Origin of the sequence: Sivoneniella epilithica UHCC 1019, from assembly GCF_040830845.1 — a bacterium.
In the GTDB taxonomy this organism is placed as follows: Bacteria; Cyanobacteriota; Cyanobacteriia; order Leptolyngbyales; family Leptolyngbyaceae; genus ULC077BIN1.
Map to the genome: position 1 here is coordinate 1 of NZ_JBFPDP010000003.1, position 57,671 is coordinate 57,671.

The following is a 57,671-nucleotide window of genomic DNA, read 5'->3' on the forward strand; positions in this document are numbered from 1 at the left end:
TGGCAATTTACGACTCAAGATGCCCGCATCAAACTCAAGCGTCTCTATCCATCAATTCTTTCTTGACAGACTACTAGCTGAATGATGGCTGAAACTTGTTCAGCCTACACAGCCCCTTCTTTGCTAATCTCAAACTCAGGTTGCAGTAGGCTCAGGTGAGGCACTTTTCAAAGCGGTTGCGGGTAGGGGTGCTGCTGCGCCTGCTGCGAGATGGCTACCATTTTCTGCCGATGACACGTTTTTCATTTGTTTCATCAAGCTTGCCATTTCCAAGGCGCTCATGGCATAGTTCCAGCCTAAATTGCTTTTGATGCCTGCCCGTTCTAGCGCTTGCTGGAGAGTATCGGTGGTCAAAATCCCAAATACGACTGGAACACCCGTTTGGAACCCTACGGCTGCGATTCCTTTGGAGACTTCTGCGGCTACATAGTCAAAATGGGGCGTTTGTCCTCGAATAATCGCTCCCAGGCAAATGATGGCATCGTAGCGATCGCTGAGGGCTAGTTGGCGTGCCACGATAGGGACTTCAAAGCTGCCGGGAACCCAGGCATAATCCACTTGTGTACCCTGGGGATCAACGTTTACACCGTGCCGTTTGAGGCAATCTTGGCAACCTTCTAGCAGTTTGGTTGTGACTAGATCGTTAAAGCGACCAATGACGATCGCAAACCGAAAAGAATCTGTTTGGGTAAATGTTCCTTCAAAAACTGCCATTGTTGCTCCGGCATAAAAAATCCCGTAATCCTCATTATTATAAGGCTCACGGGATTTGGATATTTATTAAAGGTAGGCTGATTGAATGGGCGATCGTGCAAGCAGGGCGATCGCGGTTTACTTAAATCACCAGGTAATTCAGAATGCCAACCACAATCACCAGCAGTGCCCAAACACCAGAACCCAAAAAGATCACCCGTCTGGATTGATCCCAGTTTTGCGGGGTTGCTAGGGCAACTGGTGTTCCAATAATCATCACAAAAGACAGAAAAACTAAGGCTGCTAGCGCAATCTGAAAAAGGATGGTCATAGTCGCGTCTCCCGATACGGCAATAAACTAAGGCAAGTAGGTTACTCACTAACCTATCAAAAAAGTGACCCAAAATATCAGGTGTCGGGTGTTGGGTATATGGATTCAGAAGATAGCAGTTTTGAGTTTTGAGTTTTGAGTTTTGAGTTTTGAGTTTTGAGTTGACTCCGTCTGTTCTCAATCTATTTTTTATGCTTCAGCTTGCATGAATTCTAATTTTGATCCCCTTGTCCACCTTTCCACTGATCTCGGCTCAAAGCCTGTTTGCACAATTGAGTTTGACACCACGATCGCCGAGGCTCAACAACTTCTGCGGCATTCTGAACAGGCTGATCTGGTGATTCTGGATGCGGTGGGCGATCGCATCGGATCAATCTCTCGTCGCGATCTAGATATTGCTGTTCACTATGGCTTTAGTCAGGCAACCGTTGCTGGACACATGACCATTTCGTATCAAGAAGATCAACAGCCTGTTGATGCGCCATCTGTTCTCGCTTTGCTGCGATCGCGGTTGGCTACCGATCTGTGGCATCTGTTGACAGTTGCGGCAAACCAGGCAAAGGAGCAGGGATGGCAGTTGTTTTTGGTGGGTGGGGCAGTGCGCGATTTGCTGCTCAAGTCCCAAAATAATTTGGATATGTTGTTAATTGAAGATATTGATCTGGTGGTGGATGGCGGTGATCAATCTGCTGATGCGGGGGCGGGGGTGGAATTGGCGCGATCGCTTCAGGCTCACTATCCGCAAGCCCGACTAGAGATTCACCCAAAGTTTCAAACGGCAGCGTTGCTCTGGCAAAATGATCCGATTTTTAATTCTTTAGGTTTGGATATTGCGACTGCTCGGACGGAAGTTTATGGTTATCCGGCTGCTAACCCGATCATCAAAGCGGGTTCCATTCAACAAGATTTGTATCGGCGGGATTTTACGATTAACGCGCTAGCAATTTGCTTAACTCAGTCCAAAGGCAAGGAGCTACTAGATTTTTTTGGTGGCAGGCTAGATTTGCAAACTCAGCAAATTCGGGTGCTTCATGCCAACAGCTTTATCGAAGACCCCACTCGCATTTACCGCGCTGTCCGGTTTGCTGTGCGGCTCGGTTTTGTGATCGAACCGCAAACTGAGCAGTTCATTCGCTACGCGATCGCCAGTGGCATCTTTCAAACGATTCGCGATCCTGCCAGCCCCAATTTTCGCAGTGCTACTCCTGCTTTGCAAACTCGCCTCAAAGCCGAACTGAAATATATTCTGCAAACTCCCTATTGGTTAACTGCTTTACATCAACTAGCCGATCTAGGAGCGCTCACCTGTATTCATCCCAGCTTGACAGCCGATGCTAATTTGTGGCGACAGTTGCGGCGAGGGGAAACCGCTATGAGAATGTCGAAGGCAGAATGTCGAATGTCGAATACTAACTCTTTACCTAACTGGCTTTTTCGGTTAGAAATTTTGTTGGCTCACTTGCCGCCTGAGCATCGCGCCAAAGTTGCGGCAGAGCTACAGCTTCCTGTGAAAACCCGCGATCGCCTGCAAAATCTCGCAGCGGCTGAAGTCAACATCTCCAATGCATTAGCTAACTGTTCATTGCCAAGTCAAATGGTGCAAGTGCTAAAAGACTATGATTTACCAATGCTGATATTAGTGGCAATCCGCAGCGTAGGCGCAGACTTCCAAAGGACTCGCGCCTTACGGAAAATGATCTGGCGCTACCTAACTCACTGGTCATTGGTCAAACCACCTTTAAATGGCAAAGCCTTAAAAGCACTGGGATATCATCCCGGCAACCAGTTTAAGCCAATTTTGGAAGCGCTCACCAATGCCACAGTAGACGGCAAAATTCGCGATCGCGCCGACGCGGAGGTGTTTTTGCAACAAAACTTTCCCTATTCCTCCAGCCAATTGAATAGTTGACCCACTGTGAGACTAAAGGATTCGGCAAAAGCTGGAACGGGAAGACGTTGGCTGGCTGCTTCAAGGATGGCAACAGGGCGATCAGCAAAATAAACAAATACCAATTCTTCTTCTGGATCAATCAACCAGCCCATCTGAGAGCCGTAAGATAAACAGTGGAGAATATTGCGAACGACTTTGGTTTGGCTTTGGTCGGGGGAAAGAATTTCAATTGTCCAATTGGGTGGAATCAAAAAGGAATTGGACACTTTGCCGTTTTCATCGCGGGGAATGCGCTCCCAGGTAAACACCGTGATATCTGGAACGACGGATCTACCGCCGAATGTGCAGCGTAATTCAGTGTAGGCACGGGCGATACGCTGGGATTTGATCGCCAAGTTAATACTTGAACCTAGATCAAGCTGTACTGTACTGTGTTTGCCTTGAGGCATGGGCTTCTGGATGATGTGACCGTCGATGAACTCACTAGCAGGTTTGGTTTCTGGCAGCTTCAGGAACTCATCTAAGGTGATCGGTTTAGTGGAAGTTTGAACCATTGCCGTAGGGATGGAAGATGGGTTCATTGTACTACTCTGGCTCGGCTGGCAACGGATGAATAGGGTAGAACACAAAGATCCTTGAGATATAAGAAATAACGGATGGTTGTTCTACTTTTCCTCGTACTGCTATGGGACAGGAAAGCGTAAAGAAATTGACGCGATCGCGCCGACGCAGAACTATTTTTGCAACAACACTTTCCCATGAGTTCAAAGAGCGGCTCCTAACATTCACCACTCGCCACTCGCCATTCCTTTCACGCGATTGGCAGCGAAAACCGAAAGATGCTGCCTTTACCAAGTTCACTACTTGCTTCAATCGTGCCGTTTTGCAGTTCAACCAGCCGCTTTGAAATGGCAAGCCCAATACCACTGCCACCAGAGGCGCGATCGCGCGATCGATCAGCGCGCCAAAATCGCTCAAATACATGGGGCAAATCATCCGCTGCGATACCCAACCCAGTATCTTCCACTGCCACCCAAACTTTTTTGGTATCAGTCCAAACACGCACCGTAATAAAACCTACCGTCGTGTATCGCAGTGAGTTTCCCAGTAGGTTTACCAGAATTTGTTCTACTCGTTCTGGGTCGGCTTTGACGAAGAGAAGCGGATCGGGACAATCCAGCGTTAGTGTGGGTCCCTCGTCGAGCAGTTGATCTGAAAATTTTTCCACCATTGCTGTCAATAACGGGCGCAGGTTTAACTTTTCGGTTTGAATTGGTAAATATCCGGCTTCTGCCTGCGATAATTCTTGCAGCGCATTTACCAATCGGCGCAATCGTGCGGTTTCCTTAGCAAGACGCTGATACATATCCACCGTCGGATCGATCGTGCCATCTGCTAGACCTTCCAAGTAGCCTTCTAACACGGTCAGTGGCGTGCGGAGTTCGTGAGTCAAGTCGCCTACCAAGTCTCGACGGCGCTGCTCAACGCCTTCCAGGTTTGCCGCCATTTGATTAAAGCTCAATGCTAAACGGCTCAACTCAGGAATCTCGCTGTCGGGCAGGCGTTCTTCCAACTTGCCAGCGGCGATTTTTTGGGTCACCTGCTCCATTTGAATCAGCGGTTGCGTGATCCGTTTGGCAACTAGATAGCTCAAGCCCCCGGCTGTGGATGCTCCCACAAGTACCGACCAAAACGCCCCTTTGCTCCAGGCAGCTTCAAAGCCATTGACTAACTTTTGCCGCATTCGTACCAGATTGACTCCGCCAATTTGCATATTCTCTAGCTGCAGCACAAAAAAGCGGGGCGAGTAGAGCTTGCCCACTGCGACCAAGGTGCTTAAACCCACAATCATCACAACAAGGTGGGACAGGAATAGACGCGATCGCAAGCCTAGTTTAGCCATTGGTTTAGGACGCACCGTCTTCAAATTTATAACCCACCCCAATCACCGTTTTAACAAAGGTTGGACTTGCTGGATCGGGTTCAATCTTTTTTCGCAACCGGGCAATGTGCGTATCCACGACGCGCTCATCGCCAAAAAAGTCACTGCCCCACAGCTTGTCAATCAGTTGCGTTCGGTTCCACACTCGCCCCGGATAACTCATGAAGGTAGACAGCAAATCAAATTCCAATGTAGTTAAATCCAGTGGTTCCCAATGACCTTCTAAGCTGCGCTGCGCCGATCTCTGATCCACATCCACCACAAAATGTGACGTTCGATAGGATTCAGTTTGACCCCCTTGACGCAAAGTTCGTCTGAGCAATGCCCGCACTCTTGCCACCAATTCTTTAGGGCTAAACGGCTTCACCATATAATCATCAGCCCCGGTGGATAAGCCAATAATGCGATCGAGTTCTTCTCCCCGCGCCGTCAACATCAAGATGTAAGGATCTTTCACACCGGGTTTCTGGCGAATTCTGGCGCACACTTCTAGCCCATCCAAGCCAGGAATCATCAAGTCTAAAATAATTAAGTCTGGTTTTTGCTCTTGAAACACGTGCAGCGCGTTGATTCCATCTCGACAAACGCGACAGCTAAACCCCTCTTTTTCTAAATAAAGCTGGATCAATTGGGCAATTTCAGGCTCGTCTTCAACAATGAGAATTTCCATAGAGAGTAAGGAGTGAAAGAGTGCAGGGTACGGAGTATGAAGTTTTGAGTTTTGAGTTTTGAGTTTTAAGTGAGAGATGAAAATAGTGGGTTGCAAGTTTCAGGAAGTGTTTGGGTTCAGAATCTTCCGTCCCCTGCTCCCTGACACCTGTTCTACCCATTTTGCCTTGATAGAGATAACGATTCTGTGACAGGTCTGTTAATTAACGATGACTGCGGCGGATTAGCGTTTAGGATAGAGACCACTGATTTAGTTTAGAGTGCTTCATGGACGCTGGGTTGCAGCAAGATAGGTTGAAGCGAATGGCTCAAATGCTGCAAGAGCAGTTACAGCCGCGATCGCCTGCGATTCCCTTACAGGTGCAATGTGCGCTGAAGGATAGTTTGCTGGTGCTGGTGCAGCATCCTCCAGGCAATGCGCCCAATCCGCAGCAGGTATTTGAAACGCTGGAACAATCTATTTTAGAGTTGCCGACTGAGTTGACTGCGCCCATTGTTGAGGCAAAAGGTGCCAAGGTCAAGTTATTTTTGAGGGTGCTAGGGCAACAAAAGCCCTATGCCTACCATACGATTGAGCTTGTGCCAGCGTTACTTCAGTTTGACCCAGAAGCGCTATTTAAACCGTCAGAATTTCAACCATCAGAGCTTATACCAACTCCTGTAGAGGTGGATGAAACTCAACCCGTTGCGGGTGAGCCGGAATTGGTTGAAGAGAGTCTTGATGAATCGGGCAAGTTAGCCGTCTATGAGGGAGCTTTTGGCTTAGAGGATAGCAGTCTTCTTGCTGAAGATGATGCGAATGAAAAGGCACCCATAAAAAGCGATCGCCAATTCACAGTCCCGCCTTGGTTTTGGTTGAGTGTTGGAGGAATTGGAACGGCGGTGTTGGTTGGAGGGAGCCTATTTGCGCTGACTCGCCCTTGTGTGATTGGAGGCTGTCCTTCGTTGCAACAGGCACAAACATTGGTTCAGCGATCGGCACAAACGACGCGATCTGGTGGGTCATCGCAACAATCCACAGCAGATTTGCTAGAGGCGCAGCGATTGGCGGGTGCAATTCCACCCTGGTCTAGCTACTACGGGGACGCGCAAGCCTTTAAGCAGCGGTTGAATCAGGCATTGGCGGCAGAAACCAAGGCGGCAACAGCAACGCAAAAGGCGGAATCTGTGGCGCAACCGATCGCCGAGTGGCAAACCACCCAAACGCTCTGGAAAGAGGCGATCGCCCAGATGCAAAGCGTCCCTAAAGACAGCCCCTTGTTTGGATTTGCTCAGGAGCGGCTAATGACCTATCGGGCAAATCTGTTGTTTGCGGATCAGCGGATTAAAGCAGAACAAACTGCTCAGCAGCGATTGAACACTGCGAAAAAAACCGCAGGACTGGCGGAAGTTCGACAAAACACGGCTCAGCAGCTTGTGGAGTGGCAGTTGGCGCAATCGACTTGGCAAGTGGCGATCAACAACTTAACGCAGATTTCCAATGGCACCACCAGCCATGCTGAGGCACAGCGGTTAATGGAAAGCTATACCCAAAAGCTTCAAGCAGTGGGCGATCGCGCGACCAAAGAGCAGCAAGCCGCCAAGGTTTATGCCCAAGCTCAAACCGCCGCGCAACGGGCTAACGCTCTACAGCAGCAAAATCAATGGTCGCAAGCCGTCTCCGCATGGCAATCAGCCCTAGCCGCCGCTAAACAGGTTCCGAATGACAGCGTGTTGACGGACGAAGCGCAAACCTTGATGACAAGCTACACCGGATCTTTGAAACAGGCTGAAAGTGTGGCACGGGTGCGATCGGATTTGGAAAGAATTTGTACGGCAGAGGGCAAAATTTGTGATTACACGATTACCAATTCCGTGATTGAAGTCCGCTTTAGCCCTAGCTATGAACGTCGGGTTCGCACTCTAGGCGGACTCAGCAGTTTTTCAGGTGATGCAGAAACGCTATACAAAATCGATAAGCATCTGGCATCGTTGCGAACCGCTTTACAAACCGTATGTACAAATTCTGGGGTGCCGATGGCAGTTTATAACTCGGATAATCAGCAGATTGGCTCTTTGATTCCGGGAGGATGAAGGGTGTAGAAAGTTTTGAGTTTTGAGTTCTAAGTTTTGAGTTTTTAATTTCGGTGTTGCTGAATGCAAGTATGATTTTTGACTGTAGGGTTAGGTCTTGTGCCTACCCTGCCGGAGATCGAGGGCAACCACAAGGGATTGCCCCTACAAATTTCATAGATTCAGCAATGCCTCAATTTCTACTTTATCCCTGAAATCCGTTTTCAAATTCAATAGCCTGATAAATCGCCAGAGGTTTTCTATTCACCAGCGTTATGCGGCATAGCTAACTATTCAAGTTATTCAGTTTTTGGAGTGAACCGTTGAAAGAATTCACTGAAGTCTGCGGGTTGTTTCTCTTCCTGTAAGGTTTCTTCAGAAATGGTGAACCAGGGCTGAGCGCTGCGAGTCCACACATGCCCCACGGGATGCAACCAGCGTGTGTCATCTAAGGTTCCAGGCTTCAAGTTTGTAATGTCAGGATTGCGCTCTGGCTGATGAAACAATCGGGTGCCACAGTTGCCACAAAAGAAGCAAATCACCTCGCGATCGCTGTCTCCGTTTCGTCGCCATTCTTGAGGCTGTCCTTGAGTAATACTCAGCGCCTTACGAGGTACGGTCATAGACATGCCAAACGCGCTGGATGATTGCTTCTGACATTCGGTACAGTGACAGACATATAGCGTGAGTGGTTCAGCCAAAAGCTGGTATCGAATCCTTCCACATTGACATCCTCCAAAGTAAGGCTGAGGCATTAATTAACTCCCTCGATAGGTGCTATATGCCCAAGGCGAAACGAGGAGCGGCACATGATAATGAGCATCAACATTGGCAATGCCAAATTGAATCGGGACGCGATTTAAAAAGGGTGGCGTAGTCGTTTCAACGGGTTGATTTTCAAAATAGTTTCCAACTGCAAAAATGAGTTCGTAGGCTCCTATTTTGAGTTCGCTATCGATTAACAAAGGTGCATCAGTTCGCCCATCGCTGTTAGTGGCGATCGCTTTCAATAGTATTCTTTCGTTCGATTCAACATCAATTTTCCAAAGCTCGATCGCCAGGTTTGCAGCAGGCTTTCCTTGGGCAGTATCCAAAACGTGAGTCGTGAGTTTTCCAGCCATGAGTGAAATAGTTTTGAATGATAAATTTTGAGTTTTGAGTTGCAAGAAAATTGTGAGAGTGAGTTGATAGTTTCGAGTTTTTTTGGATTAATGAATTAACTCAAAATTCAAAACTCAAAATTACTTCATCGGTCCTCGTAGGATAATTTTGGCGATCGCGTCGGTTACATCTGAAGGTTTTTCGTGTTGCAGTTGGTCATACCATTGCTGAGTGGCGATCGGGTCTTTCCCATGGATTTGTTCTGCCCGACTGCGTGCTTTGGTAACAATTGCGCTTGTGCGTTCCTTTCGTTCTGTTTCATAGCGCTTGAGGGCATCTACAACGCTGATATTAGTGGTCATCAAGTAGTGAGCCAGGACAAAGCCATCTTCCAACGCTTGACAGCCCCCCTGCCCTAAATCGGGACAAGTTGCATGGGCAGCATCCCCCAACAGCGCCACGCGATCGCGGACTAACCCATTCAGCGGTTCCACATCGTGAATCAACACCCGGTTCGTTTTTTTGGGGTCGAGCCGTTGAATCAGCGTTTGCACTGGGTCTGCCCAGCCCGCAAAAAATCGGCTCAAATCATCGCGAATATCGCCCCCTGTCGCGGCTGATTCTTTGGACATGGGCATATCAAAGAAAAAATAGAAGCGATCGCCCGCTACAGGCATCAGCGACGCACGCTTAAACTCACCCACATAAATTGCCCACATGTTTTTGGGTGCCAAATCGTCACTCATCGGCACCAATCCATTCCAGTTAACATAGCCACCATAGCGGGGATCAACGGCTTCACCCAACACATATTTTCGGGCGATCGATCGCACTCCATCAGCAGCAACCAACACATCACCTGTTGCGGTATGCCCATTTTCAAACAGGGCAGTCACGCTATGGTCATCCTGCTCCAGCCCAATAAAGGTATGTCCCAGTTTTATCTCACCTGGATAAACACTCATTAACATTGCCTGTAAATCTGCACGGGCAACCGGGTAAGGACGTTGTCCCACTTCTGCCACCAACGGCGCTAGATCAATGTTGCTAATCAATTCGCCCGTATGACGACAATATTGCATCACATCCATCTGTCCGCCTATCTGGGCGATTTCTTTGCCCAAGCCCAAGCGGTTCAATACTTTTACGCCATTTGACCACAGGGAAATTCCGGCTCCAACGGGGCGTAATTCGCTCACCCGATCATAGATTTCCACTTCATAGCCTGCTTGCTTTAGGGCGATCGCCGATCCTAAGCCGCCCATGCCTGCTCCAATCACGATCGCCTTCAGATTGTCCATGCCATCTCTCCAAGCATCATGCTGATTCCCATTACCTTATCAGGCTTCAATCCTACGTCACTGATTGACTTGATACCGAAACTTCGCCTTAAAAAAAAGCAGATCATAAACCCGAAGGTGATGATCTGCCATTTCGTTAATCACTGGAATCGCTGTCTAAATGTCCGCTGTGTCAATGACATTTTTTTGATGCCCATTTTACGACTTAGCGGATGATACGGTAAGTTGCGCCAGTGACCTGTCCGTTTCTACTATTGACGTTGCAGTTGTAGTTGAACCGATGTGACATGAAGGTTCGTTGGGAAAAATTCCCTTCTCCTCGAATGCTTTCGACTGCATTAGAAACAAAGTATCGCCGGGTGGTTTCTGGCAGGAAGTTGAGCGATTGAACTTCTGCATAACTGCGGCGAATTTTATTTGCCACAAAAGCCTGACAACTTCGGGCAGTGGGGTCATTAGGTGGAACGGGGCGACCACCACTGGGCGGCGCGATCGGTGGAGTGGGCTGGGGCGGTCTGGGTGACGTGATATTGACAGATAAAACAGTGTTTGTGCGGGTATTCACTCGACAGTCTGCCGTTTTCCCAGTAGTGCGATCGCGCATAAACAAAGTTGCGATTCCTGACTCAGCACTCACTGGAGTACTGCCGGTTACGTCAATATTTCTAGCTGCCACCACCATCTCTTCAGCCGTCCGTTGAATGCACGCATTAATTGAGGCAGTCGGAACAGAGGGAATGCTAGGAGGAACAGGCGCAATGGGTGGAATAGGCTGGGGCGGTCTGGGCTGAGGAGAAACTGTGACAGATAGGACAAATCCATCAATGGTATTCACTTGGCATTCTGCCGTTTTTCCAGTAACCCGATTCCGCAGAAACAAAGTTTGTGTGCCTTTTAGGGCATCAACAGGACCGCCGCCAGTCACTTCAATATCCCTCGTTGCCACGACCATTTCTTCAGCCACCCGCTGAGTGCAGGCATTGACGGCTACGGCAGGAATAGGTTGGGCTATAACGGGATGGGCGATCGCGATCGCTGCCACCGTCATCATGCTAGTCCCTAACAATGTCTTAATTTTCATAATTACCTTAAACTCCTCTCATCACTGTATGGATACATCTGTGTGAATACAGATTAGTTAGACCTCTTTCCAGTATCTTTTAAAAAAGTAAAAAAGAAATAGGAAGCTTACCAGTTCTTAAGCTACGACAAAGGAATGAAAATCAAACAATTTGCTCAATCACTGCCAATTCGCTGAACAATTTGTTTCTTCTGATAGAGCTTTTTGTCTTCAAAGATTTGTCATACTGTCACTATCAAGTTAAAAAGTAGGAGCATCAATCATGCGTTCAGCAATTGTTCCGCTTAGTACTATTGCAATTTTATTTGGCTTGGTAATCTCTGCTCAGGCTGTACCAACGGGTTCTGCAAGCTCTTTAAGTGGATTACAAGAACGCTCTGTTCGACAAAAGCCTGCTCCTTCCTCCAATACTTCCTTTCCAAACCAAAATGTCCTACAAAACTCAGATCCAGTGGGGTTGAGGTTAAACCCCACCCTCCAGCTAAGGGTTTCGCCAGAGCGCGATAAAAATTTGTCAGGCGTTTATCCAGAAGACAGCACTGCTACAGGAAACAGAATTCAGCTTCTCTATCAAATTGATCCAGTTGAACGAAAGTAATGGACTCGCAATTCCCAGGCAATCCCAAGTAATTAAAGAACCAATAATCTGCCCTAACCTGACTAGAATGGGTTAGGCAAGTTATTGGCAGGAGTTGAGTTTGTGGATCGTTACACCCCGGCACAGATTGAGGAAAAGTGGCAAAAGGCATGGGCTGAACAAGGGCTGCATCGCACTTCAAACGACCTAAGCAAGCCCAAGTTTTATGCCCTGTCGATGTTTCCCTATCCGTCGGGCAACCTGCATATGGGACATGTTCGGGTGTATACCATCGCTGATGTGATTGCGCGAGTGCGTCGGATGCAGGGGTTTCGGGTACTCAATCCCATGGGTTGGGATGCCTTTGGCTTGCCGGCGGAAAATGCCGCGATCGCCCGCAATATTCATCCGGCTGAGTGGACCTATCAAAACATTTCCCAGATGCGATCGCAGTTAGATCAGCTAGGGATTTCCTTCGATTGGGATCGGGAGCTTGCCACCTGTTCGCCCGACTATTACCGCTGGACGCAGTGGATTTTTCTAGAGTTTTTCAAAGCGGGGTTAGCCTATCAAAAAGAAGCCACTGTGAATTGGGACCCGATTGATCAGACCGTTTTGGCAAATGAGCAGGTGGATAGTGCCGGAAAATCCTGGCGATCGGGGGCAGTCGTCGAGCGCAAACTGCTACGCCAATGGTTTTTCAAAATCACTGATTATGCCGAGCAGCTATTGACCGATTTAGATCAACTGACCGGATGGCCCGAAAAAGTGCGGTTGATGCAGGCAAACTGGATTGGCAAATCCACAGGCGCACAGGTGACTTTCACCACCGAGGGCGGCGATCAGTTGGTCGTCTTCACTACGCGCCCTGATACTCTGTGGGGAGCAACATTTATGGTGCTGTCGCCAGAGCATCCCTTAGTTGAGAAACTGACGACACCGGAACAGGCAAGCGCGATCGCCACCTATCAAGCCGCCGCCGCCAAAAAAAGTGACATGGATCGCATGGCAGAAGGACAGGAAAAAACGGGCGTGTGGACAGGCAGCTACGCGATCAATCCCGTGAATGGCGAACAAGTGCCCATCTGGATCGCCGATTACGTGCTGGTGGATTATGGCACCGGGGCAATTATGGCAGTTCCCGCCCATGATCCCCGTGACTTTGAGTTTGCCAAAAAGTTCAATCTGCCGATTAAAGTAGTCGTGCAGCCAGAGGGCGAAACCTTGGAGGGCGCGACGATGACGGCTGCTTATACGGGCGGGGGCGTAATGGTTAACTCTGAGGCATTAAACGGCATCCCCGCAGGTAAAGCAGCAGGGCAAAGCGTGGAAGCTGCTGTGCAGTGGCTAGAGGCAAACGGCAAAGGCAAGGGAACCAATAACTATCGGCTGCGAGACTGGTTAATTTCTCGTCAGCGCTATTGGGGCGCGCCGATTCCAATTATTCATTGCCCAAACTGCGGCGCGGTGCCTGTCCCAGATGCTGACCTGCCCGTAAAATTGCCGGAAGACATCGCGTTTTCAGGAAAAGGTGCGTCTCCCTTGGCGCAGTTAGAATCTTGGGTGAATGTTCCCTGTCCGACCTGTGGCACGCCTGCCAAACGCGAAACCGATACGATGGATACTTTCATCGATTCGTCCTGGTACTTTTTGCGCTATCCCGATGCGAAGAACGACCAGCAAGCATTTGATCCGGCGATCGCCAATGATTGGCTACCCGTCGATCAATATGTCGGCGGCATTGAACACGCAATTTTGCACCTGCTGTATTCCCGCTTTTTTACTAAAGTATTGCGCGATCGCGGCTTGCTCAACTTTGACGAACCCTTCAAGCGCCTGCTAACTCAAGGCATGGTGCAGGGCAAAACCTACAAAAATCCCCGCACAGGTAAATACGTCCTGTCGATTCACATTGCCGACCTGACCAATCCCGTTGATCCCGAAACAGGTGACGCGCTGGAAGTGGTCTACGAAAAAATGTCCAAGTCCAAATACAACGGTGTTGCGCCGGGTGATGTGGTGGACAAATACGGTGCAGACACCGCCCGCATGTTCATCTTATTCAAAGCCCCACCCGAAAAAGATTTGGAATGGGAAGACGCAGACGTAGAAGGACAATTTCGCTTCCTCAATCGCGTTTGGCGGCTGGTGATGGAGCAGGGAACAGGAAATAGGGAACAGAGAACAGGAGAAGAACCAACAGGTAACTCCGCACTCAAAACTCAAAACCCAAAACTCAAAACTCCTTCCCCTCTCTCCAAGCCTGAAAAGGAATTACGCCGTGCGATTCACTTTGCGATTCAGGCTATTACCGAGGATTTGGCAGAGGAGTATCAGTTCAACACGGCGATATCGGAAATGATGAAGTTGAGTAATGCTCTCACAGATGCGCCTTGCAAAGAGTCGCCTGTGTATGCGGAAGGCATTGAAACGCTGATCAAGTTGCTTGCCCCGTTCGCGCCTCATATTGCGGAGGAGCTTTGGCACCATTTGGGACATGTAGAGTCAGTTCATACTCAACCTTGGCTAGTAGTAGATGAGTCGGCGTTAATTGTGGATGAAATTACGCTGGTCATCCAGATTTTGGGTAAAACGAAGGGCACAATTCAGGCTCCCGCCCAAGCAACGAAGGAAGAGTTGGAACAGTATGCCCGTTCATCTGACTTGGCAAAGCGTCATCTTGATGGCAAAGAGATCAAAAAGGTGATTGTGGTGCCTGGGAAGCTGATCAACTTTGTTGTTGGATGATTATCGTTCACTCGTTTCGGTTTTGTCTGCGCCTATCGAGATCTTCGCCACAATGGGGGCAAATGCGCCGGAGATGTGCCCGTTTTTTCTCCACTTCTTCGGCAAAACCGGAGGCAATGATGCCCGTGGGTAATGCCACCAACCCTAAGCCCAGCACTGCAATGATGCCCCCCAAAAGCCTACCGATCGCCGTGATTGGTGCCACATCGCCATAGCCAACACTGGTAAGGGTGATGATGCCCCACCACATTGAGGCGGGAATATTGGGATAGCGATCGGGTTGGGCGGCGTGTTCGGCGTAATACATCAAGCTTGAGGAAATCATCAATAAAGTAAAGACAGTAAATAATGCTGAAAATAAGTCTTCACGCTTTGATGAAATCACTGTGCCTAGAGTTCGCATTGATTCGGAGTAGCGTCCAATTTTAAATAGGCGGGCTAGTCGCAATAAATGCAGTTCTCGCACAAATACTAAGTTGGGAAAAACCAAAAATAGGTAGTAAGGCAGAATTGAAATGAAATCAACAATGGATAGGGGTGAGAGGACAAACTTGCAGCGCCCTAAAATCGGATGGTGATAACGAGGATTGAGGGTGCAAGTCCACACTCTAAACCCATATTCAAGGGTGAAAATCATTACTGAAATCGTTTCAAAATCATTGAAATAGCTTTTATGAGGAATCGAAACACTATCAACGGTTTCAAAAGTAAATGCCAACACATTTAGAGAAATCAAGACAATCATGAATGCATCAAACAGCTTGCCTAGTCGGTCATGATGATGGGTAACTTCGATGACTTTATAAATCTGCTGCTTGAGTTTATGGGTTCTAATGCTGACCATAATTGACCCAGTTCGTTTTGAGTGTTGAGTTTTTATTTTGGTAAGTCCTTCGGACTGGCTGAACTAATGCGTAGCGTTGACCGAGCGTTGACCTAGAAGATGTTTTGAATCGATTAGGCTTTGTCGAGTTTTTTAATTGATTGCAATGCTAGATATTCCATTGGATTTTTGCCGTTAAACTGGTTGCCATCAAAGAAAGTTTCAATGCCGCGAGAGGTTGTTTTAGGAATGGTAATAAGTTGGGCTGGGCTGGTGTGGGAAAGGGAGATCGCGGCTTCTCGCCACAAATCCTCGCGGTTGACGTTATTGACCATCGCCTGCACGTCGGTGTCGCGGGGCAGGTAGCCCCAGCGCATATTTTCGGTCAGAAACCAAAGGTCATGATTTTTGAAGGGATAGGAGGCATTATCTTGCCAGAATTTCATGGCATAGGAACTGGTGGGAGAGACGCGATCGCTGCCATAGTCGATCATGCCTTTGGCGCGAGGGGCGATCGCGTCAGTTGCCACATTGAGATATTGGCTGGCGGCAATGATTTGACACATCTCATCTCTGTTTTCGGGGCGATCGCACCAGATCTGCGCTGACTGAATTGCCATCAACAGTGCTTTCGTTGCCTTGGGATGGCGATCGACCCAATCTGCCCGCATCGCAAAGGATTTTTCGGGATGATCGCGCCACAATTCGCCCGTGACGAGGGCAGAATATCCCAAATTCTCTCGAATCAATTGAGCGTTCCAAGGTTCACCCACGCAAAAAGCGTGAATGGTTCCGGCTTTCATATTGGCGACCATTTGCGGCGGCGGCACCACAAATATCGACACATCGGTATCTGGATTAATCCCCCCGGCTGCCAGCCAATAGCGCATCCATAAGTCATGGGTGCCACCAGGATAGGTGACGGCAATTTTAAGCCGCATCCCCGGACCTCCGGCTTTTGCTTGCTCAACAATCTCTTTCAAATTAGAGCTATCAATCCCAATACCTAGATCGCGGTAGATATTTGCCAAAGAGATCCCTTGCCCATTCACATTCAGCCGCGCCAAGATATACATCGCCACCGAGTTGCCATCGGGTGTTTTGCCAACTGATAGATGATAGGGCATGGGCGTGAGTAAATGGGCACCATCTAAACCGCCGTTGTCAGTCCCCAAGCTGAGATTTTGATGAACTGCGCCCCAAGATGGCTGCCGGACAAGCTGAACCTCTGTCATGCCATAGTGGGCAAAATAGCCTTTTGCTTGCGCCACAATCAAGGGCGCGGCATCGGTGAGGGCAATGAACCCCAGGGATGCCACGGTAGTTTCAGGCACATCAGAAGCAGCAGTGTGATGCACCACGAGCCGCGATCGCACAGCTTGACTATTTTGGTTCACCGCACAAGCATGGGTCAAGAGGGTTCCAGCCGTTGCGGAGATCGCCGTCAGAATCAGTTCTCGCCTCGAATAGTGCGTCATGGAAGCCTCCAGGATGGGAACGCAGATTGTGTAAATGAGCGACTATGTTTGTTCAGCTACACCAAAACTGCTTGCTGGGCGATCGTTGATTGTGGGCTGATAGTCGCCCTCTGCCACCATGCGAAAATCTCCTCCGGGGACACTTCGCGATCTCTGGGTGCTAATCAGCGACACTTGAGTGGTGAGCAAGAAACTGGTAAACCCGGCAATCACAATTACGGGCACCATGGAAGTATCGGCAATCACGCTAAGAATCACCGTGGTGCTAACGGGGGTTTTGGTAATTGCCACATTCACTGCCGCCATTAAACACACCATGGCGATCGTTGGATGGATCTGGGGAAAGCCCAGGGAAATCGCCAAACCCACTACCGAGCCAATATAGAACAGTGGAAAAATGAAGCCTCCCCGAAAGCCAGAATGAAGCGTGCAGCTAATTGCCAACATTTTTGCCAGACCAATCATTAGCAATAACGCAATCCCGTAGGTTGCACCATGTTCGATGATCGTGTCGATTTGCTTTTCGCCAAAAAACAATGTTTGGGGAAACACCAGCGCAATCAGCCCGATTGATAAACCACCCAACGTCGCCAACAAAATCGTTTGATGATGCAATGGCTCCGTCAAATAGCCGACTACGCGAAAGATCAACACAAACAGCAGCGCCACCGCCGCACCCACAGCACCCAAAATTGCTCCTTCCAGCAGATTCATCAGCGTCATGGTAGGAATCGACTCAAAGTGATACATGCCGCCAATGGAAAGCCCAGTTGTTATGCGAAATACGGTAAAGCTCATGATTGCCGATAGCACTGCCGGAATAATGGCTTCGTAATATTCCAAGCCGCGCCGATGGGGAATTTCTAGGGCAAACAGCGCTCCGCCTAGTGGTGCCCCAAAAAAGGCTCCCAGCGCGGCACTCATCCCGCAAAAGGTGAGAATGCGAACGGTGGGCAGCGACAAGTTCATTTTGGTGCCAATCCAGCCGCCAATACTGCCATTCACCTGGACTAGGGGCGCTTCAGGTCCCGCGCTGCCACCTGCGACGATCGAAAATAGCGATGCCACAATCATGGCGGGAGTCTGCTTTATATCGATGCGTCCAGGGTCATGCACTTTGTCAACTACAAAGGCAACCTCTCCAGGCAAGCCCATAAAGTAGAGCGACAACCCCACCAGCAAGCCGCCGATTGTGGCAACAATCCAGACATAGTTTTTTGCGAAGAACTCACTGGCAAACTGGGCTTGCAGCATCTCTGGCACCTGCTGCCAAACGAGATGCATTGAGCTTTCTAGTAAGTAATAGTAGGCAGTGGCAACCAATCCTCCAGCAATGCCGATCGCGGCTGCCCAGAAGATCACCTGAGCATAGGTAAGGTCAAGCACCACAGGAGCCATCGCTCCATTCGCAGATAAATCTGTAGATAAATCTTCAGTGGGCTGATCGATCATGGATGGATCTTGGGAAGTCAAAGACATAAAGCAGTCCTGAAATTGGGCATAAGGATAAAAAGAAGACAATTCACCGTACTCATGATCAGGTAGCGGATGCCGATGGTTGCTAAGAGCAGCGTCGGCGAGTTGCACAGAACTGGTAGGAACTTACGGTAGGTCTGTGGGAAGACTCGGCTTTTGTAGGATGGGATGAGACACTAGCCAGTAATCCATCCATCTCTAGTCGAGAGGCGATGTGTTCCATGGCATTAACCATCCTCCGCCTGCCGAATCAATCCAAAAGTATTGCCTACTAGGGGCGATAGCGATCGTCTGACATGGCTGACATCATTGCAGTTGCATCTACTTCGGCATGTTCTTCATCATGAGAACCCGTTGACTCTTTTAGGAAGAAGGCATTTAAGAAAGCAACCATCAATGCCACCACACCCAGCATGTTGAAGAACGTGCGATCGCTCTCTGCACCTTGGGGCAGCAGACTGTAGATCGTTAAATAAACGACCGCACCCACATTGCCATACGCGCCAACATTCCCGGCAATTTGTCCCGTCACCCGGCTCTTAATTAACGGCACAATCCCAAAGGTTGCCCCTTCTGCCGCCATGACAAAAAAGGATGCCAGCATCGTCGCTGCGATCACAACTGGCAACGGCACCCCTTTACCCAAGCTGGAAAAAATTAGATAGCCAATTCCGGTGCCTACCAATGTTGCCACCAGTGCCCATTTACGGCTACCCACCTTGTCTGAAATCCAGCCACCACCGGGACGAGCAGGAATATTCATAAAGGCATAGGTACTGGCGACTGCGCCAGCTAGGGCGGCAGGCAGACCATAGCCCCGTTCAAAAAAGGATGGCAGCATGGAGACGACTGCCAATTCTGAACCAAAACATGCAACATAGGCAATATTCAGATTTGCCACTTGAGAAAAGCGATAGCGATCGCTCGCTTCATACTTTTTCCGACCAGTCATCAGTGGCTTGTTCGCCTTGTAAGCGTTATACGCCTGAAATAAATACAGCGCTACAAGCAAAATGCAAATGATCGCAAAGGTATTGGTGGTAATGAATTTCACTTTATTCAAGCGCCACGCAATCACTCCCAAAGCTGCCACTAGCGGAATATTCATCAACAACATGAACCAGAAATCTCGCTTGCTGGTGATTTCCATCCCGGCACTGCTGGGCGGACGCTGGTAAACTTTCCCTGGCGGCGTATCCGACACATTCAGAAAATAGATGACTCCATAGCAGGCAGCGACAATGCCTGTAAGCGCGATCGCAAATCGCCAGTTGATTTGCCCTGCTGCCATGAATGCAGTTGCCGTGGCGATCGCAGGCAACGTAAATGCCGCTGCCGAAGAACCAAAGTTGCCCCAGCCGCCATAAATCCCCTCTGCCAGACCAATTTCACTAGAGGGGAACCACTCTGCCACCATCCGAATCCCAATCACAAAGCCACAGCCCACAATGCTTAATGCCAGACGACTGAACACCAACTGCTCAAAATTCTGTGCCATAGCAAACGCAAAGCAGGGCAATGCCGCATAGATCAGTAAACACGAATAAGTAATGCGAGGACCAAACCGATCTAACACCATGCCCACAATGATTCGCGCTGGAATCGTCAAGGCAACATTACAGATTGCCAGAGTCCGCATCTGCGCTTCCGATAGACCCATTTCAGTCTTCACCGCCGTAGCAAACGGGGCAAAGTTAAACCAAATCACGAACGTCAGAAAAAAAGCAAACCAAGTGAAATGCAAGATGCGATTCCGCCCAGTGAATGTCCAAATTCCAGCCATGGATTTCATTTCTCCTAATAAAAATTGCACAACAAACGTTTCCTGCACCCGGCAAAGCAATTGCGCTCAATAAGCAACCGCCAGTCAGATTCAGAAAGATGCTGAAATGTCAGGACAGGCTCACAGCTATCTCTGAAAGAGAATCGCGCTGCTATCCAAGCCTGCTTGATATGGAAAAACTTAATCAGACCCGTATCTCATCACCGATTCAATTCAAACTTCAACAGTACGGGAGGGGTACGAAGTTCCTACCCCTAGAACTGACTTAAAAACATGGGCACTATTTTCTTTAACCATCTTGGTAGCTTCTCTTAACACCAAGTTACAGAAACGAATCGCTTTGACTAGAGCAACCATGGGAGGTGAATTTTCGTAAATCACCATGACAGAAGGAAACCACACGATAACCGTTAAGAAAACTGGGAACCAATCAAAGTTCAAGATCGGATATGGACTGCGAAATGACAATAATCCTCGAAGCATATTAAAATGTCCCTAGAAAACAAAAAGACCAGCCTTGCTGTAGGTTGCTTCAGGGCAATCGCAGCAAGGTTTTTTTAAAGGCGGCAGACTAATAGTGCAGAGCAGATAGTGCAGAGCGAAGTATTAAACTGCGATCGCCGCTATCAGTCTGAAATTGATCTGTGATAGATAGCACTCAATCAACTTCTCACTAAGTTATAAATTTCATTAAGTCGAATAAATGTATTGGTAGTAACGATTTAAGACATAGGGGTGCTGAGTCAGCATAAGATGCATGTCAATTTCGCATTAATCGCTAAAAAATTTAGGTATCGAAATCTGCAAACTGCCCAATTAAGCCCATTCCATGGGATTTGAGGAAGGCAATCATTTTTTTGATCACACTAGAAAAATCTGATTATTTCGTGTAAATTGGTATTATTCAATACAGATTTTTTAGTCGAAGAGCCAAAGACATGAACATTCAACGCCTCGCCCCTGTTTTGTTTGGACTACTGCTATCGGGTGGGCTGATCACTTCTGCCGCCGCAGCGCAACCCATTAACGCCTCAAAACAGAACTCGCAAGTGCAACATTTAACCTGCATCGAAGACACGCGGGGATTGATGTGTACGGTTGACGAGACATTGAATACATCATCGAGCAGTGTGCAGCAGAAAACCGCTGCAAAAGCGGATTTAACACCGTCAGAACTCGCTATTAATAAACAACTGGGGCAAATGTCAACCATTTTGCTTGGAATCATCTACCTTGGGCTACCGATCGCGCTAGTGTTTGCAGTTTTACGCCACGACAAACGAGATGCAGAACTGGCTCAATCCATTGAAGGATTAGAACGGATTTGGAACCAAAACCCCCAGTCTTAATTTTTTCCAAATCAGTAAGATTGATCAACTTCGCCATTCTTTAGAAGGTTTTTTCATAAGCGGTCTAGTCATAACGACAAAACCGCTTTTTGCATAGAACTAAATGTAGAGAAAATTATACTCAAACTGCATCTTTTTTCTGCATCATTACAAACTACAGAGAACTCTTGCACTTTGCTCTACAATCGGCAAAATTGAATTGAAATAAGGTTATCTGTGTGAGGAGTTTTATACAATGCTGATTCAACGGTTCCAAGCAGTTCACGCGATCGCCCTATGCACCCTCGCGATCGCGGCATCAGAAGCGCTGATCCCATCGGCACACGCCAATTCAGTCCCGTCTGTTCCAGTTCTTATTGTCCAATCCCTTCCTCTAGTAGAATTTCCTGCCGATTATGATGTGTGTCGCGGCAGTGGCAGCACGCCCCTACCCGTATTCACCACCTCAACTTTAACAGTGCCCGTGGGTCAGCCCCTTGCCCCCAACACGGCTGTCAAATTAACTGGTGTATTTAGACCCGGACGCAACCCCGCTCAAATTAAACAGCCTGTTTTAGGCTGGGTCAACTCTGGCACCCTCCAGACTCAATGCCCTGGAACCACTCCACCGCCTGCTAGACCTCCCGTTCCTTTTAATGAATTGACTACTAACTCCCCCTCGTGTCGTCGCTTGCGCCTACCTGGAGAATTCCCACCCGGTCCAGTGGATGGGTTAGTTGCCCGCGAAGCTCCCAGCCTTAGCAGTCCTGCTCAAGTTGCAACCAACGGGATGCTAGATGGTCCAGCAGCAGGAGCGCGGGTGCAAACCACTGGAACCAATGGGAGCGCCATCACTCAAGTGGCTGATAACCGAGTGTGGATGGATATTTGGTATGTGGGACGGTTGGGCAGAGTCCGCAAAGGGTGGGTTGTTGTCACCCCTGCTGGGTTTACCTCCGGTTCGCAATATATTTCAAACTGCCGCTAGTATTTTTACTTGCCCTTATCTAACCCTGCTTTGCACGATCTTTAGTCTACGTTTCAAAGCCCCTCTCCCGCTCTGGGAGAGGGATCTAGGGTGAGGAAAATTAGAAAAATCGCCCTTCTCTTGTTGATTTGGCTTAAGGACACGCGGCTACATTGGCAACAATCCCTGGAGAATTTACTGCCCCTCCTATTAAAAAATTATTCAAGATCGTTACTATTTCAACGGGAGTTCCGACTGAAGAGAAGGTGTGTGCTGGAAAATTTGCCACGTTGTTGAAAATGATGTTACCAAAGTTGGTAAAGGTATTGCCATTTATGTTGACACAGAGCGTTTGAGAGGTGCCCAGACTAGCGGTAGTTTGTGCCTGAATAACTTGAGCCGGAAGCGCAGTGATGAAGGTATTTAGCCGCACGTTGGCTGAGAGATCGGGAGTTCCTAAAAGGAACAGGCTAGCGGTACTCAGATCAATACCCCGCACTCCATTGGTGTTGATGATGTTACTGTCGATCGCCACTCTTGCCGTTGTACTGCCCCTCGCCTGGACTTGAACGCCATTTTGTCCATTGTTAGCGATCGTGTTGTTGCGAATGGTGCTTGTTAATCGTGCCGTGGTGGGATTCAAGATGGGTATTGCTTGTAGACCGAGCCGGATGTCAATCCCTTCATCACCATTGTTGCGAATCGTGTTGTTCTCAATCAGCAAGTTGTTGACGACAGCATCTTGCTCTAAGCCGATCGCAATGCCATCGCCCCGAACAGGTACAGCACCTCCATTGTTTTCGATCGCGTTGCCAGAAATTGTGATGTTGGCAGTGGCAGACGTGGTTGTACCAGTCGGTCTACCTGCTAAGCCAATCAAAATACCATCATTATCATTCGTGCGAATTTGATTATTGAGGATGTTGAGATCAAGCTGTCCTGAAAAGTTGGCAATTTGAATTCCTTGCCCACCGGGAAACGTAGGTAATGGCAAGACTCCTAAAACCCGCTCGATCGTGTTTCCTGTCACGTTGACTGTGCCAATGGAATTGATCAATGCCAAGCCCTGTCCAGTAGAGAATGTGATTGCGCCCAAGACGGGAACAGTCAGCACCACTGGGCGCGGTGTCACATCGCTAATTTGGTTGGTCGTAATATTGGTCGTGCCGGAGGTTCCAGCGATGACGATGCCCTGATCAACTGCGTTCCGCACGGTATTGTTTGCAATGGTCGTAGTGCCATTCAGCACGCCTACCACGGCAATGCCCTGTCCACGGACATTAGTTACCGTGTTGCGGTTGACATCCAGGTTGCCATTCACACCTGCCGCCACAATGCCTTGCCCAGTGGTGAGGGTAATGTTGCCCAGAGGCAGAATATTGGTCGTGAAATTGGCTCCCACGGTATTGGCAACGCTGTTATCCGCAATTGTGGCGTTGCCTCTGGCATTCAGTAGCACAATGCCCTGAGTTGCTGTGCCCGTAACTGTATTGCGGGAAATAGTGGTTGTGCCGTTGGCAGTGGCAATCACAATTCCCTGACCACTAGGCAAAGGAATAATGCTACCGGGATTGGGAATGGTAATCGACCCGATCGTAATATCGCCAGTAATCGGGTTGGCGATCGTGGTTGTGCCTGGAAGCGTGCTGGCAACGCTATTATCGGTTACGATCGCCGTACCGACATTTTGAATGTAAACGCCCTGATTTCGAGCGGCAATAATTTCATTGCGGAACAGGTTTGCGATCGCGACTCCATTTCCTAAAATGCCTGCATCAGCAGTATTTTGAATCACGTTATCTCGAATTTCTACCCGGTTAACATTACTAAATGTGACTCCGGCTCCGGTAGCACTGGTGATATCAAAGCCAGACAGCACCGTATCGCTGCCCATCGTAATTGTGCCGTTGACAGTGGGGCGAATCGCGCCAATTCCCGATAAATCTAGGCGAACATCAGCAATTTGCTGTCCTTGAAAAGCAGCCGGGATAATTTGCGTGGGAAAGGTGGATAAGACCTGGACGCGATCGCGAATTGTGAACGCGGGAATACCCGGATTGCTGCCTGCCTGCACATACACAATGGAATTGCCATCCGATCGCGTTGCTGCCAGAGCCGAATCGATCACGCCAAAGGGATTTTCAATGGTGCCATCGCCACCGCCCCGCCCCACAATCACATGCTGAAAGACATAGGGCTGTCCGGTTGCGGGATTTTCAATTGCCAAATCGTTGAAGGGCGCCGTCAGATTAGTGGTTTCGCGCTGGTGATCGATCGCGATTGTGCCAATGCGAGTAGGAGACTCTGCCATGCGTGCCAGTAGAGTTTTTGGAGCCGCACCTTTAGGACGTACTCCCGGTAGCGTTAGGGCGATCGTCCCAAAAACATTGGTGCCAAACAGCCCATCATGCTGAACCGCAACGCCCAGCAGCAAGTTATCTGTGACCCGTGCCTCCAGTCTGCCCCGCACCCCGACGACACTGGGACTACCCGCCGCACTCAGGTAATACAATCCGCCATAGCCCCGCAGATCGCCGCCATCATCGGGAAACTTGACCAGTCTGCCGCCAAGCTCAGCATCAAATCCTGCCATTGCCGCTTCCACATCGCGAATGGTTAACTGTTGGCGAGTGCCCGATGCCAGCAGGAAATTGGTTTGAAAGCGTGTGCTGCTCACTGAATAGTTGGATGCGATCGCGGTTTCTCGCACCGTTTGACGAGTGTTGCCAGCAGGAATGTAGCCATTGATCCGAGCGTCCCACCCTTCGCCCAAGGTTTCCAGACCCAGACCGACCTGAGAAAAAACGTTGGAGCCAGTGTCGCGATTATCGTAAGCAAGATATGCGCCATAAATTCGCTTGGCAGCAGCTTGATAGGCACGATAACCCAAAACCAAGCTGCCGCCGGGATTGGCATCATTATCCAGCAAAAATCGCCCTTCCAAAAACACTAGGTCTTTGCCGGGAGTTTGCTTCAGGGGAATGAATCCCTGGATATTGGCAAAGCCATCGTAACCACCGCCAGGAGTGGTATAGCCGACTCCAACCCGTGGCGTAATTACTAAGTCAGATGCTTTTGTGCTAGCAGGAATGGGAGCGATTTCGTTGGGCTGCGCTTCAACAGGCTGGACGATCGCGATCGCAAACAGTAGGCTCCAAATGTAGCGCGATCGTCCTTTCATTCTCAGTCCTCATACAACACACTTCCCGCATTTCTAGCTGAAATCCTATAGTGATGTCAATTTATGAGGTTTAGCGATCGCAGCTTATATGGCAACGGATGAATAGGTTAGGACACAAAGATCCTTGAGGAATTAGGAATAACGGACAGTTGTTGTCTTGACCTTTCCTCGTACTGCTATACCAGTTTGAAATTGAAACGCGACAGATACTTTTCTGAAAACTGCAATGCTTCTTTGTCTTAGAACTCAAAACTCAAAACTCAAAACTCAAAACGGTATTATAATCCCTTCGTCATTCCCCATTCGTCATTCCCATGCCCCTCGATCGCCTGATTATTTTCACCCGCTATCCTGAAGCAGGCAAAGCCAAGACTCGCCTGATCCCTGCGCTGGGAGCCGAGGGAGCCGCGATGCTTCACCGTCAAATGACAGACCATACTTTCGTGCAAGTGCAAAGGCTTCAATTTCAGCATCCAATATGTGTAGAAGTACGATTTGCAGGGGGCGATCGCGATTTGATGCAGCGCTGGCTGGGTACGGATTTGATGTATACCGTACAAGGCGAAGGTGATTTGGGCGATCGCATGGGGCGATCGTTGCAGTCTGCATTGAACGCTGGAGTTGACCGGGTGCTGATCATTGGCACCGATTGTCCTGATTTAACTGCGTCCCTATTAGAGCAAGCCTTTTGTGAACTTGAGCAGCATGATCTCGTTTTGGGACCGGCTAGCGATGGCGGCTATTACCTGATCGGGATACGGCGCTGGATTCCGCGACTGTTTCGCGGCATTGCCTGGAGTACGGCGAGTGTTTTGGAACGAACCTTGGCGATCGCGGCAGAACTTAGCTTGTCGGTGGCGCTGCTGCCTGTCCTGTCGGATGTAGACTATCCTGCCGACCTAGAAATTTGGGAACGGATGAATAGGTGAGGACACAAAGATCCTTGAGAAATAAGGAACCTGGGGATGAAATTTGTAGGGGCAATCCCTTGTGGTTGCCCTCCATCTACGTCAGGGCAGGCACAAGACCTACCCCTACAGTCAAAAATCATACTTGCATTCAGCAACGCCCAATAAAATCAGGATTTATGAAATAATTCGCTCAAGGGTCGGAGGTTCACTATAATGCACCCGATCGCGCCTTTAATTTGCTTTAGTTTGGCGGGTCGTTAAAACCGTTGCGATCGCCCATGACTTTTATTTCGTTTCCCTACGCCCTATTTTTGCTCAGCCTAGTTGTGATCTATTGGTTGCTCGATCAACCACGATTGCGGCTTTGGGTACTGCTCATTGCTAGCCTAATTTTCTATGCCTCATTTCAGGTGTATTACATTCCGCTACTTTTGGCGGCAACTTGGGTCAACTTCTACCTAGGGCGATCGCTATCCACGCCACCCGATTGGCGCAACGACGACTGGCAATTTACCCAGCAAGACTGGAATCGCAAGCGGCTCAAATTGCTGTGGTTTGGGATTGGGGTAAATGTGCTGCTGTTGTTTAGCTTTAAATATATTCCCTTCACGCTAAATGCGATCGCGGCAATCTTTGGCTGGACAACGGCAACAGAAGTCGCGCAGTGGACGAGTAGCAACTTGACTGCCCCGATCGGCATCAGCTTTTTTTGCTTTGAATGTATCGCCTACCTGGTGGATGTCTATCGTGGTGCGCCCGCCTCCCAGCAATGGCTGAAGTTTTCTGCCTACAAGCTGTTTTTTGCCAAGCTGCTATCCGGTCCCATCACCCGCTATCACATCGTGACCGGGCAAATGCAGCAAACCCGCCCTACCCTCGATCGCAGTGCTGAAGGACTGTGGTTGATTGCCTGCGGTGCCGTCAAAAAAGGATTGCTAGCCGATAACATTGGCGTGTTGGTCGATCTGAGTTTTCAAAATTTGCAGCGGGCAGGCAGCGGTGATTTGTGGCTGGCAACGATCGCCTATGGCTTACAGCTTTATCTCGACTTTAGCGGCTATGTAGACATGGCGCGGGGTTCAGCCATCCTGCTGGGGTTCAACCTGCCGCAAAACTTCGACTTTCCCTACCTCACAACCAGCATTGCAGACTTTTGGCGGCGCTGGCATATGACCCTGGGCGACTGGCTGAGAAACTATCTTTATTTTCCCTTGGGCGGTTCTCGGCAAGGGCTGTTTCGCACGTGCCTAAACTTGATGATTGTTATGGCGATCGCCGGAATCTGGCATGGTGCCGCCTGGGGGTTTGTTGTCTGGGGTTTGCTGCACGGGCTAGGGTTGGTGGTTCATCGGCTTATGGATGCGCTATCTAATCGACTCACCTGGCTAAAATACTTTTGGCAGCAACCCTACGGCATCGTGTTTGCGTGGCTGCTCACTCAAGCCATGGTCGCGGTTTGCTGGATCTTCTTCCGTTTGCCCAACCTAAAAGATTCCTGGGTCGTAATCCAGCGCTTATGGGGTCATGCTGCTGATGCTCAGTTTACCCAAAAAGTATACGTGGAAGCGATCGGGCTACAGCCACTCCAAATTTCTCTCCTGTTAGCCACCATTATGGCGCTGATGGCGATCGCCTACTTCTGCGATCGCTTCCTCAAACTGCAACTCAACTGGAACGTCAAACTCATGCTTGTGCCAGCTTGCCTCTTTGCCGTCTGGCTACTTGCCCCCCAAGGCGCACTTCCTTATATCTACTTTGATTTTTAGAGCAGGGGAATAGGGAATAGGGTGCCTCCCACATTTGTAACCCTCACACTAAATCCCTCTACCAGAGCGGGATCGGGACTTTGAATCTTGCTTCCTGTAGGGTGGGTCAACTCGCAAAACTGGGATGCACTCAATCGTACTCCGCACTCAAAACTCAAAATATCTCCTTCGGAGACGCTACGCGAACAAAACTCAAAACTGCGGTTGCCGCTCCAACCAATCATCAATATCCGCCAACACTTGGGCAGGTATCTCCCAAGGAAATAGGTGCGCCGTGTTGGGATAGCAATGCCACTCCGCGTTAGCCAGTTGTTGTGCCGTTTCTTGGCTAGCAGCGGCGGTGATATGGCGATCGCAGGCTCCGGCTAGAACCAAACTGGGGCATTGAATCTGCGGCAAATCAAGCACACGGTTATAGCCTTGCCGAATCGCCGTAAACAGAGCGCGGGTTGCCCGTCGTGAGGTGCGGAGATAGGCAGGAACAGCAGCTTGAGCTAGATATTCATATGTCTCAGGCGTATGGGTTTGCACCAAGTAACGAAACAGCGATCGCTGCCCAAACCTGTCGATATGCCACTGGCGACCGGGCTGAAGCCAATTCACAATACCTGAAACTCCGGTATACAAATTATCTTGCCAGGTAATCGGAGGATGATCGCCCCAAGGACGTGCCGCCGAGCCAACCAAAATTAAACCACTGACGCGATCGGGAGATCGCAGTGCCAATTCCAATGCCAAAATGCCGCCTAGCGACCAGCCCAAAACCAGGTACTTTTCAATGTTCAGCCGCTCCAACAGTGCATCTAAATCAATCAAATGATCCGTCATGGCAAACTCAGCATTCGTTTGACTGTTGCCGTAGCCGCGCAAATCCGGGGCGATCGTTTGATAGCGTTGAGATAGATGCTCGGTAAAAACTGCCATACTGCTGCCCATGCCGGGATGCCCATGCAGGCAAAGAATAGGAAATCCCTGACCTTCAACTAAAACCTGTAAATCCATACGTACCTAATGCGTTACGTGCTGTGCCTCACCCATCCTATGGTTAAATTGCGGTTTAGGTGGGGCGATCGCTTGTCCTCTTTCGCACTACCAAAAATTCCAGCTCTTAAAATATCAAAACTGCCAGAAACCTAGCAATTTTTTCTATCGGCTGAGCTAATGTGCATTTAAGTTACGCGATGTGCGACTATCCCAATAGTCCTCACCCTAAATTCCTTTCCCAGAGCGGAAGAGGGACTTTGAGAAATCTTGCTTCCCTTCTCCTGCTTTCGGAGAAGCGGCTGGGGGATGTAACTTGCTTCCCGTAGGGTGGGCTGACTTTAGTTGCACATCAGGTACTAACTAAACGATCCATTGAATTAACCTATTGAACAAAAGAATATGGAAACAACTGAAGAAACAACGTCCTTGAAACGAGTGTTTGGCTTAACTACACTCGTCATTTATGGTGTTGGTGATATTCTTGGCGCTGGCATCTACGCCGTTGTGGGCAAAATTGCCGGACTTTCTGGTGGTCTTGTCTGGGCTTCTTTTCTAGTAGCAATGTCAGTCGCAGCACTGACCGCCCTAAGCTATGCCGAATTAGGTAGCCGCTTTCCCTTGAGTGGAGGCGTTGCTTGCTTTGTGCATCGAGCATTTCGCACCGACTGGCTCTCTGTGATTGTCGGTTGGCTGATGTTTTGCACCTGCATTGTTTCGATGGCGACTCTTTCCAAAGCGTTTGCAGGCTATTTGACCACTTTTGCTCCCGTTTTTCCAGACTGGTTGGTGATCCTGGCGCTATTTTGCGGTCTTGCCTTCGTCAATTTTCGAGGAATGCAGGAATCATCAAATCTCAACATTTTTTGTACAACGCTTGAAGTTTCAGGGCTGCTTGTCGTAATTGTGGTATCAGTCCTTTTTATCAACGGTGGCGCAGCTAATCCTGCTGCTATGGCGGTTCCTGTCGTCAGTGGACAGGCAATGTGGATTGCCATTTTTCAAGGGGCAGCACTTGCGTTCTATGCTTTTATTGGCTTTGAAGACATTGTAAATGTTGCGGAAGAAGTCAAAAATCCTGAGCGCAACGTACCTAGAGCCATTTTGCTATCACTAGGTATTGCGGGAGTGATTTATATTTTGGTTTCCTGGCTTGCTACTCAAGTTTTAAGCCCTACGGAACTGTTTGCTTCCAAAGCTCCGCTACTGGATGTAGTTCTTCGGGCACAGCCGAATTTTCCAGGCGTGGTGTTTACGTTCATCGCCCTATTTGCAGTTCTCAATACGGCGCTGCTGAACTTTATTACTGCCTCTCGGTTGCTCTTTGGAATGTCGCGCGATGGGTTGCTGCCTGCCTGGTTTAGCAAACTGCATGGAACACGAGCAACGCCTTATCGGACAATTGTTGTGATTCTGCCGATCGCCATCTTCTTGGCGCTGTCGGGAACACTGCAATTTTTAGCAGGCACCACCGCAACGTTGATTCTTGCTATGTTTTGTTTGGTGAATCTATCACTGCTCATTATTAAACGGCGAGAAGGGGATGCTGATGGATTTCGAGTGCCTTTCATCTTTCCAATTTTGGCACTTGTTTCTAACCTTGTGCTGATCTCCTTTGCGTCTAAAGAAAGTCACCTTTTAGCCGCCGCCTTTACAGGTCTAGGGTTCCTCCTCGTCTTGGTACGGAAAGCCTTTATGAAACAGAATGTTACCTAGATTCAGAGGAGATCGCGGCAACGCACGGGTGGTTTAATCATTCTTATGACTCAATTAGGCAACTTAAACGCTGATCAGCTTAGGGGTAGTGGCGGAGTAGTAGCGTTTGGCGTTGGCGATGACTCGTTCCAAAACAGTTTGACCATTGCTACTCAGATTGGCGAGGTGCAGTAAACGATTCAAATTATGGAGGGACATATCTTTGAGGAGTTGCCCGATCGCGAAGTTAAAGAATGCCGATGCAAAAACTTTCACTCTGGCGAAGTCTAGCTCTACAGAGTTTCCCGCTAGCAGTTCAGCATGAATCTGGTCGTAGATCTTTTGCCTACCATCTGCCGCGATCGCATATTCACCGGTAATGTTAAACACTTGATAATTCATATTTACAGTCTCCCTTGTGTTGCAAGTCCGTTTAACCCCAGTGGGTTTTGGTATAGTTGGCGATTTCCTTTGCACTCACAAACCGACTTGTGAGATTGCCTGTACGAACGAATAAACAGTCTTCTTCTAGTTGACCTGTTTTACTGTTGCGAATGTTGATATAAACGGGCTGAGGGGCGCGTCCTAGATCAATTCGGCAAACTTCCTTTTGATCGACGCTGTGAAAGTTGACGGTGATGCAGGGCGCTAACTCCTTGCCGAGTTCTTTCAGCAGCAAGTCGTTCATTAGCCACAGTTCAAAGCCATCGCGGTTTTTCTTTTGCAGGGTTTGGTAGTCGAGTTGCAGTCCTAAAATGGTGCCGCTGTCTTCTACGCCGATCAGCAAGGTGCCGCCCTCAGCGTTGAGGAATGCTGCCACGGTTTTCAGAACGACTTCTTCCATCGTCCGGTCTTTTTTATGCTCTTGCAGGTTCCAACGGGCGGTGGATTTGAATTCCAGTTGGGCACTTTCGCCACTGGCAATCAGATCCAGGATTTCTGGGTCGCCAACGGTGGGCGTGAACTGGTGGTATGCCTCTAGCGCGGCTTGTTTGGTTTCGGCGGGAACGATGGGAAAGGTGCTGAGGATATGTTGAAATTCATCTGCGGTTAAGCCATAAAGATGAGCAATCATGCCATCAAGTTCAGCGCGGAGTTGACCTCGTTCTGCGTCGGAAGGTAAAGGGTAAAAGGTAAAAGGCAAAAGTTCGTCTTCATTTTTGCTCTCTTCATTTTTACCTTTTACCTTTTTACTTTTTACTTCTTCCCCTTCTTCATTTTTACCTTTTACCTTTTTACTTTTTACTTCTTCCCACAGGTCATCAAATTCGGGGGTGGTGCAGATCAGTTTGGCAGCGCGATCGCAGATTTCACTAAAATAGCGATCGCCCTCTACCAATCGTGGAACAGGTAGCTGGTAGACATAGAAAAAGCTGCAATGGTTTGTGACTTTCTGACGAATCACAAAGTCACAAACAAAGCTGCTAAAAATAGCAACAATAAATAAGACTTCTCTGCCATCAAGAGAATTCTTCGATACTGTTAATGTATTCCCTGTAAAAACATTTTTCGGAACTACACTTGAAATTAGTGTCCTTTGATTAGTACTTGCTGTAATATCTCGAAATCCTAAACGGTAGGACTGATAATTTAATACTTGTCCAGAATCAACATCATCTTTCTTCAAAAGAGCCTTTCTACCTCTTTGTTCATTTACCCAGAACCTTGGTTTTGAAAAGCAATGGGTGAATTGATGTATGCATTTACCTTCATAAAGAGATAGCTTATTCGCTCCTGAGTTTTTTTCAAATAACTCCCTGTTGTCAGTCATGTGAAACTCACGTCCAAGGACAACGCTCCATTTATCCTTGATACTTTCGCCAAGCAATGGAAAAATGGCTATCTTTTCAGCAATTTGAAGCTCTAATTTGCTTTTGAACTCCATAATGGATAAGGAGTCGGGGGATAACTTTCGCACTAAATCAACGCTAATGTAGAGGCTTGCTTCATCAGGAAAATTCTCCAACTCATAAACATCCCGGCGCATAAAAGCGACAGGAAAATTTCTTGTTTTTGATTCTTTCTCAAAAGTAAGAATTGTAAACTTGTAGCTCCGATGAACTCCCTCAAAAATTTCTTTACGGTTTTCAAAGCAGAATAAACCGGTCACTTTAGTCTGCTCAAATAACATATCTCTTAACTGCTTTGTTCCCAAATCAGTGTAAATGCTACTTGGAATAACAATTCCACATTCACCTCTTTTACAAAGTAGATTAAAGCACTGTTCCAAAAATAATTTATAGAGATTTAAATCTACTTTAACTTTTTTACTATTAACAATGGATATTTGATTTTTATATTGTTGAGATAGGCGAAAGTAAAGATTCGTATGAGGAAATTGACTTTGATAAGATAACCAGACATTAGCGATCTCAGCGTCTTGCAGAAGTTGTTTCTGCTTATCTTGAAAAACCTGAAGATCCATCTTTTTCTTAGTTACCAAATCACTATATTGTGTAAAAAATTCTTTTCCATCGGGCTTAAACACTTCCCAGGGTGGATTAGTAATGATCGCATCAAAGCCGCCCCGCTCCAACACCTTGTCAAAGTGATAGCCCCAATGAAACGGTTTCAGGGCTTCGATGTCTGCCAGGGTCAGCAGCCGTTTTTTAGCTTTTCCGGTGGGTTGCGCCTGCTCATACTGAATCTTCAACTTTTGAAACTCTGCCAGCAAAAGCTGATTTAGCTTCTCCTGCGACTCTCGATTCACCCTATCAATGTGATCTCGCAACATTTGCAAGCGATCTTCCTGCTCCGTTCCCTCCACCTTGCCCCGCCTAAACGAATGCTCTTTATACGACGCAATACTGCGATTCTTCTCCGCCAAAATCGCCTGATACTGACTCGCCGCCAACGGTTGCAACAAATTTCCCTGCAACACCTCTTCCTTTTGCCTTTTACCTTTTGCCTTTTGCCTTATCTGATCAAACCCCTCCTCATCCACTCGCATCAGCCCAATCAACGAGTTGCCCACCATGATGTTGAAATCGATATTCGGCAGGGGTTCCAGGTCGTCCACGGTTTGGGCTGAGGTGACCAGGGTGAGGAATAGGCGCAGCTTAGCAATTTCCACTGCCTCCTCCATAATGTCCACGCCATAGAGGTTGTCGGTGATGATTCGCTTTTTGATGAAGTAGGGCAAGGAGGGATGATCGCGCTCGACTTGCTTTAGCCAGCTTGTGAGTTGCGGATCGGTGGAAAGCTTGATCGTACCGATGATTGAGTTGTAGATCGGAATCAGGGTTTTCATGGCGGCAATCAAAAACGCTGCCGACCCACACGCCGGATCGAGCAGCGATAAGGTGCGGAGAATGGCATCCTCGCCATGAATTAACTGGCGGCAGAGGTTGACATCTAGCTTGACCAGCAAATCGCCAATGCTGTCGAATGCCCTCACCCCCAGCCCCTCTCCCGCCGGGAGAGGGGTGGCATTAGGCGGGATGAGTGTTGTATTGACGCGATCGAGGATGAGCTTGTTGATCGTGCGATCGCACAAATACTCCGTAATTTCAGGACGGGTATAGTACGCCCCAAACGCCTTTTGGTTAATATATTTCTCAAAGATGTAGCCCAACACATCGGGGTTAATTTCATTGGGCTTCCCACCAGGGCGATCGTCCAGATGCCAGGAGTAGCGTTTAAATAAGGCAAAAATTTGCTCAAAGGCATCGTCTGAAATAGCGATTTGATTGCGATATCGCTGCTCAACGGAGTGTTCTAGAAACAAGCCACCGTTCAGATACGGCACTTGCCCAATCATGGCGGCAACGCGATCGGAGCGCTGTGGTTTAGCAAACCCTGAAAAAAATAGCGTCTGCAAAAACTCGCCGTAGAAAAGATCTTCTCCCCGCTGCTGACTTTCGGCTAGCTTGTTCTCTAGATAGAACAGATCGCCATTGCCGATAAAGCCCTTCTTTTGCAAAAAGTAGACAAACATCAAGCGGTTGAGAACGACGGAGGTATACCAGCGGCGGTCAGACTCTTGATCGATGCCTTGGATATGCTGAATAAAGCGCTGATGCTCTGCCTGAAATTCTTTGTAAAAATTCTTGGTGACTGTCTCCACATCCAAACTGCGCTGAAGCCGAGCCGCCACATCCACCACCGACAGATTCCCGTCTGCATCCAGTTCCTCAAGCTCAATCCGCAACCCGCCAATTTTGCTCAAAATCAAGTCAGCAGGCTGGTTCTTCAAGTAAACTTCAGTGCGCGGATAAATTTTGGCTCCTTCCCGCTTCGCCCAATACCACAGCGATCTCGTCCGATCTTGGTTGATAAAAATCAGCAGGTTCTCAGCAAATTGTTGAGCGATCGCTTGATAGATTGCCAGCCGTGTCTCGGCGATCGGAATCTCCCCATCCGGTGCCGTCATCTCAAACACTGGCACCCCCGACATTTCCGCAATTCGGGTGCGCGTGTAAGTTTGTCCGTCTACCTCCAACGCTTCCGGTCGAGAACTAGACGGCTGCGACCAGCCCAATTCTTGAATAAACAAGTCATGTAAGCGAAACTCATAGAGCAAATTCCGAGCGTTTTGGAAGTTAAGCGACATGGGTAAAAAGTAAAAGGTAAAAAGTAAAAGGTAAAAAGTAAAAAGTAAAAAGTAAAAACAAGAGAAAAGAAAAGCAAGAGAAAAGGTAAAAGGGAAAGTGAAAAGGAGGAAAAAGAAAATGGTCTGAAGTCTCTAATTTATTTATAGGAATTATTTTTTACTTTTACCTTTTTACTTTTTACTTTTCACAATAATGGCGGCGATGATGCGGGTTAGTTCTTCGGCTTCGGTTTGGAGGGCTTTAAGCCCTGATGCAGGGAAAACATCAGTGGCTGCAAGGAGTCGTAACCAGTAAACAGTTTCACGCGCTTCTTTGAGGGCGATCGCATTTTTGCTGATGAAATCTGCTTTACTTTGTCCTGCATAGGCTTCCTCTAGATTTGCTCCTACTGACGTTCCAGACCGTAGTAACTGATTCCCCAAAGTTCTACTGACACCCGGTTCTTCATTCAATCGCTGACACAACTTCACAATTCGGACTGCAAACTCAAACGTCCGCTCCCGTATATCTCTTGGCTTACCAGCGCTCTCCATCCCACTTTTTCCTTTTTCCTTTTTCCTTCTCACGGCAGATTGAGCCAATTAAACATCTCTTCCAAGGTCAACGTCCAATCGTCCAGAATGGGAAGCATCAGGAGGCGATCGCCGGGTTCTTCTAGATGCACGGGTTGCTGACCGGGCTGAAAAATAATCACAGTCTTTTCATCCGGATCGACCAGCCAGCCTAAGCTACTCCCGTTGTTCAGGCAAAAGAGGATATTGCTAATGGGTCGCGTGGGTCGCTGATCAGGCGATAGAATTTTAATTGCCCAATCTGGAGAAATAGGAAAGGTATTTTCAACTTCACCACTGGCACTGCGAGGAATGCGATCCCAAGTGAACACAGAAATATCTGGAATAATGGAGCGTCCGCCAAACGTGCAGCGTAACTCTGGAAATGCATAAACTGTTCGTTGAGGCAGCCCAATTTGATTGATCTCACCGGTAAAGCGACCTTGGAGTGTACTATGTTTTCCTTGTGGCATGGGTTTTTGGTGAATGCGACCATCGATATATTCACTGGCAGGTTTTGTTTCGGGCAGTTGCAGAAAGTCTGCGAGTGAGATGGGTTTAGTTGAAGTGGGCGTTGAAACCATTGATTTCTCCCTAGTTTGATTCAGCGATCGCGGTGCCGATTTGCTTCAAAATTCCCAATATGTCGTACAGTTCATTTCCCGGATTGATCAACGAAAACAAACGAGAATTGCCGTACTGAAGAGCAGGTTGGCGAACCAGTTTTAGAAAGATGAAAGTATGTCCGTTTGTGACTAACCCAAAACTGGGTAACTCAACCTCTGGATTGCCCAGCATGTAGGTAAGTGCTTGGGGAATAGCAACCTGAATATCAAAATTGGCGCTCTTGGCTTCAATCACCAAAATCCATAGGCGAACATTCAATACCAAAACGTCAATTCGTCCTCGAAATACAGTGCCCTCATCCTCCATTTCAACCTCAATGCTAGTTTCAGTTTCGATGCGATAGGGATGCTGGTAAAACCCTGCCAAATCGAGCAACGGCGACAAAACCACCATCTTGACGCTGTTTTCCAGAATGGGAGGCTGTTCCAACAAGGTCAGAAAGTTGGTTTGAACTCGATCAAGTGTTGCCCGTTCAGTGTCCGTTATCTGATCAGCGCCGCTCATCCACTCTGGAAAGAATTGAGCATCTCGAATTAACCTCAACCCAAACTTTTCCTTTAGAGTTGCGAGTGTTACTTTTGCTGCCGGAATTGCTTGCACCATTTCTAAATTCTCCTTGATCTACTTTTCCCTTTTCCCTTTTCCCTTTTGATTTCTTCCCTCTTACCTTTTTACCTTTGCCTTTTCACTTCTTCAAAAAGCCCCATTGAGCAAATGATTTGCGGTTCCCTCATGCTAGCCTCCTCCTGAATTAGGCACAGGCGTTCATCGAGGTAAAGCGCCACGACCAGTTCAGCTAATTGTTGGTCACTAATGCCGCTTCTTAATTGGCGATTCAGTTGATCGATCGCCGATTGTCGTAGGGGATAGCGGTAGATAGTGTCGATCGCGTTTACCAGTTCTGGCGATTCAAATAGCGTTCCCTTCACCGATTGGGCATAGCGCTTCAGCCGCTCATAGGTGCGGAACCGTGCCCCAGACGGTCGCCCTAGTTGCCCTCCAGTACTTTTTTCTTCCTCAATGAGTAGCTTTGCGCCCTCTTCAACTAGCGTGTGATGCTGATCGTCTCGTGCGATCGCGGGCGTATCTGGGCTGCACTGCGCCAACCGCAAAATTGCCAGTTGCGACTGAGTAATGCTCCGACCTTGGCGATCAATTAGGGCGAGAGAGTCATTTCCCTCAGCCGTCTTCATGTACAGCAGCACTCCTTCAGGCTGAGTCAGAGTTGGCGCATGGGCGCGAGTGGAATAGACTACGGGCGGTAAACTCTCGATCGTCTTTTTCAAGCTGGGGTCGGCATCCGTCGCATTCTTCCAAATCTGGTACGCTTCCGAGGTTAGATCTACCTCGTTGTCTTCGTCCCCGTCAAAAATCCCTGCTTTCTCGTGATAGAGATCCAGAAACGTTTGCTCGTCCATTTCATCCTCAAAGAAGGTTTCGTCTGTTCCCACCACTTCAGCGTTTTCCTTAAGCCGCTCCTGGAGCCGACCCCGCAATCGGATAATCCGCTCCACACCTTCGGCGGGTAAGAAGGAATAACAGAGAATTGTTTCGGCTTTTTGACCAATGCGATCAACCCGTCCTGCCCGCTGAATCAGGCGGATAATTGCCCAAGGCAAGTCATAGTTGACGATGATGGCGCAATCTTGCAGGTTCAACCCCTCACTCAGCACATCCGTGGCAATCAGCACCCGCAACTCATCGCTTTTGGGGATGGGCTTATGGTTGCTAACAGGGCTAAATTGCCAAGCGATCGCGGCTGGATTTTCAGAGTTGCCCGTCACCCCCTCCACCTTGTCCAGATCCAACCGTTTTAGTTCATCCGTCAGGTAGCGAACGGTATCAGCAAATTGAGTGAAAACCAACACTTTTTCGTGGGGATGCCGCGTTGTCAGTAACTCGACCAGCGCCGCCAGCTTTGTGTCTCGCTTCGCCATCCACTTGCCCTGCTGACTCAATACGGCGGTTAAAGCTTGAGCATCGGCTTGTAAATCTTTTTTCAGGGATGGCTTAAACAACCCCGGCTGAATCCATTTAAACCGCCGCTGGTAGCGATTCACATAGAGTTGGTAAACTGCCGCTGCTCTTTGCTGATAGTCTGCTTCTGCCTGATCTAGCACCTCTTCTGCGTTGAGTTGAATCTCTTCCTCTTCTGGATTCAATAAGGCTGCTAGGAGTGATTCGGCATCTTCATCGTTATTGCGACTGTCAAGTAGCGCCGCTTCTTGAGTTCCAATCGGTAGATCTAGGTTCTGGGCGATCGCGTGCAGAAAAATGTAATTTCGCAGGATATGACGGTCAATCGATTGAATAAAAGCAGGTCCACCACTCTCCAACCGTTTGAACAGATTCGTCCGGCTAAACCCCATTAACCGCTTTCCGGCACGAGATAAGCCCTTAATCTGCTGCTCCTCTGCCTCCGTCAGCTTTTTTCGGGCTAGGGACACCACATAGTTGCCCAAACCATAGCGTGGCAGGCTAAGTTGATTAATCGTGTCAACGACTTCATCCGCATAGAGAGCGGCATAGGGATCATTTCCCCTACCCAGACTAAACTTGATAGTTTGAGGTTCGCGATCGGGAAAGTATGCCCGCTTACCATCACTAAACTCTAAATAAAGCCGCTTTGTATTTTTATCTTCCCTTTTTCCTTTTTCCTTTTTCCTTTTTCCTTTTTCCTTTTTCCTTTTTCCTTCTCCCTCCCCCCATTCTTCCTTTGCATAATTTGCCTGAATAAAACTGCGGGTTCGACGCACCATGTAGAGCCGCATCAACTCCCGCCAGTCATCGGGGTGGTCGCTCTTCTCAAAAGCACGCAGCGTTCTCACAGGCACCTGATATTCACGCAGAAATGCTAGCTCTCCTCCTAGCTTTGAGAGCAACGCCTCTGGGCGAATTCCTAAGTCTTTGTCTTCAGGCACAAATAGCCGCAATTGAGCCGACAGATCGAGATAGGTTTTGTTGTAGGGAGTCGCTGAAAGCAATATGCAAAAACTTTCGTTCGCCGCAATATATTCCTGAATCGCCCGATAGCGCTTGCCATCCCGATTTCGGAGATTATGGCTCTCGTCAATCAGCACCACCCGATACCGCCGCAAGTCAGGCAATTCATTCTGCACTCGGCTGAGCGGCAACACTTTTGCCAGTAGCCGATAGCGATCCACATAGTCCTGCCACATCGACACCAGGTTTTTTGGGCAAATAATCAAAGTTTCCAGGAAAAGATCCTCTTGCAGAATCCGCGCTAACGTTGCGGCAATCAGGGTTTTGCCCAAACCCACGACATCCCCGATCAGCACTCCTCGCCGTCGGTTAACGTGGTGAGCCGCAATTTGAACGGCTGCCCGCTGAAACTCAAATAGTTCATCTCCCAGATCACGGGGAATCCGATATTCTGACAGCCCTATCCTTGCCTCTTGAGATAGGTGATAAGCGATTTTGAGGTAGATATGATATGGCGGAATTAAGTCTTCTCGTGCCCAACTCTGATCAATTAGGGCAACCAGTTCCTCGGATATATCAAAGCACCAGCGATCTTCCCAGCGATCGCTAAACCATTTTTGCAGCTTGTGGCAAGCGTCGTGATCGAGAACATCAACGTTTAACTCTCCCTGAAATTCCAGACCGGACAACGTAAGGTTGCTGCTGCCTAAAACGCTAATCGTCGGGTTGTGAGGATCATTGCGATGGAGAAGATAAAGCTTGGCATGGAGGGTATGTTTGAGGAAGAGCTTGATCACAACCTTCTTTGCTTTGAGTTGGGCACTGAGGCGGCGCAATCCCTTTTCATCGTCGTTTGATGGTGTTCCGACGATCAACTGCTCCCGAAACTCCTTTGCCACCTGCTTTTTGAATTGCAGAACTCTGGTATTGTCAATTCCTGTATTGCTAAACAGCAGGGTTCTAGATTCATGCAACTCCTCTTGAGGCAGTTTCTGCATTCCTATTAGGAGACGGCAACAAGCTGATTCTCCCCCTGCAAACTTGTCAATCAGGTCGTCAATTTTACGCCAGCCTCGGAGGTTAAAGTAGCCAACACAAAAATCAGCGCGGTTGGCAACGTCCAAGGCGCTTCGTAGCGTAGGGAGCAAATATTCATCAATGTTGTCAAAAATCCGTGGCACAGGGGCTAAACCTTTTCCGTTCTCTAAGCCTCTAAAATAAATAGCCCAACCGTAACCCACAATCAGTTACCGGATAGCTAAAGCGGAAAAACGTAATACTAATTTGCAATGCCCAGATCTTCTTACAAAGAATTCTGGAGTTTATTCATGTTGGGCAACTCTAGTCCATGTATCTGCGCTAAATTTTCAACTTGATGCAATTGAGCGATCGCGTCTTCCAATTCTCGCTGAAACAGATAAGGTTCTGCACCGCTTCCGACCAACACTGTGCAGTCCTCCGCTTTAATCATTGCCCAAAGTAGTTACTCTGGAATGCCCAAAGTAGATCCCTGGAAGCTTATTAAAGCCAAGCTTTCGTTCCACCACAATCATTAGAGAATCGCTCTTACGTGTTTGAATTGTGTTTGAATTTGGAATTGCTGGGCAATCCTAGAGCTAGTGCTTTACGCTTGCCCTGATAAGTGAATCGAAGTCTTAACCAACCCTTATCGGCTTCAACCTTAATTGTTCCCTTCGCTACCTTTTGCCGTCTACCAGTTTGTCCGCCAATGTTTGAATTAGGTGTCATAAAGGTTTCAAAGGCTAAATCTGTCTACCAATTCTCTACCTAAATCAGACCAGAAATACCTGAAAAATACCAGGTCAAGCGTTCTTATTGAGAATAGATCAAGTCTTAGAAGCCTTGCCAGAACAAGCAAAACCCTCTACCAGAGAGAGTTTTAGCTAAAGCCCGTGACGAGGATTGAACTCGTGACCTCACCCTTACCAAGGGTGTGCTCTACCACTGAGCCACACGGGCAGACTATGGATGGGCCGAGCTGGATTTGAACCAGCGTAGGCGTAGCCAGCGGATTTACAGTCCGCCCCCATTAACCACTCGGGCATCGACCCCCATTCCACAGGTATTGATATTAGCATAAGAGCGATCGCAGATTATGAGCAATACCGCAACTTTTTGAATTATTTCCTATTCACTCTGGGCTGGCGTTAATCCTCAAACACGTTAAGCTTTGAAATCTCAAATTAAGACTACTAGACTTAGAATGAGTCTCAATTAAAGTCTTAATCATCTTATTGTAAGATATTTTTGTCTTACGTAAGACAGTTGAGACTTGTTTATAGTCTAATAGCAAGTCTCAGAGTCTAGATTTGCATTTTTCTTACGAATTTATGATTTTATGGCAATCTAGCAAAAGGATGGATTTAGACCAAAGGGATTCGCTTAAATAAGTTGAGGTTGTGTGAGTACTATGTTTTGGTCAATAGAAAGGTTTGAAAGTTTTTTGCGTCAGGTTTGATGAGGCATAATCATGGCGCTTGTGGTTCAAAAATATGGTGGTACGTCGGTTGGAACGGTGGAACGCATTCAAGCGGTGGCTCAACGAGTGAAGCGCACTGTGGATGCGGGTAATTCGGTGGTGGTGGTGGTTTCGGCAATGGGCAAGACGACTGATGGATTGGTCAAGCTTGCCGCTGAAATTTCGGCTAGTCCGAGTCGGCGTGAAATGGATATGCTGTTGTCTACTGGAGAGCAAGTCACGATCGCGCTTCTGAGTATGGCATTGCAAGAAGCGGGGCAGCCAGCGCTATCGATGACGGGGGCGCAGGTTGGCATTGTGACGGAGGCAGAGCATAGCCGTGCGCGAATTTTGCGAATTAAACCCGATCGCCTAAAGCAGCATTTGGCACAAGGACTTGTGGTAGTGGTTGCTGGGTTTCAGGGGATTAGTAGCGCTAATGAGCTAGAAATTACCACACTGGGACGGGGCGGTTCAGATACGTCGGCGGTGGCGTTGGCAGCGGCATTACAGGCAGATTACTGTGAGATTTATACTGATGTTCCAGGGATTCTCACCACCGATCCGCGATTGGTGCCTGATGCTCAACTGTTGGCAGAGATTACGAGCGATGAAATGCTAGAGCTTGCTAGCTTGGGCGCAAAGGTGTTGCATCCTCGTGCGGTGGAGATTGCCCGTAATTTTGGGATGCCGCTGATGGTGCGCTCTAGCTGGACGGATGAGCCTGGAACTTGGGTGATGTCGCCTTCACCTAAACCGCGATCGCTAGAGGGCTTAGAACTGACTCGTGCGGTGGATGCGGTGGAGTTTGACACCGATCAAGCGAAGGTTTCTTTGCTACGAGTGCCCGATCGCCCTGGTGTGGCGGCGCGGTTATTTGGCGAAATTGCGTCTCAAGCGTTAAATGTGGATTTGATTATTCAGTCTATCCATGAAGGAAATACCAACGATATTGCCTTTACGGTGACTCATGCGTCTTTGAGACGAGCAGAAGCAGTTGCAAGTGCGATCATTCCGGCGTTGTGCGATGGTGATCCGGCAAGGATGGACGCAGAAGTGATGGTGGAACAGCAAATCGCGAAGGTTTCGATCGCGGGGGCTGGCATGATCGGTCGTCCGGGTGTGGCGGCGCAGATGTTTACGACGTTGGCGGCGGCAGGTGTGAATATTCAAATGATTTCCACGTCAGAGGTGAAGGTTAGCTGTGTCGTAATGGCAGCCGATTGTGATCGGGCGATCGCGGCGCTTTGTGACACGTTTAATCTCACCAGTTCTCCCTATCAAGCGCTAGAAAATAGGGAACTATCCCCCACTCCTGAAGCGATCAAACAGTCGAGAAATGCTTCTGTAGCTGCGGATCTTCCTCCAGTGCGTGGGGTGGCGCTCGACCAGAAACAAGCTCGTCTAGCCATTCGCTCGATTCCCGATCTTCCGGGGATGGCAGCGCGGGTTTTCCAGCTTTTGGCGCTCAAAAATATTAGCGTGGATATGATTATCCAATCTCAGCGGTGTCGCGTAGTCAATGGGATTGCAACACGAGATATTGCTTTTACGGTGGCACAGATGGACGGGGAAACTGCCCGACTTGCTTTAGAAGAAGTAAGACCAGAATTAAACTGTGGAGATATTGTGTTGGATGCGGCGATCGCGAAGGTCAGTATTGTCGGATCGGGAATGGTGCATCAGCCCGGTGTAGCAGCGCGGATGTTTGCTGCCCTTTCGCATCATCAGATTAATATTGAAATGATTGCTACGTCTGAGATTAAAGTTAGCTGTGTGGTGTCTGAAAAAGATGGTGTGAAAGCACTTCAGGTGATTCATGCAGCTTTTGAGTTATCGGGCGATCGGCTGATTCAAGTGCCAGCATGAGGGCGGAATGGGAGAAGTTATAAGTTTTGAGTTTTGAGTTTTGAGTTCGATGCTTAAAGCTCAGTTTGATGGTATTGGACTCTGGAATTTCTTGAGGACGGTTGAAGTTTACTAATGGAAGCCCCATCATAAAGAGAGACAGCGATAAGCCCCCTTACCGCTGTCTCTCTGATTTCTCACATTCGGTTGATGCCACACAACCTATTTAAAAAGTAGCTCTACTGCTTACAAAACAGGTGAAGCTAGGGTGAAGTCTTTGTAATGCATGTGTAAGTTTTAGAGTCTACTTATTTTTAGGATTTACCGGATGGGGCAGCCAGATGAATGAGATCGGTTTGTGCTTACCTTAGCTCACGGTTGCTGATTTGTACGCGCTAGGACGTTGGTCGCGATCAGATTCGTCTAGCTCAAAAAATTCGCCAGTCTCAATGGAACGGTGGAGCGCACGAATATTTTACTGAGCTGGAGTAATAATCACGGCTCCACCGGGAGTAGTACCAGGAGAGGTTGGACTTCCCAAAGGCGAAACTTGAGGAGAGACCACGCTGCCTTGAGGAACAGTGCTGCCGCTGGGGGGTTGGGTTAATGGGCTGGAACCCGTAGAAGGAGTAGGAGTAGGAATAGTAACTGTGCCACTGGGAGACGGGATGGGGCGCGAGGAGGGAACTGGACGAGTTATTCTACTAGGCGATGTGGTGCCTGGAATGGTAGGCGATGTGGTGCCTGGAACAGTAGGAGTTGTTGGAATTGTGCCGTTGCCCGGTGTTAACGTGCCCCCTGATGGAGTTTGAGACTGCGCTAAGCCGGGGGATGTAAAGGCGAAAGTGCCTATCAAAATAGCAGCTTGAAAAAATAGTCTTTTCATAGCGATCGATCTCGTTTCTACCTTTATCACGGTAGGTCGCACTAGGTGAGATGCCACCCATCTAGAGTAAGAAGGCGATCGCGCTTTTCTGCCCCTTCAGGACTATTCCATATCCATTTCAATTCGCCCAATTCCAGTGCCAGCGTAGTAATTGCCGAGAATGGCACGATAGCCGTAGCCTTTTTCGGCTAACCCCAAGGCTCCAATTTGGCTCATGCCTTTTCCTTGAAAAGCATCAACTACAATGTCGTCTGTTGCAGCATAAAGCGATTCTACTACGTCCCCTCGATAGCTAACAAACTCGCCGCCTGTGCTGTTGACTGCCTGCCTAGTAGTGTCTGCTTCGCTCTCAATGCCTTTATAGACTTGATAATATTCATCAGCACCCATGTCATAAAACTGACGATTGACTGGCTTGATGTGGTAAGTCAATGCATAGGATCGCGCTGCAACTGCTTGAGCTTTCAGGGCTTCCATGGGCCAACTGGGGGAGACTTCACTGCCCACAACGCTATACAGGTAATGTTGCATACTGACGTAATTCACTGCCCACAAGCGTCCTTCTTGACAGACAAGCAGTAGTCGTCCGCGATAGTTGCGATCGCCCACTCGAATTGTCCCGTTGGAAGCTGAGTCAATCACCACAACGGATGGCAGCTGCATTGAATCTATCAACATCCCTTGTCTATCAGCTTGAACGGTGTAGGTCGATTGAGCCGGCAGTACGTGAATGGGTTGCCCTTTGATGTCTAATATCACTCCGCCTTTAGATGTGCTAATCGGCAAAGTGTCTAGTCCAGCGGCGATCGCGATTCGCATCTCAATTGCAGCATCGGCTGATAGGTTAACCGGCAGAGGAATTGAGGCGGCAACCGATTTACGAGGTTGGGCAGTTGATTTTTTTTGAGGAGTCGTTTTAACCGGAATTGAGGCGGAAGAGGGACGGACGGAGACTGTAACAGGAGGAGGTTGTGAGGCTGGGGTCGAGGATGGCGGTGTTGCTACTGAGGTAGGCAGTACTGGACTTGGAGTTCCCACTGAAGTGGATGGCAACGATGATTGGCTTTTTGCAAACGGTAGGTTAAGCAGGGGAATTAGCCCCAGCACTGGCACAATTAACCAGGGGTTTTGCCTGATCCAATCAAAAATTGTATGTCTATTCATGTTTTCAGGCATTGCAGTTAACCCGTATGAAGTCTGCCAGAATTCTCCTTATGCATTTTAACTTCTTGATCCGCTCTCATGCTTAAAATCTCATACTTAAGGAATAAGGTTGAAAGATGCGATCGCGATTTTTGTCTTATTTGGGACTTAATTATACAACTTTGGGACTAGCGTATAGACTCAAATAAGACGATGAGACAAGACTTGCGCTTCATTTGAAGCGCAGAAAACTCATAGGATTAGACTGTAGACAAAACTGAAAAATCTGTGAATCAGCCTACTCAAGCATCCCCGCAAAATGTCGCTCAATCGCACTATGGGCGATCGCTGGTGCTGGCTGTTTTAGTCTTGTTCGTTTTGGGAACAGCCGGATTGGTGGGCTGGTTCGTCTGGCAGGATAGACAAGTGCAGAATGGGCAAGCTATGGTTTTGCTGTTTGGCTCAGGCGGAGCGATCGCCGTAAGCGCTCTAGTTGCTCGATGGATTTGTTTATCTTTTCAGCAGCTAGTAGAATCGAAAACACAATTAGAAGCGCAGGTGCAAACGCAAACGCAGGCGCTTTACCAATCTGAAGAAAAATTTTCTAAGGCGTTTCGATCTTCTCCTAATCCCTTAGCGATCGTTCAATTGACCAATGGGCAGGTTCTAGAAGTCAATGATAGTTTTTTACAGCTTTCGGGCTATTCGCAGTCTGAAATTTTAGGCAAAAATGCCCTAAAACTGCCTCTGTGGGTGAATCCAAAAGACGCGATCGCCATCAGCCGTTGTTTGCAAGAAACTGGAAGCGTCCACAATTTAGAAATCGCCTATCGTACCCAAGCAGGAACTATCCGGACGGCGCTTTTATCGGCAGAATTGCTTGAACTGGATGGAAAACCCTGTGCGATTTACGTGAACACTGATATTACCGATCGCAAATGGGCTGAAACTATTCTGACTTACAGCAAACAGCAGCTTGATTTACAAAATTCGATTCTTGATGAATTGACCCGCAGTCATGCATTGGATCGGGGCGACTGGAAAACGGTTGTACAGGAAATAACGGCTGCGGCTGGCATGACTCTAGCCGTTGAGCGCGCTAGTATTTGGCTATATACAGAGGTAAAATCTAGCATTTATTGCGTGGATTTGTATGAATTGTGGAGCGATCGCCACACGGCAGGGATGGAGATTTCCTCCAGCGATTATCCGACTTATTTTCAAGCCTTGGAAGCGGACGAAATCATTGCAGCTACGGATGCCAAGCGCGATCTTAGAACTCAGGAACTTTCCCGTTGCTATTTGCAACCCAATCAGATTGCTTCGATGTTGGATGCGCCGATTCGGTTAGGCAAAGAAACGATTGGGGTATTGTGCATAGAGCGCCTCAGTGTTTTTCGCCCTTGGACGGTGGAAGAACAAAGCTTTGTGCGATCGCTGGCTGACCTGATTTCGCTGGCTTATGAAACGGATCAGCGCCAGCAAGCAGAAGTGGCGCTGCGGCAAAGTGAACTTAAGTTTCGCAGCATTGTCGAGAATGCCAATGACATTATTTATATGCTGACTCCAGAGGCGATCTTCTCTTATGTTTCGCCCAATTGGGCGTTGATATTAGGGCATAATCCGGCTGATATTGTGGGCAGTTCAGTGAGTCTGATGATTCATCCTGACGATCGCCAACGCTGTACTGAGCAGTTTGATCAATTGATTCAAAAAGATACGCTCATCTCAGGTTTAGACTATCGAGTACACCATCAAGATGGGACGTGGCGCTGGCATATTTCTAACCTATCCGCAGTGCGCGATGAAGCGGGAACGGTTGTTTATTGTATTGGAATTACACGAGATATTAGCGATCGCAAAGCAGCTGAGATCGAGCTTCAAATTGCGAAGGAAGCGGCTGAAGTTGCTAACACTGCCAAGAGCGAATTTTTGGCAACGATGAGTCATGAACTGAGAACTCCACTCACAGGCATTCTAGGCTATGCCCAAATTCTTAAACGCGGTTCTCTAACGGCTGAGCAACGGAAAGGATTAGATACGATTCAGCAGTGTGGAGACCATTTGTTGATGCTGATCAATGATGTGTTGGATTTGGCTAAAATTGAAACCCAAAGTATGACCCTGCGTCCTACTGAGTTTCAGTTACCCAATTTTCTTCAGGCGATCGCAACTCTATTCCATCTACGAGCCGACCAAAAAGGGATCACCTTTCTCTATGAACCGCTCACCTCTTTACCTGAAGCCGTTCAAGGCGATGAGCAACGCCTCCGCCAAGTTCTGATCAACCTGCTCAGCAATGCGATTAAATTTACCGATCGCGGCGGTGTAGTTCTTAAAGTTGGCACTATTACTGCCCCACTCCTCCACTCCTCCACTCGCCTCCGGTTCCAAGTTGAAGACACGGGGATTGGCATTGCTCCAGAACATCGACAAGAAATCTTCCAGTCGTTTCATCAAGTGGGCGATCGCGATCGTATGATCGAGGGGACGGGTTTAGGGCTTGCCATTAGCCAAGCTTTGGTTGAGATGATGGGCGGCACTCTGACGGTGGATAGCATCAATGGCACGGGAAGTTGTTTTGCTTTTGAGCTAGATTTGCCTGTGGTTGAATTCTGGCAAGAGAAAACTTTAGTCCAAACGCCTGAAGTGATTGGCTATCAGGGAAGTCGCCGTCGAGTATTAGTGGTCGATGAGCGATCTACGAATCGGGCTGTGTTAGTGCAAATGCTGGCTCCTTTGGGTTTTGAACTGATGGAAGCTGAAAATGGGCAAGATGCTTTGGAGAAAGCGGCTCAGTTTCGACCTGATGTGATTTTTATGGATTTGGTCATGCCTGTGATGGATGGCTTTGAAGCGACTCGACAACTCCGGCGATCGCCCACGTTTCAAGACACGATCATCATTGCTGCTTCAGCTAGCGCTTTTGAACAGGATCAGCAAGCTAGCCTGAATGTCGGCTGTAATGCCTTTTTGCCGAAACCGATCCTCTATGAAAATTTGCTAGATATGCTCAAAACGCTATTAACCTTGGAGTGGGAATACAAACCCCTCATGCCGAATTCACAGATTTTGACCTCTACCTCTATATCTCTCTCCGAACCTATTCCCCTACCCTCCTTAGAGGTTTTGGATACTCTGATTCATCTTGCCCGGATGGGTGCCGTGCTGGAAATTCAAGATCAGGCGCGCCGGGTTGAACACAATACTCCGCTGATGGCTGCTTTTTCAATGCAAGTTTGCCAGTTTGCCGAAAGTTTTCAAGTCCGACAACTACAAGAGTTTCTTCAGCACTGTCGCGAAAGGTGCATTTGACTAATTGCGGTTCCCGCAATTAGTCGGGCTTTTCTTTTTCTATTAAAAGCTTATTCCAGAAAGGATTTCAGCCTGCTTGTCATCTCTCATAAAAACTGCTGGACTAGATTTGGACTAAATTTCCAAGCCTTCAACTCTTCACGATCGCGCCAAAATCTGCCAGCGATCGCCCATGATTTCGCAAAACACCCAGTAGATTCAAACGATTTTGCTTAATCGCTGGATCAGAATCCATCACCAACACGCTGTCCTCGCCATCAAAAAAGTTAGCAACCGTTGGCGCAATTTGAGCGAGTGAATCGATCAGCTTTTGATAGTCTCGCGTTCCTTGCATGGCTTGGTGAACCTGACTCAATGCCTCAAAAAATGCCTGCTCTGATTTTTTTTGAAACAGACTTGGTTGCACAACCGCCGCCGGATCAAGCTGCTGCGTGTCTAACTCACCTTGAGCCGCCAGCCGAGAAGCCCGGTTCACCGTTTCATAAATCGTTGCTAGGGTGCCATCATTCCGAATGGACTGAAGAAACAAAGCCCGATCGCGCACTTCCAACACATCACTCAGCGATCGCTGAGTATATTCCAGATCATTTTCCCCTAGCACCGCATTCACCAAGTCATAATCAATCTGGCGATCATCCTGTAGCAACGTGCGGATTCGCTGCAAGAAAAAATCTTGGAGTTGTTGGTTTAATTCCATCACGGATAGCTTTAACACCGCCGTAAACGAGTCCGCAAAATCCGCAATCACTTGATCCAGCAACAGCCCCAAATTAATCGGCAAGTTGGCTGACCAAATAATATTGACGATCGCATTCGCTGCCCGCCGCAACGCAAACGGATCAGATGAACCCGTGGGGATCATCCCCAGCCCAAAAATGCTGACCAATGTATCCAAGCGATCCGCCAAACCCACAATCTGCCCCGTTTGTGAACTCGGCAACGCATCCCCCGCACCTCGTGGCAAATAATGTTCAAAAATGGCATCCGCTACTGCCTTTGGTTTGCCCGAAGCCAGCGCGTATTTTTGCCCCATCACCCCTTGCAGTTCCGGAAACTCGCCCACCATTTGCGTTACCAAATCCGCTTTGCACAGCAGCGCCGCCGCTTCCACTAACTCGCGATTCGTTCCACGTTCGCGAAGCGTCTCCGTAGCTCTTGCTTCCTGCAGGGTAGGAGAATCCCGAAGGGAATCGCCCGATTCAACATTAAGCTGATCCAAAATATGCCCCGCCACTCGCCCAATGCGATCGACCTTCGCCCGCACCGATCCCAACTCCTGCTGAAACGTCACAGTTTCCAATTTAGGCAAATACTCTTCTAACGGAATCGCGCGATCGGCATCAAAGAAAAACTTGCCGTCTGATAATCTCGCCCGAATCACCCGCTCATTCCCCTGGGCGATCAGCTTAGCCTGACTCGGATTCCCATTAGAAATCGTGATGAAATAGGGCAACAGTTCCTCAGATTCCGCCGACTTCAGCACCGGAAAATATCGCTGATGACTTTCCATCTCTGTGATGATCACTTCCGTCGGCAGTTCCAAAAACTCCGGATCAAACGTGCCCACCACAGGCGACGGATATTCCACTAAATTCGTCACTTCCTGTAACAGCGTTGGATTAATTACCGCAACTCCCTGCACCGTTGCCGCCGCTGCTTGAATTTGTTGCTCGATCAACTCGTGGCGTTTTTCAACATCCACTTGCACAAAAGCAGCCTCCAAACTACTCACATAATCCTTCGCATGAGCAATCGTTACCCCAGCAGGATGCAAAACTCGATGCCCGTGAGACTTGCGATCGCTGTGGCATCCCTGCGACCCATTCATCAACTCAATCGGCAGCACCTGATCATCCAGCAGCGTCACCAGCCAGCGAATCGGGCGCGGAAACTTCAAGTCTCCATCTGCCCACCGCATAAACCGTTTACCGTCCAGCTTTGTAATCCACTCCGGCACCAATTGCTTTAAAATGTTTGCTGTTGCCTGACCCGCGATCGTTTTCCGCATAAACACAAACTCGCCCTTCTCCGTTGGACGAATCTCCAAATCCGTCACCGCAACTCCCTGTTTCTGGGCAAACCCGATCGCCGCTTTTGTAGGCTGCCCATCCTTAAACGCCGCCTGTGCTGGAGGACCTTTCACCTCCTCCTCTTGGTCAGGCTGGCGCTCTGGCAATCCCCAAAGAATCACCGCCAAACGGCGTGGAGTGCCAAGGTATTCAATCTTCTCAGGCGTTAGACAGCGCTCAGCAAGGCTAGTCGGAATCCGCGATCGCCATTGTTCCAACGCCTGATCCACAAACGCGGCTGGCAATTCTTCCGTTCCCACTTCCAATAAAAATGTCGCCATAACTAACCCTAAAACTGCCAGATTTCATTCAAACGCAACGTGTCACCTTCCCAACAGCCCTCACCCTAAACCCCTCTCCTAGAGCAGGAGAGAGACTTTGAAACACTGTTACTCCCTGTAGAGTGGGCTGACTTTGGTTGCACAGTAGATATTCAACTAAATCCTTACCAGTGTACCGCTAGCCCAGGAATGCGGACTAAATATTAGACAAGCTGCCCTCACCCCCAACCCCTCTCCCGATGGGAGAGGGGAGAAATACAAATCTTGTTCCCTCTCCCATCGGGAGAGGGCTAGGGTGAGGGTTAATAGCGAAAGGGGAGAAATACAAATCTTGTTTCCTCTCCTGCGGGAGAGGGCTAGGGTGAGGGCAAGGACTAAATAGCCCTTCAAAAGAAAAAATGACTGCTTAAGTACGCAGCCGTACCGACACCCCACCCAGACAAAATTTAGCGTTACACTATAGAAACGATATAACAACCTGCTGCTGGCTACGCCTACTTACTCGCAGCTTAAATAATTTAGTCGAACATTTAGGACTAGGCTCTGAATCCCCCTCCTGATCTCGATGGTTGGTTTCTGCCACCCTGCGACGGAGTCTCCTAGTCTGAATGTCTCAAAATTTGCTCCAGCCTGAAAACAGGCTACTTTCTGCTTTGCCTGCTGCGGATTATCAGCGGCTATTGCCCCATCTAGAAGCCGTCTCTCTTCCTCTTAGAAAAATTATTCACCTTCCAGGCGGATCACTAGAACACGTCTACTTCCCCTACCAAGCATTGATTTCCTTAGTGACCATTTTAGAAGATGGCTCAACCGTTGAAAATAGTTTAGTCGGCAGAGAAGGCATGGTGGGGATTCAAGCCTTTTTAGGAAATGAGATGCCCCATCAAGCGATCGTTCAAGTGGAAGGGGACGGAGTGCGGTTGCCCATTGCCGCTTTTAAGGCTGAGTTCGACCAGAATGGCGCTTTACACAATTTAGTATTGAGCTATCTCCGATTTCTGATGGTCGAAATGGCTCAAGGCAACGCTTGCAATTGTAATCACACCCTGGAAGAACGCCTTGCCCGTTGGTTGCTCAATGTTAGCGATCGCCTAGATGACAAAAACCTGCCCCTGACTCAAGAATTTATTGCCCAAATGCTAGGCACCCGCCGTGCTGGAGTCACCGTCGCCGCAGGGATACTTCAGCAAGCAGGCATGATTCGCTATCGACGTGGCAACATCACCATTCTCAACCGAGAAAACCTGGAAGCCACCACCTGCGAGTGTTATCGAGTCATTAAAACTGAACTTAATCGACTGCTCAAAACCTACGATCGCTAAGCCTTAAAACAGGGGAGCAAGATGTCTCAAAATTCGGCATTGCTGAATTGGGGGATGAAATTTGTAGGGGCAATCCCTTGTGGTTGCCCTCTATCTTCGGCAGGGTAGGCACAAGACCTACCCCTACAATTAGAAATCATACTTGCATTCAGCAACGCCCAAAATTCCTCTCCCAGAGCAGGAGATTTATCCTTCTAAAATACCTCTACCTCCTCTGTCTTGGGATAGGCTCTTGCTTCAATGGAGAGCGATAAGCTAGCAATGCACCTGGATAGAGGCAAAGCACTGATGGACCCGTTACCGTTGACTATTAATCGATCGCAGCTTGATTTGATGTACACCAGCATTAATCAAGCGATTGAAGAGTTACAAAATAGGCATATAGCAGGAGATTTCAGTCCTGATAGTGGTCAGGAAGAGCAAAATCTGCTCACTTACGGAGCAAGTGAATTTCCTAAAGCGAAAGGTCGCCTTCAAGAAGTTGAGGTGCAGTTGCAAACGAAGTTGAATGACTGGAACGGTGACCCAAATTCGACTCAATCTGTGCCGATCGCGCTCGATTCTTATCAGGTACAAATCATGCGATCGCAGCTTGAACAACAGCGAAATGGCTCCGGTGACAGCACCCAACTGGTTGATAAAATTATTAACCAGCTACCCGAAAATAGCCCCAATGAAGACTCCGATTGAGCTTTTCAAACTATCTTTACACCGCTAAGAATCGCTGAATGACTTCATTGCTAAGTTCACTGGTGGGTCCTTGGGCAACGATACCGCCTTTCTGCATAGCGTAGTACCAATTGGCTTGGCGGACGAAGTGTAGATGTTGTTCTACCAGCAATACTGAGGTGCCAGTCTCGCGCACAATCCGTTTAACAGCGGCTTCAATTTCCAGAATGACAGAGGGCTGAATTCCTTCAGTAGGTTCGTCTAGCACCAGTAACCGGGGACGACCCATCATGGCACGGGCGATCGCGAGTTGTTGTTGCTGTCCACCGCTCAAGTCGCCCCCCATCCGGTTAAGCATGGTTTTCAATACCGGAAAGATGTCAAAGATCTCATCGGGAAGCTTTTTCAGCTTGGGAGCGCGATCGCCCAATGCCTCCATCCCTAGCAGCAAATTTTCTGCGATCGTTAATCGTGGAATCACGTCTCGACCCTGAGGCACATAGCCAATTCCCATACGTGCCCGTTGATCAGGAGATTTCCCCACAATCGGTGTGCCCTCAAACAAAATATTGCCGCTACGAGGGGGCAACAATCCCATAATGGTTTTGAGCATCGTCGTTTTGCCTACGCCATTGCGACCAATCAGGCAAACCATCTTTCCTGCCGCCACACCCATATCCACATTTCGCAAAATATGGCTTTCACCGTAGTAAACATTCAGCTTATTAATCTCCAACATGGGCTGAGTGCTTGCCCCAGACGGTTCCAACGTTGAACTGTAAACTTGTGTCATAACTAATTCCTTGCAGAAGATGCGTATTCGTTTGATACTTCAAAAAGTTTGAGCTGGAGAGTTTGAATAGTAGCTATGTGAAGATTTTTACCTTCTAAATAATCCAAAACCGCCCTCGCAACATACTCAGCAAGTTTGACAGGAACTGCATTGCCAATTAGTTGTTCAAGATCACTTTTGCTTCCCGAAAAGAGGAAACTTTCAGGAAAAGTTTGAATAGATGCTCTTTCACGGGTTGTTAATGGTCGAACGGCTTCTTTGGATAGGGTCGCATCGGCTGGATGAATCACATAAGTTGCTGGAATAGGACGATTAACTCCGCGAATGGTAGCACTGGGTTCATCAATACTGTAAATTGCCCGTCGCGAATAGTTTCTAGGATGTCTGTAATAGTGCTGAATGTCTAGCTCTTGACCCAAACATTGAATAAAATATTGTCGAACACTCAAGGGCTGAGCCGCTAAATTGTGAGTGAGATAATCGCTCAGAAAATCATCAGGTGCAGAAAGTTCGCCAATAACAAACAGCCGTTTGCGCTTTTGGGGAACTCCACACAAACTGGCATCTAAAACACGTTCTGTCAAACCATAGCCAGCTTGTCGGAAAATCTCACGAGCGGTTTGAAAACGTTTACTTCTGGCAGCCCGATCAACATTTTCCATAATGAAAAAGCGAGGCTTCACTGCGGCAATTATTTTGGCAAAGGCGATCGTTAAATCTGCTCGTCCCAACTCCTCATTACGTTTGCCTGCATGAGAAAAATCTTGGCAAGGTGGACCTCCAATCATCATGAAGGGGTTAAATTGAGTAAAGGTTACAGGCTCAATTTCTGGAAGTCCCAGGTCAAGCTTGTAAATTGGGTGATTGAAATTTTGACGATAGTTGTGAATAGCACTATCCCAATAATCAAATGCAGCGGCAATCTCAAAGCCCATATTTTGAAAGCCCAATGACATGCCACCGCATCCTGCAAATAAATCAATGACAGTGAGTTTGGTTGAACAGTTCATTTGAAGTTAACTAAACAATCCTGGAGTATTGGCAATAATGGCATCAAATCGCCGCTCTGGGCTTAAATACAATTGTCCGCCATTCAAAATAATTTGTTTGATCGGAAACCTTTGCTTGAGCCATAGGAATTCAGGCTAAAGCAAGATCCGACCACACAAAAACATCTAGACAATTTTTGTGCAGTTGAGACGATTTACCAACGGTTTTCCAAACGGGCTGTACGATAACGGGCTGTTGATCGTAAATATCTGAAATGAAGAATTGCGAGAGAGCCTGTTTGATTTCATCGATGATAAGCAGCATAAATTTTTCATCTGTCCAATCTCGAATTTTGCTACATACAGGCTCCAAAAAAGCTTGCAACTGTTGCTGTCTAACAGTCTCCAAAACACTATTGGCAATACTCAAAGCTACATAAGAAATTGTGTTTGGTCGAACAACAAGTTCACAACCATATTCTTGATCCAAGAGATGACACGTTGTGGTGTCGGGTAAAGCTGTTAATTTGATGTCTAACCCTCGTAGTAATGTTCCAGTGGCTTTATTGCTAATCACAACATCAGCAGATTCTAACGAGCCATCAACAATTTTTTGGTAAGGAAAATAATTATGTTCAAAGGCAAAGAAAGTTTCTGGGGATGCTGGGTCAATTTGAAACAAGTCAGACACAGAGATGTTTTGGTGCTGAATTTTCAACTCTTTGTTGAGCATTATAAAAACGGGCTTTAGTCCAACGTGACTCATGTAGCAGCACAGAGCAATTGGAAAAGCATTGTTGAATTGGTTTTTACCCCAATTAGCGGGATTAGAAAAATCCTTATTTGAGTGATGAATTCCAAATAATCCAGGCTGATTCGTCATGCATACTAAGCGGCGTGAGCTTCTTCACTACCTAGGTAGACTTCGATCACTTTTGGATTATTTTGCACTTCATCCATGTTGCCTTCACAAAGAACTGAACCCTGATGGAGGACAGTGACTTGACGAGCAATCTGCCGAACAAATTCCATATCGTGTTCAATCACCATGATGGAATGACTTTCAGCGAGTTCTAGGAGCAGATTTCCCACTTTTTCAGTTTCTTCGTCAGTTAGTCCGGCAACAGGTTCATCGACTAGCAGCAAATCGGGAGATTGGGCGACCAACATGCCTATTTCTAATCGTTGTTTTTCGCCGTGGGAAAGCAATTCGGCGGGGATATCGGCTTTGGTGGCTAGCCCGATCGTATCTAATAGTTCAACAACAATGCGCCGTTCTGCTGTTGAAGAACCTGCCGTGAGAGATGCCCACACATTCTTTTTACGGGCACAGGAGAGTTCTAAATTCTCGCGGGGCGTAAGTTTCTGATAAACACGCGGGGTCTGAAACTTGCGTCCAATGCCCATTCGCGCGATTTCATATTCTGCATAGGGACGCAGGTTTTTGCCTTTGAAAAACACCTGTCCTTCTGTTGGTTTGGTTTTGCCCGTAATCACATCCATAAAGGTTGTTTTTCCGGCTCCGTTGGGTCCAATTACGACGCGCAGTTCACCCTTGTCTAGGCTGAAATTAAGATTGTTGATGGCGGTAAAGCCACCAAATCTAACCGTTAGATTCTGAATCTCCAAGATTTTTCCGTTCATATTCCACATCTGGGTCTTCTTCAAGACTTGGGTAAGTAATCAATTTTTCGCGACCAGACAGCGATCGCAGCCAGTTCATGCCGTCAGTGCGGAGCCAACCTAAAATCCCCATTGGCAACACTGTGACTACAATTAGAAACAATGCACCCTGGAAAAACAGCCAAAATTCGGGAAACTTTTCGCTGAGCAGAGTTCGGGCAAAGTTAACAATTAAGGCTCCCAGAATAGCTCCTACCAGAGTTCCTCGTCCGCCTAGGGCAACCCAAATCACCATTTCAATCGAAAAAGCAACATCCATTGCCTTAGGTGTGATGATGCCTGACTGAACAGTGTAAAGCGCTCCGGCAATTCCTGCTAAAGCGGCTGAAACTGCAAACACAAAGACCTTATAGCCAGTGGGGTTGTATCCAGAGAAGCGTACTCTGGGTTCATCGTCGCGGATAGCGACTAGAACGCGCCCAATGCGCCCACTGGTGAGCCAACGACAGAGAAAATATCCGCCCAACAGAAACAAAATGCTAAATGCATAGAACGTGGTTTGGATGCGAGGATCGCTCACTTGAAGTCCAAAGAAGGTCGAGGTATCGGTTTTAAGACCGTTGGTGCCATTAATCAACTTTTGTTGACCGTTAAAAAAGTTGAAGAATACGATCAATGCGGCTTGGGTGAGGATGGAAAAATACACGCCTCGGATGCGGTTACGAAAGACCAAGTAGCCGATCGCGGCGGCGACTAATGCGGGAATAACCACAACCGCAATGAGGGTAAAAGGTAAAGAACGAAA

At 48.2% G+C, this 57,671-nt stretch carries 45 protein-coding genes and 2 tRNA genes (1 of these 47 running past the window's edge); 13 read left to right on the top strand and 34 right to left on the bottom strand.

Going from position 1 to position 57,671, the window contains the following annotated elements; genetic code table 11:
• Positions 1–135: 135 nt before the first annotated feature.
• Both ribH and psbZ read right to left on the bottom strand, forming a co-directional pair.
• Positions 136–714: a 6,7-dimethyl-8-ribityllumazine synthase gene (ribH, locus tag AB3R30_RS02680; RefSeq protein WP_458647598.1), complete on the bottom strand. Its 579-nt coding sequence runs from the start codon at positions 712–714 to the stop codon at positions 136–138.
• Positions 715–835: 121 nt separating this feature from the next.
• Positions 836–1,024, bottom strand: coding sequence for a photosystem II reaction center protein PsbZ (psbZ, locus tag AB3R30_RS02685; protein WP_458647599.1), 189 nt, complete (start codon positions 1,022–1,024; stop codon positions 836–838).
• Between the two features lie 205 nt (positions 1,025–1,229).
• On the opposite strand from psbZ, the gene AB3R30_RS02690 reads away from it, so the two are divergent.
• Positions 1,230–2,933 carry a hypothetical protein gene (locus AB3R30_RS02690; RefSeq protein WP_458647600.1) on the top strand — a complete coding sequence of 568 codons (1,704 nt, stop codon included), beginning with the start codon at positions 1,230–1,232 and terminating at the stop codon, positions 2,931–2,933.
• On the opposite strand, the gene AB3R30_RS02695 is transcribed toward AB3R30_RS02690, so the two are convergent.
• From AB3R30_RS02695 to AB3R30_RS02705, 3 genes are all read right to left on the bottom strand, one after another.
• Entirely contained in the window at positions 2,906–3,496 is a 591-nt protein-coding gene (locus AB3R30_RS02695) for a Uma2 family endonuclease (RefSeq protein WP_458647601.1), read from the bottom strand. The genes AB3R30_RS02690 and AB3R30_RS02695 overlap by 28 nt on opposite strands.
• 230 nt (positions 3,497–3,726) lie before the next feature.
• A complete protein-coding gene (locus AB3R30_RS02700; RefSeq protein ID WP_458647602.1) occupies positions 3,727–4,818 on the bottom strand; it encodes a sensor histidine kinase in 1,092 nt (363 codons plus the stop codon).
• Between the two features lie 4 nt (positions 4,819–4,822).
• Positions 4,823–5,527, bottom strand: coding sequence for a response regulator (locus AB3R30_RS02705; RefSeq protein ID WP_458647603.1), 705 nt, complete (start codon positions 5,525–5,527; stop codon positions 4,823–4,825).
• Between the two features lie 266 nt (positions 5,528–5,793).
• Here AB3R30_RS02705 and AB3R30_RS02710 point away from each other — a divergent pair, with 266 nt between their 5' ends.
• Positions 5,794–7,599, top strand: coding sequence for a hypothetical protein (locus AB3R30_RS02710; RefSeq protein WP_458647604.1), 1,806 nt, complete (start codon positions 5,794–5,796; stop codon positions 7,597–7,599).
• A 278-nt stretch (positions 7,600–7,877) separates the two neighbouring features.
• Here the strand turns inward: AB3R30_RS02710 and AB3R30_RS02715 are convergent, their stop codons facing one another.
• The 4 genes from AB3R30_RS02715 to AB3R30_RS02730 all read right to left on the bottom strand — a co-directional run bounded on the left by AB3R30_RS02715 (position 7,878) and on the right by AB3R30_RS02730 (position 11,061).
• A complete protein-coding gene (locus AB3R30_RS02715; protein ID WP_458647605.1) occupies positions 7,878–8,333 on the bottom strand; it encodes a GFA family protein in 456 nt (151 codons plus the stop codon).
• Between the two features lie 3 nt (positions 8,334–8,336).
• Positions 8,337–8,699 carry a hydroxyisourate hydrolase gene (uraH, locus tag AB3R30_RS02720; protein WP_458647606.1) on the bottom strand — a complete coding sequence of 121 codons (363 nt, stop codon included), beginning with the start codon at positions 8,697–8,699 and terminating at the stop codon, positions 8,337–8,339.
• Positions 8,700–8,819: 120 nt separating this feature from the next.
• Positions 8,820–9,980, bottom strand: coding sequence for an FAD-dependent urate hydroxylase HpxO (hpxO, locus tag AB3R30_RS02725; protein WP_458647607.1), 1,161 nt, complete (start codon positions 9,978–9,980; stop codon positions 8,820–8,822).
• A gap of 205 nt (positions 9,981–10,185) precedes the next feature.
• Positions 10,186–11,061, bottom strand: coding sequence for a hypothetical protein (locus tag AB3R30_RS02730; RefSeq protein ID WP_458647608.1), 876 nt, complete (start codon positions 11,059–11,061; stop codon positions 10,186–10,188).
• Between the two features lie 262 nt (positions 11,062–11,323).
• Between AB3R30_RS02730 and AB3R30_RS02735 the strand changes: the two genes are divergently transcribed.
• On the top strand, positions 11,324–11,659 hold the full coding sequence (locus AB3R30_RS02735) for a hypothetical protein (protein WP_458647609.1): 336 nt from the start codon (positions 11,324–11,326) through the stop codon (positions 11,657–11,659).
• A gap of 102 nt (positions 11,660–11,761) precedes the next feature.
• Positions 11,762–14,386 (top strand): leucine--tRNA ligase, encoded by a 2,625-nt coding sequence (gene leuS, locus AB3R30_RS02740; protein WP_458647610.1) that lies wholly within the window; start codon positions 11,762–11,764, stop codon positions 14,384–14,386.
• 7 nt (positions 14,387–14,393) lie between these two features.
• Here the strand turns inward: leuS and AB3R30_RS02745 are convergent, their stop codons facing one another.
• The 4 genes from AB3R30_RS02745 to AB3R30_RS02760 form a co-directional block, all read right to left on the bottom strand.
• Entirely contained in the window at positions 14,394–15,230 is an 837-nt protein-coding gene (locus AB3R30_RS02745) for an ion transporter (protein ID WP_458647611.1), read from the bottom strand.
• Between the two features lie 113 nt (positions 15,231–15,343).
• The gene (locus AB3R30_RS02750) at positions 15,344–16,687 is read right to left on the bottom strand and encodes a CmpA/NrtA family ABC transporter substrate-binding protein (protein ID WP_458647612.1); all 1,344 of its coding nucleotides are present in this window, start codon (positions 16,685–16,687) and stop codon (positions 15,344–15,346) included.
• A 42-nt stretch (positions 16,688–16,729) separates the two neighbouring features.
• Entirely contained in the window at positions 16,730–18,166 is a 1,437-nt protein-coding gene (locus tag AB3R30_RS02755; RefSeq protein WP_458647613.1) for a chloride channel protein, read from the bottom strand.
• 268 nt (positions 18,167–18,434) lie between these two features.
• Positions 18,435–19,946 carry a NarK family nitrate/nitrite MFS transporter gene (locus AB3R30_RS02760; RefSeq protein ID WP_458647614.1) on the bottom strand — a complete coding sequence of 504 codons (1,512 nt, stop codon included), beginning with the start codon at positions 19,944–19,946 and terminating at the stop codon, positions 18,435–18,437.
• 938 nt (positions 19,947–20,884) lie between these two features.
• Between AB3R30_RS02760 and AB3R30_RS02765 the strand changes: the two genes are divergently transcribed.
• Positions 20,885–21,295: a hypothetical protein gene (locus tag AB3R30_RS02765; protein ID WP_458647615.1), complete on the top strand. Its 411-nt coding sequence runs from the start codon at positions 20,885–20,887 to the stop codon at positions 21,293–21,295.
• 235 nt (positions 21,296–21,530) lie between these two features.
• Entirely contained in the window at positions 21,531–22,262 is a 732-nt protein-coding gene (locus tag AB3R30_RS02770) for a hypothetical protein (protein ID WP_458647616.1), read from the top strand.
• A 133-nt stretch (positions 22,263–22,395) separates the two neighbouring features.
• Here AB3R30_RS02770 and AB3R30_RS02775 read toward each other — a convergent pair whose 3' ends face one another.
• The gene (locus tag AB3R30_RS02775; protein WP_458647617.1) at positions 22,396–25,422 is read right to left on the bottom strand and encodes a right-handed parallel beta-helix repeat-containing protein; all 3,027 of its coding nucleotides are present in this window, start codon (positions 25,420–25,422) and stop codon (positions 22,396–22,398) included.
• Between the two features lie 314 nt (positions 25,423–25,736).
• On the opposite strand from AB3R30_RS02775, the gene AB3R30_RS02780 reads away from it, so the two are divergent.
• Complete coding sequence (locus AB3R30_RS02780; RefSeq protein ID WP_458647618.1) at positions 25,737–26,351, top strand: TIGR04282 family arsenosugar biosynthesis glycosyltransferase; 615 nt, start codon at positions 25,737–25,739, stop codon at positions 26,349–26,351.
• Positions 26,352–26,611: 260 nt separating this feature from the next.
• Positions 26,612–28,099: an MBOAT family O-acyltransferase gene (locus tag AB3R30_RS02785; RefSeq protein WP_458647619.1), complete on the top strand. Its 1,488-nt coding sequence runs from the start codon at positions 26,612–26,614 to the stop codon at positions 28,097–28,099.
• Positions 28,100–28,291: 192 nt separating this feature from the next.
• Here AB3R30_RS02785 and AB3R30_RS02790 read toward each other — a convergent pair whose 3' ends face one another.
• Positions 28,292–29,101, bottom strand: coding sequence for an alpha/beta fold hydrolase (locus tag AB3R30_RS02790; protein WP_458647620.1), 810 nt, complete (start codon positions 29,099–29,101; stop codon positions 28,292–28,294).
• A gap of 381 nt (positions 29,102–29,482) precedes the next feature.
• On the opposite strand from AB3R30_RS02790, the gene AB3R30_RS02795 reads away from it, so the two are divergent.
• Entirely contained in the window at positions 29,483–30,796 is a 1,314-nt protein-coding gene (locus AB3R30_RS02795; protein WP_458647621.1) for an APC family permease, read from the top strand.
• A 63-nt stretch (positions 30,797–30,859) separates the two neighbouring features.
• Here the strand turns inward: AB3R30_RS02795 and AB3R30_RS02800 are convergent, their stop codons facing one another.
• The 10 genes from AB3R30_RS02800 to AB3R30_RS02845 all read right to left on the bottom strand — a co-directional run bounded on the left by AB3R30_RS02800 (position 30,860) and on the right by AB3R30_RS02845 (position 41,521).
• A complete protein-coding gene (locus AB3R30_RS02800; protein WP_458647622.1) occupies positions 30,860–31,177 on the bottom strand; it encodes an STAS-like domain-containing protein in 318 nt (105 codons plus the stop codon).
• 31 nt (positions 31,178–31,208) lie between these two features.
• Positions 31,209–35,327 carry an Eco57I restriction-modification methylase domain-containing protein gene (locus AB3R30_RS02805; protein ID WP_458647623.1) on the bottom strand — a complete coding sequence of 1,373 codons (4,119 nt, stop codon included), beginning with the start codon at positions 35,325–35,327 and terminating at the stop codon, positions 31,209–31,211.
• A 171-nt stretch (positions 35,328–35,498) separates the two neighbouring features.
• A complete protein-coding gene (locus AB3R30_RS02810; RefSeq protein WP_458647624.1) occupies positions 35,499–35,909 on the bottom strand; it encodes a four helix bundle protein in 411 nt (136 codons plus the stop codon).
• Positions 35,891–36,463, bottom strand: a complete 573-nt coding sequence (locus AB3R30_RS02815; protein WP_458647625.1) for a Uma2 family endonuclease — start codon at positions 36,461–36,463, stop codon at positions 35,891–35,893. Before AB3R30_RS02815 ends, AB3R30_RS02810 begins: the two co-directional genes overlap by 19 nt.
• Before the next feature lie 10 nt (positions 36,464–36,473).
• A complete protein-coding gene (locus AB3R30_RS02820) occupies positions 36,474–37,109 on the bottom strand; it encodes a type I restriction endonuclease (RefSeq protein WP_458647626.1) in 636 nt (211 codons plus the stop codon).
• A 68-nt stretch (positions 37,110–37,177) separates the two neighbouring features.
• On the bottom strand, positions 37,178–40,630 hold the full coding sequence (locus tag AB3R30_RS02825; RefSeq protein WP_458647627.1) for a helicase-related protein: 3,453 nt from the start codon (positions 40,628–40,630) through the stop codon (positions 37,178–37,180).
• A 122-nt stretch (positions 40,631–40,752) separates the two neighbouring features.
• Positions 40,753–40,920: a hypothetical protein gene (locus tag AB3R30_RS02830; RefSeq protein WP_458647628.1), complete on the bottom strand. Its 168-nt coding sequence runs from the start codon at positions 40,918–40,920 to the stop codon at positions 40,753–40,755.
• Between the two features lie 95 nt (positions 40,921–41,015).
• Positions 41,016–41,198 carry a hypothetical protein gene (locus AB3R30_RS02835; protein WP_458647629.1) on the bottom strand — a complete coding sequence of 61 codons (183 nt, stop codon included), beginning with the start codon at positions 41,196–41,198 and terminating at the stop codon, positions 41,016–41,018.
• 159 nt (positions 41,199–41,357) lie between these two features.
• A tRNA-Thr gene (locus tag AB3R30_RS02840) sits at positions 41,358–41,429 on the bottom strand.
• Between the two features lie 10 nt (positions 41,430–41,439).
• Positions 41,440–41,521: transfer RNA gene (locus AB3R30_RS02845), tRNA-Tyr, on the bottom strand.
• A gap of 419 nt (positions 41,522–41,940) precedes the next feature.
• Between AB3R30_RS02845 and AB3R30_RS02850 the strand changes: the two genes are divergently transcribed.
• Positions 41,941–43,797 carry an aspartate kinase gene (locus tag AB3R30_RS02850; protein ID WP_458647630.1) on the top strand — a complete coding sequence of 619 codons (1,857 nt, stop codon included), beginning with the start codon at positions 41,941–41,943 and terminating at the stop codon, positions 43,795–43,797.
• A gap of 454 nt (positions 43,798–44,251) precedes the next feature.
• On the opposite strand, the gene AB3R30_RS02855 is transcribed toward AB3R30_RS02850, so the two are convergent.
• Both AB3R30_RS02855 and AB3R30_RS02860 read right to left on the bottom strand, forming a co-directional pair.
• Positions 44,252–44,662 (bottom strand): hypothetical protein, encoded by a 411-nt coding sequence (locus AB3R30_RS02855; protein WP_458647631.1) that lies wholly within the window; start codon positions 44,660–44,662, stop codon positions 44,252–44,254.
• A gap of 102 nt (positions 44,663–44,764) precedes the next feature.
• The gene (locus AB3R30_RS02860) at positions 44,765–45,826 is read right to left on the bottom strand and encodes a SpoIID/LytB domain-containing protein (protein WP_458647632.1); all 1,062 of its coding nucleotides are present in this window, start codon (positions 45,824–45,826) and stop codon (positions 44,765–44,767) included.
• 267 nt (positions 45,827–46,093) lie between these two features.
• Between AB3R30_RS02860 and AB3R30_RS02865 the strand changes: the two genes are divergently transcribed.
• Positions 46,094–49,120, top strand: a complete 3,027-nt coding sequence (locus AB3R30_RS02865; protein WP_458647633.1) for a PAS domain S-box protein — start codon at positions 46,094–46,096, stop codon at positions 49,118–49,120.
• Between the two features lie 130 nt (positions 49,121–49,250).
• On the opposite strand, the gene glyS is transcribed toward AB3R30_RS02865, so the two are convergent.
• Positions 49,251–51,470, bottom strand: a complete 2,220-nt coding sequence (glyS, locus tag AB3R30_RS02870; RefSeq protein WP_458647634.1) for a glycine--tRNA ligase subunit beta — start codon at positions 51,468–51,470, stop codon at positions 49,251–49,253.
• Between the two features lie 608 nt (positions 51,471–52,078).
• Here glyS and AB3R30_RS02875 point away from each other — a divergent pair.
• Both AB3R30_RS02875 and AB3R30_RS02880 read left to right on the top strand, forming a co-directional pair.
• Positions 52,079–52,792, top strand: coding sequence for a Crp/Fnr family transcriptional regulator (locus AB3R30_RS02875; protein ID WP_458647635.1), 714 nt, complete (start codon positions 52,079–52,081; stop codon positions 52,790–52,792).
• 261 nt (positions 52,793–53,053) lie between these two features.
• A complete protein-coding gene (locus tag AB3R30_RS02880; protein ID WP_458647636.1) occupies positions 53,054–53,482 on the top strand; it encodes a hypothetical protein in 429 nt (142 codons plus the stop codon).
• A 16-nt stretch (positions 53,483–53,498) separates the two neighbouring features.
• On the opposite strand, the gene urtE is transcribed toward AB3R30_RS02880, so the two are convergent.
• The 6 genes in view from urtE to urtC are tightly spaced (at most 28 nt apart) and all read right to left on the bottom strand, a layout consistent with a single transcriptional unit that may run on beyond the window.
• Complete coding sequence (urtE, locus tag AB3R30_RS02885; RefSeq protein ID WP_458647637.1) at positions 53,499–54,254, bottom strand: urea ABC transporter ATP-binding subunit UrtE; 756 nt, start codon at positions 54,252–54,254, stop codon at positions 53,499–53,501.
• A 2-nt stretch (positions 54,255–54,256) separates the two neighbouring features.
• Positions 54,257–55,264, bottom strand: a complete 1,008-nt coding sequence (locus AB3R30_RS02890; RefSeq protein ID WP_458647638.1) for a DNA cytosine methyltransferase — start codon at positions 55,262–55,264, stop codon at positions 54,257–54,259.
• Positions 55,265–55,270: 6 nt separating this feature from the next.
• A complete protein-coding gene (locus AB3R30_RS02895; protein ID WP_458647782.1) occupies positions 55,271–55,366 on the bottom strand; it encodes a HindVP family restriction endonuclease in 96 nt (31 codons plus the stop codon).
• Positions 55,367–55,394: 28 nt separating this feature from the next.
• Positions 55,395–56,126, bottom strand: a complete 732-nt coding sequence (locus AB3R30_RS02900) for a HindVP family restriction endonuclease (RefSeq protein ID WP_458647639.1) — start codon at positions 56,124–56,126, stop codon at positions 55,395–55,397.
• A 5-nt stretch (positions 56,127–56,131) separates the two neighbouring features.
• Positions 56,132–56,887 (bottom strand): urea ABC transporter ATP-binding protein UrtD, encoded by a 756-nt coding sequence (gene urtD / locus AB3R30_RS02905; protein ID WP_458647640.1) that lies wholly within the window; start codon positions 56,885–56,887, stop codon positions 56,132–56,134.
• Positions 56,847–57,671: the 3' portion of an urea ABC transporter permease subunit UrtC gene (gene urtC, locus AB3R30_RS02910; protein ID WP_458647641.1), read on the bottom strand. Its footprint extends 378 nt past the window's final position; 825 of the gene's 1,203 nt are visible here — the last part of the coding sequence; the start codon falls outside the window, past its right edge — the gene reads right to left on this strand; it ends in the stop codon at positions 56,847–56,849. Before urtC ends, urtD begins: the two co-directional genes overlap by 41 nt.

Excerpts from the sequence above, each read along its gene's own strand:
- AB3R30_RS02790 (WP_458647620.1), bottom strand. The coding sequence starts at position 29,101 with ATGGATTTACAGGTTTTAGTTGAAGGTCAGGGATTTCCTATTCTTTGC.
- AB3R30_RS02860 (WP_458647632.1), bottom strand. The coding sequence starts at position 45,826 with ATGAATAGACATACAATTTTTGATTGGATCAGGCAAAACCCCTGGTTA.
- AB3R30_RS02800 (WP_458647622.1), bottom strand. The coding sequence starts at position 31,177 with ATGAATTATCAAGTGTTTAACATTACCGGTGAATATGCGATCGCGGCA.
- hpxO (WP_458647607.1), bottom strand. The coding sequence starts at position 9,980 with ATGGACAATCTGAAGGCGATCGTGATTGGAGCAGGCATGGGCGGCTTA.
- AB3R30_RS02690 (WP_458647600.1), top strand. The coding sequence starts at position 1,230 with ATGAATTCTAATTTTGATCCCCTTGTCCACCTTTCCACTGATCTCGGC.
- ribH (WP_458647598.1), bottom strand. The coding sequence starts at position 714 with ATGGCAGTTTTTGAAGGAACATTTACCCAAACAGATTCTTTTCGGTTT.
- AB3R30_RS02795 (WP_458647621.1), top strand. The coding sequence starts at position 29,483 with ATGGAAACAACTGAAGAAACAACGTCCTTGAAACGAGTGTTTGGCTTA.
- AB3R30_RS02780 (WP_458647618.1), top strand. The coding sequence starts at position 25,737 with ATGCCCCTCGATCGCCTGATTATTTTCACCCGCTATCCTGAAGCAGGC.
- AB3R30_RS02855 (WP_458647631.1), bottom strand. The coding sequence starts at position 44,662 with ATGAAAAGACTATTTTTTCAAGCTGCTATTTTGATAGGCACTTTCGCC.
- AB3R30_RS02785 (WP_458647619.1), top strand. The coding sequence starts at position 26,612 with ATGACTTTTATTTCGTTTCCCTACGCCCTATTTTTGCTCAGCCTAGTT.
- AB3R30_RS02760 (WP_458647614.1), bottom strand. The coding sequence starts at position 19,946 with ATGGCTGGAATTTGGACATTCACTGGGCGGAATCGCATCTTGCATTTC.
- AB3R30_RS02820 (WP_458647626.1), bottom strand. The coding sequence starts at position 37,109 with ATGGTGCAAGCAATTCCGGCAGCAAAAGTAACACTCGCAACTCTAAAG.
- AB3R30_RS02735 (WP_458647609.1), top strand. The coding sequence starts at position 11,324 with ATGCGTTCAGCAATTGTTCCGCTTAGTACTATTGCAATTTTATTTGGC.
- AB3R30_RS02805 (WP_458647623.1), bottom strand. The coding sequence starts at position 35,327 with ATGTCGCTTAACTTCCAAAACGCTCGGAATTTGCTCTATGAGTTTCGC.
- glyS (WP_458647634.1), bottom strand. The coding sequence starts at position 51,470 with ATGGCGACATTTTTATTGGAAGTGGGAACGGAAGAATTGCCAGCCGCG.
- AB3R30_RS02875 (WP_458647635.1), top strand. The coding sequence starts at position 52,079 with ATGTCTCAAAATTTGCTCCAGCCTGAAAACAGGCTACTTTCTGCTTTG.
- AB3R30_RS02815 (WP_458647625.1), bottom strand. The coding sequence starts at position 36,463 with ATGGTTTCAACGCCCACTTCAACTAAACCCATCTCACTCGCAGACTTT.
- urtD (WP_458647640.1), bottom strand. The coding sequence starts at position 56,887 with ATGAACGGAAAAATCTTGGAGATTCAGAATCTAACGGTTAGATTTGGT.
- AB3R30_RS02755 (WP_458647613.1), bottom strand. The coding sequence starts at position 18,166 with ATGTCTTTGACTTCCCAAGATCCATCCATGATCGATCAGCCCACTGAA.
- AB3R30_RS02770 (WP_458647616.1), top strand. The coding sequence starts at position 21,531 with ATGCTGATTCAACGGTTCCAAGCAGTTCACGCGATCGCCCTATGCACC.
- AB3R30_RS02705 (WP_458647603.1), bottom strand. The coding sequence starts at position 5,527 with ATGGAAATTCTCATTGTTGAAGACGAGCCTGAAATTGCCCAATTGATC.
- AB3R30_RS02830 (WP_458647628.1), bottom strand. The coding sequence starts at position 40,920 with ATGATTAAAGCGGAGGACTGCACAGTGTTGGTCGGAAGCGGTGCAGAA.
- AB3R30_RS02700 (WP_458647602.1), bottom strand. The coding sequence starts at position 4,818 with ATGGCTAAACTAGGCTTGCGATCGCGTCTATTCCTGTCCCACCTTGTT.
- uraH (WP_458647606.1), bottom strand. The coding sequence starts at position 8,699 with ATGGCTGGAAAACTCACGACTCACGTTTTGGATACTGCCCAAGGAAAG.
- AB3R30_RS02850 (WP_458647630.1), top strand. The coding sequence starts at position 41,941 with ATGGCGCTTGTGGTTCAAAAATATGGTGGTACGTCGGTTGGAACGGTG.
- AB3R30_RS02880 (WP_458647636.1), top strand. The coding sequence starts at position 53,054 with ATGCACCTGGATAGAGGCAAAGCACTGATGGACCCGTTACCGTTGACT.
- AB3R30_RS02715 (WP_458647605.1), bottom strand. The coding sequence starts at position 8,333 with ATGCCTCAGCCTTACTTTGGAGGATGTCAATGTGGAAGGATTCGATAC.
- AB3R30_RS02710 (WP_458647604.1), top strand. The coding sequence starts at position 5,794 with ATGGACGCTGGGTTGCAGCAAGATAGGTTGAAGCGAATGGCTCAAATG.
- AB3R30_RS02750 (WP_458647612.1), bottom strand. The coding sequence starts at position 16,687 with ATGACGCACTATTCGAGGCGAGAACTGATTCTGACGGCGATCTCCGCA.
- AB3R30_RS02890 (WP_458647638.1), bottom strand. The coding sequence starts at position 55,264 with ATGAACTGTTCAACCAAACTCACTGTCATTGATTTATTTGCAGGATGC.
- AB3R30_RS02835 (WP_458647629.1), bottom strand. The coding sequence starts at position 41,198 with ATGACACCTAATTCAAACATTGGCGGACAAACTGGTAGACGGCAAAAG.
- AB3R30_RS02730 (WP_458647608.1), bottom strand. The coding sequence starts at position 11,061 with ATGAAAATTAAGACATTGTTAGGGACTAGCATGATGACGGTGGCAGCG.
- AB3R30_RS02695 (WP_458647601.1), bottom strand. The coding sequence starts at position 3,496 with ATGAACCCATCTTCCATCCCTACGGCAATGGTTCAAACTTCCACTAAA.
- psbZ (WP_458647599.1), bottom strand. The coding sequence starts at position 1,024 with ATGACCATCCTTTTTCAGATTGCGCTAGCAGCCTTAGTTTTTCTGTCT.
- urtE (WP_458647637.1), bottom strand. The coding sequence starts at position 54,254 with ATGACACAAGTTTACAGTTCAACGTTGGAACCGTCTGGGGCAAGCACT.
- AB3R30_RS02900 (WP_458647639.1), bottom strand. The coding sequence starts at position 56,126 with ATGACGAATCAGCCTGGATTATTTGGAATTCATCACTCAAATAAGGAT.
- AB3R30_RS02775 (WP_458647617.1), bottom strand. The coding sequence starts at position 25,422 with ATGAAAGGACGATCGCGCTACATTTGGAGCCTACTGTTTGCGATCGCG.
- AB3R30_RS02765 (WP_458647615.1), top strand. The coding sequence starts at position 20,885 with ATGAACATTCAACGCCTCGCCCCTGTTTTGTTTGGACTACTGCTATCG.
- AB3R30_RS02745 (WP_458647611.1), bottom strand. The coding sequence starts at position 15,230 with ATGGTCAGCATTAGAACCCATAAACTCAAGCAGCAGATTTATAAAGTC.